Here is a 57,671-nt window from a genome sequence, read left to right on the forward strand (position 1 = left end):
ATTCTCTATAATTCTGAGGGTACTTGATGTGACCTGCGCCCAATTGTTGGGCACGCAATATTTTTAAAAAGTCCGCTTCTGGCACAGGGCTGCTGTTGCAGCCCTGATAACCTTAGACTTCAATCGATTCAGAAATCTCTAACGCATCATCGACTTCAATGCCCAGATAACGGACTGTGCTTTCCAGTTTCTTATGACCCAACAGAAGTTGGATCACCCGGAGATTCTTGGTTTTCTTGTAGATCAGGTAAGGTTTTGTTCTTCTCATGGAATGTGTGCTGTAAAGCGTCTCTTCGAGACCAAGCTTTGCTACCCACCCATGAAAGATTCGGTTGTATTGCCGGGTTGAAATATGCTGGTTAGTTCCGATCCGAGACCGAAACAAGAAGTCTTTACTGTGCAAATTGCCAAGCTTTATCAATGCAGCAACAGCTTCTCTTGTCCCTTTGGTTATCTCAAATTGCACAGGGCTACCGGTTTTCTGTTGCAATACCGTTGCTCTGCTCGAAACAGAGCTACCATATGCAACATCAGATACTTTGAGTTTGACCAGATCACAGCCTCGAAGCTTACTGTCCAGTGCCATATTGAACAGAGCTAAATCGCGCGTTTTACCTTCCAGTTCAAGTCGGATTCGGATACCCCAGATATGAGATATCTGAAGTGGCCTTTTTTGGCCTATGATACGGTCTTTGTTCCACGGTGACGTGTTCATACTCAAATCTCCTGCAATGTGGGAGATTTGAGTATGGTTGTCCCTTATGAGCGATCTGCTGACATTACCAGCATAGTGGCGTATTAATCATCTAGGAGCAGGTCACAATCTCAGCCATCAAGCTCTGGACTAACCCAACTGCGAAACGCTGCAGACTAACAAGACCATCTTCGTCGTCCTCGCCGTAGAAACGTGTGAAGGCAACCGATCGCACCTTCTCATAGTCTTCACCATGTTCATCGCCTCCAAAACGCTTGGCGAGCGCCGCCAGCACGTACTTCAAAGACTCTTGGTCCTCCTCTGAACGAATAGAGCTATGACTTCGCTAGAGACAAAGTCGCTTACTTAGCTTCCCTGTTTCGATGTTGCAACTCACATATTTTTAACTTTCAGAATGTGTTACCCAATAGTTCGTGCTAATGCTACTATTTGTATTCAATCGGATTAATGATGTTGTTACGCGAGTCCATTGAACTAAACATAAGGGAGTATATGGGGTTAGCTGAAACATTAGTTAGTATTCCGCAGTCTGAAAGAGGCGGTGAGATTGCTCAACGTGGGTTTGACTATCAAACTTGCTGGGCTTTATCTCAAATGCTGGAATATGAACTAGATGAAAAGAACTATGTGTTTATCTTCGAATATCATGATGATGTTCTTATTCTTGATGACGAAGTTTCTCCAACACAACTCACATTTGCTCAAGTAAAAACAAGAGAGAAACACTGGACTGCATCCACTCTTAGTAATAGCACCAAGAAGAACCCCATATCTATCATCGGTAAGTTATTTATTCATCAAAAGAATTTCGCCGAATATTCACCCAAGCTCCTTTTTGTTACTAATGCTTCTTTCAATCTATGTGAGGAAAACGGTGGTAAGTCTTGTTTTGGTGCAAATGAAGTCAAAGTGGAGTATCAGACGAGCTTTAAGAAAGCAATCAAAGATCAAGTAAAGCTTGATGACTCCAGTATCGATCTTTCTGTTATGCGTTTCGTTCAATCCTCATTAAGCCTAGATGACCACATTACACATCTAAAAGGTAAACTATGCGATTTCCTTAGCAAGAAGTTTGGCGATAGCATTAGCCTGAGTGTTAATGCATTAGCTTCTTTGCTTGAACAGGCGTGTCGAGAAAAATCCAAGGTAAAATCCGCAGATATTATTAATTTTCCTGAACTTATCTCACGAAAGGGTTTCTCATCAGAAGCATTGAATGGTGTGCTTGATTCCTTGAATGCAAGTAATAGTTTAAAGCCTGATTGGGACAAAGCTAGTCCCCTATTCAATGATCTTGGCAAAACATCGCTTCAGCTCATTATCCTGCAAGCCATGTTCTCACAAGTTTGCATCGACCTTAACCAAAACAAAAAAAATCCTTCGACTGTATATCTAGAATATGCAATTAGCCTTTACGATGAGGCGAGTGCTCACTCGGATTTGAAATTATATCTAACTGAAACCATGTACAAAATTGATGCACTTTGTCCAGATTATGCATTGACTTTAAAGTCAGGGAAGAAAGAATGCATAGTTATTTACTCAATAATCCAGAAGCTCTTAGAGGGAGGTGAATAATGAAAAGCATATACTTTAAAAGTGCTCATATATTATCCCTTCGCGATAAGAAAGGATTCTCCTTCAAGTTCTCACCTGATATTAATATCATTACAGGTGAGAACGACACAGGTAAGTCTAGCTTTATTAAGAGCTTATATCATACATTAGGTGCTGATGTTCGACTGGATAAAAAGTGGAAAGAAGATAACTTTGTTTCAAAAGTTGTTATTTGTGTTAATAATCGTGACTATGCGTTTCTTCGCCACGAAAAACGTATTTCCATTTTCGATATAACAGCAGGACAAGAGCATCACTTAGTGACCTCTAGCTCTCGTGCAGAGATTGCATTAGCTGTGCGTGATGTCTTTGATTTCAATTTGGAGCTTGTGACTAAAACTAATTTGGTTCAGGGACAAGCACAACCAGCAAGTCTTTATCTCCCTTACTATATTGATCAAGATAACGGTTGGGGGAAGGTTTTAGATTCATTTAGCAGTTTGGCTATGTATGAGGACTGGCAAAAAAATATCTTGAATTTTCATACTGGTGTAAAACCAAAGGAGTACTATACTTTACAAGGAAAGATTAATTTAATTGATATCGATCTTGTTGAAATCCGAACGACGTTAAAAGCTCTAAAGAGAGCTAAAAAGCGATTCGAAGAGTCATTTGGAAGAGTACTTTTCGATGTGGATGTAAAATATTATGAAGAGCTGCTGGAACGTTTCCTTCGTAAGTGCCAAGACTTACATCAAGAAGAAACAGAATACAGAATTAAGCTCATAAAAATATTATCTCTACGAGATGAATTAGTAACAGAAATAGAGGAATCAAAAAGACAGCTCGATGAAAATGATATAGATTCTTTGCTACCATCGGCAGGCTTAGAAGCGAGATATGTAGTACTTGAGAATAAAGAAAAGCTATTGCAAATCATACCAAAGTTGTATGAGGAAAAATCTGTATATGATGATCAACTCTCTAAAATTAAAGAAGATTTGAAACAGGCTATAAGCTTAAGCTCAGAACTCAAAAACATGCTTCTGGAAGTCAAAGAGCAACTGACTCTTCAAGACGTTATTAAGTCTCAAGCAAGTAAGCAGGTTGAGGTAACTTTCGATGAGCAAATTAACGAATTACTGCTAAAAATAGGCGAATTGGATGTTGCTAGAACTCAGCTTTCAAAAGAAATAGCAAAGTTCGAAGATAAAAAGCGAGCAAAAGAAATCAATGATAAGTTTAAAGAGTCACTGAAGTTTGCGCAAACTGAGTTAGGTATCAAAGATCCTAAAGTTGGAACTATTCTTCAATATGGTCCGATTTCTAAGAGCGAAACAGGCAGCCGTGCTCCAAGGTCAATATTGGCTTATCACTATGCTCTTCTAAAAACAATAGAAGATAAATCGACAAGTCCTATGCTTCCAGTAGTAATTGACTCGCCTAAACAACAAGATCCAGATCCGCGCACAACAAAAAAGTTATTCGATTTATGTATTAATGGTTTATCAACTAATAGCCAGCTAATTATCGGCTCAGTTTCATTTGAAAGAGAAACGAATCAGTTTAAAACACTTATTATGACTGAAAAATACAGTCTGCTAAAATCAGAGCTTTACAATCAGGTTTATCAAGAGATTATGCCTCTTTATGAACGAGCTGCGTTATCATAATCTGATCATTTATATGGGAACACGCTCATCACTATGAGTGTGTCTCCTCATAGTTACGCTAGCTATCAATTAAATTAGCCTATTCAATTGACCAGCTCTTCATTGATCAACAATAAGTGCTATTAGCTACTTCAGCTTTCGGCACAGAGAGGACGAGATGGCTGGTTTGAAGGTCCGCTGTGAGCGAGGAGCGGAAGTTGACCGCAGTCAGATGATTAGTAAAGGCGTGCGATACATTATTTATATTTCAGCAATGTTGGTGTAATGTTAATTTTCACCAACAACCACCTGTCCTGGAAGCAGAAAATGCGTTTGAAATACGTTTTCACTAACACTGTTCCACCTGCAGAGGATTTCTGCCGCTTACGCGTCGTTTCTGGTTTAACGCCTCGTCCTCTGGATGTCGCGAAACGTGCACTTCCTGGAAGCTGTTACGGGGTACATATTGAGTATGCTGGATTAATTGTCGGGATGGGGCGCATCATCGGCGATGGTGCTCTGAACTTTGAAATTGTCGATATTGCTGTTGACCCGACTCATCAAGTGAAAGAGCTAACGGATGCCGCTTTCGGATCGGGGGACGGTATCCACCTGTCTGGTGGATAGTGGGCATAATAGAAGAATGATATCTATCGAACATTCTGGCGATATCATGCAGGGAATCACCTTGCTTATATCTGTCCCAGATAATCGCTTTCTGCTCCGGCGTGTAGTTAATCCGAGTTCTTCGTTTCATGGCAACGTCCCCCTTGATTAAGGATAGCGTTGCATCGACCCGTTGAACTCACAGCGAGGAGCGGACGGTTATAGAACACCTTAAAATTTACATTTTTTTAACCAAAAAATCCCCATCTTCGAACCATATCATGCTGTCAGATCATAATCTCGCTATAAAGAATCTATCCAAATGATTTTGAAGGGTATGCCGTGGTGTTTTATTTTTTATTTGAACAACACGAAGTCTGGTGTAACCTATTGAATCATAAATAACAGTTTTAATTTTGGGGAATAACCAGTGCTTACAGAAAAGCAATTGCTTGAACTTATTAAGGCATTACAGTCGTCAAATTTCACAACAGCAGAAATTATCTGGTTAAGTCTCGCCGTAGTTATCGCAGCTCTGGCAATTAGTTTTCTAGTTTCAATCGTTACAGAAAGGGCTAAAATTTCTGCAACCAATTCTAACTATGAAACACTACGGGAACAATTATCTATAAACACAGTTACTATTAAAGACATAGAGAAAAAAATAACATCTGAGTTATGGGTCTCTCAACAGATCTGGCAAAAAAAATATGATATGTATGAATTCATCTATGCACAATTACTAGCAATTAAAAAATGGGCAGACAATGAGTTTCATATAATTGAACTTCATATGATTCCAGGATGGATAGCAAGCAGTCACCAGCCATATTTTAATGAGGAGCAAGAAAAACAATTTTACCAAGAAATTCAGCAGGCTCAAGCTGATATTGAGAACACAATGAATGATAAAGACGTCCAAAGTAAAAACAAAGAATTACAACAAAAATTAAGCATTGCAATAACATCGTTAACTGAAATATTAATAACAAAAACAATTCTTTTGAATGCTAATGTAACTATAAAATTAGAGGAGTTAATTAAAAATATTGGCTTCGATCCTTCTCCACTGGATTATGAAGAACCTGATGATTATGGGCAAAGAATAAGATCAGCGATTGATAGAGCATTGAAAGAAATAAGAATAATTGCAATTTCTGATCTGGAAATTAAGCATCATGAATGTTAATGCTTTGTAATTAGGAGTCGGAGAGCGGAGGTTTTAATCCTCTCGCTCAGGATAAAAATGAATAGTTACTTATTATGTTTTTTCAATAGTTAAACCAGATCGTTTAATATACTCATCTAACGAGCCTAGGGTGTCATGTATTTTCGCAACATGATAATTGAACAAGCTAATTTCTTTAGTTAGTAAATTTGGTGGCGGGATATTAGCTCTACCGCCATCAACAGATACCAATAAAAATCTGTCTAAGAATGCCCCGTCGTAATAAAGCTCATACCAATATCCAGTTGCTCTGGGATCTGGATGATTGTTAGCCCAATCTTCTATAAAATTTTCACATTGAATTCCTTCATCAATGAATTTGGCTCGAATACGAAGGCGTGGGTCTTCTTTAAGGAACCGTTCACTGGCCCATTCCCTTGAAATCCCATGCCAATCTTGAGATGGTTCAGTTTTGGGAATGAAATCTAAGATTTCCTCATATGTCATATCTCTGACAGGTTTACGTTCTGGTAAAAAATATTCTGCTACCGATGGGCTGGCTAAGAATAATGAACTAAGCATTCCCAGAGCAAATGCGATAGGTTCTATATCAAATCCTGACATCCAAAAAAAAGCTGCTATCAAAGCGGCCCCAAAAAAAACACCCCCCAATACTCTAAGAGGATGTTGATATTGTTTTATCCATAACCAGATTGGTATTAAGTTAATTTTCATCTGCCATTCCAATTTATCTAACTCATTCAGAATTAAGGGCTGCAATTAAAAATAGATAATCATACTCACTGCGGACTTTAAATTTTTAGAGTACTATTATTCCATTTTATTTGCAATTAATTATACGTTATTCATTGAACAAGTTTCCTTGCCCTAAGTTAACCAAAATGTCCGTTTCTGGCACAGAACGGCCTATCAGCATTCTAAAAATATTCAGATATATATCATTCCCCTGAACATACCTCATTAAAGGCAGAACCTCACGGTCTTGCCTTTTTTGTTTTCATTTCAGAGGAGCAGTAATGAATCAATTTGAAGGTTTACAGTCACTGCAGCATTCGCTTTCTAACCTGCCGCACTGGGCATCAGAGCGTATTCTGCAGCAGATAAATCAGCTTACTGACTATGAGCCGGTGATTGGCATCATGGGTAAAACTGGCTCGGGCAAGAGCAGCTTATGTAATGCCCTGTTTACCGGTGAGATTTCACCGGTCAGCGATGTGACCGCCTGCACACGCGAACCCTTACGCTTTCGCCTGCAAGTGGGGAAGCGCTTTATGACGCTGGTGGATTTACCCGGCGTCGGGGAGTCTGAGCGCCGGGATACAGAGTATGCCACGCTGTACCGTAAACAGCTCCCCCAGCTGGATCTGGTTCTGTGGTTGATTAAGGGTGATGATCGGGCGCTGGCCGTAGATGAACATTTTTACCGGCAGGTGATTGGTGAAGCATACCGGCATAAGGTGTTGTTTGTTATCAGCCAGTCTGACAAGGTTGAACCCACCTGCGGTGGTGAAAAGCTGTCTACAGAGCAGAAACGAAATATCAGCCTCAAAATCTGTCTGCTGCATGAGTTGTTCCAACCTGTAAACCCTGTCTGTGCGGTGTCGATACGTTTGCAGTGGGGGCTGCGGATGATGGCTGAGCGGATGATTCGTTGCTTGCCACGGGAGGCCAGTAGTCAGGTGGCAGTACAACTCAGTGCGCCACTTCGTACCGATGCCGTTAATAAAAAAGCCCGTGACGATTTTGGTGAAACGGTCGGCTCGGTACTGGATACAGTAAGTTCCATGCCCCTGATACCGGCCCAGGTTCGGTCAGTCATCCAGTCTGTGCGCGACATCGTGGTATCAGTCGCCCGTGCAGTCTGGAATTTCTTCTTCTGAACATTAACCCTTCTAACCCGTAGTTTCCTGAGCCCTGCCGCGATTTTGCGGCGGGGCTTTTTGTATTTAATTTTCCATCATGAGGAGTCTGCTTATGACCCGTCTGGCTTCGCGCTTTGGCGCAGCAAACCTTATTCGTCGTGACCGTCCGTTAACCCAGGAAGAGCTGTTTCGTGTAGTGCCCAGTGTCTTCAGCGAGGAGAAGCATGCGTCTCGTAGCGCACGGTATACCTGGATACCAACCATTACCGTTCTTGAAAATCTGCAGTGTGAAGGCTTTCAGCCTTTCTTTGCCTGCCAGACCCGGGTGCGTGACCCAGGGCGTCGCGAGCATACAAAGCATATGTTACGTCTGCGCCGGGAGGGACAAATTACTGGCAAGCAAGTCCCAGAAATCATTCTGCTCAATTCTCATGACGGCACCAGCTCGTATCAGATGTTACCGGGATTATTCCGTGCGGTATGCCAGAACGGGCTTGTCTGCGGTGAATCGTTCGGCGAGGTGCGGGTACCGCACAAAGGAGATGTCGTGAGTCAGGTGATTGAGGGGGCGTATGAAGTGCTGGGTATTTTTGACCGTGTGGAAGAGAAGCGGGATGCCATGCAGTCGCTGATGCTGCCGCCACCTGCACAACAGGCTCTGGCACAGGCTGCACTGACGTACCGTTTTGGTGAGGACCACCAGCCGGTGACAGCACCTCAGATACTCTCCCCACGCCGCTGGCAGGATGAGAGCAATGACCTGTGGACCACATACCAGCGTATTCAGGAGAACCTGATTAAGGGCGGGCTCAGTGGCCGGAGTGCAAAAGGTGGGCGAACACATACCCGCGCCGTGCGTGGTATCGACGGCGATGTGAAGCTCAACCGGGCTCTCTGGGTGATGGCGGAAGCGATGCTGAGTGGGTTTCAGTCCTGAGCTTGTTATCAGCATGTTGGGAAAGGACACTCCCTGTCCGTTTTACCTCCATTGGATTGAGTGTTTTATCACCGTATTTCACGGTGCGCCGCGTTGGGCTTGCCTCCGGTGGCAGATAAAAAATAGTTCATTCCATGTCCATACCCTGTCCGCCCCCCTCTTTAGAATCATTTCATATTCAGTCAGTTAATTATTACGGAGATTTGAGATAACACAGGCAGAGCGCCGTCACGACCGACTGGCTGTCAGGCTGTCACTGATAATCAGCCGCCTGGTTGCCGGTGAGACGCTGAACATGGCCCGGCTGGCTGCAGAGTTTAGTGTGTCAGTCCGTACCCTGCGACGGGATTTTCGCGAACGGCTGATGTATCTGGACCTGGAGTATCGACGAGGGCAATGCCGCCTGCGCAGCACCAGTGGGGGCGTACAGGGTGAGCTGGATGCGCTGACCTTTGCTCACCGGTCCGGACTGGCCGATATCTTTCCGGGGCTGGACCGGCGTCTGGCGGGCATGCTGCTCACAGCAGGAGGGATGCCCTGTCTGGTGTGGCAACCGCCACAGACTATATCACCGGCCACCTCACTGGTGTTCTACCGTCTCGTCAGTGCTATTACCGCCTGCCAACGGGTACTGCTGCTGGCTGAGGGAGAGCGCTGTGACGGACTGGCCCCGTACCGCCTGATATCACTCGACGGCTGCTGGTACCTCACCGGTGAACTTAACGGGCATATCACCGTGCATCCACTGGCGACCATCCATGCGGTGACAGTCCTCAATACAACTTTCACCCCGCTAAAACGTCTCAGCCAGTTAACCACACAGGCGGGCTTTATCCGGGCCCTTCCGCACTTCAGCTGTATCCGTGAAGTCCTGTCTCCTGGGCCCTCAGAGGAGGAGCCGGGCAACACACTGATTTAATTACCTCTGTTAAGAAGGAAAAACAATGACCTGGCATTACGAGAAAAATGGCATACGCCACGACAATGTGACCGAAGACGACATCACCAGCCTGATTATGCGCGGTGAACTGACTGCATCCACTCTGGTGTGGCGACAGGGAATGGCAGAGTGGCAGCCGGTCTCCGCTACTCCGCTGGCTTCGACGCTGCTCCGGAGCACCACACCACCAGCGCTGCCGGGGAACCGCATTCCGGGTGGCGTTGTGTGGACGCTGGCATTTGCTCCCTTCATTGGCTACGCGCTGGAGTTGTGGACTGCAGGATTGAGCGGGATGTCATTTGACGAGGCATATGATGCCGTCTCGGGTGGGCAGTACTGGTTTATCACGCTGCTGCTCAATATTGCTCTGGGGTATCTCGATGAACGACGCCTGCGTAAGGCCGGAGTGGACACCACCACGTTCGGCAAACTGGCCTGGCTGGTGCCGTTCTATCTGTGGCGGCGGGCGAAAACTCTCGGTCAGAAACCGGCTTACTTCTGGGTATGGCTTTTGATGCTGGCCCTGACTGTCTGGGCCTGAATGACCGCTACCTGATTCTTTCTCTGTTTAGGACCAACGTAATGAAAACACTGATTAAAGTACTGGGTATTACCGGCAGCCTTCTGCTCTGTGTGGGCGCTCAGGCTCAGCCTTATAACCGGACCCTCCCTGCTGTAGTTAATGACAACAACGGGAACATTTTCTGGTGCGATGCGCATCGTCAGGTTACCGGAAAATGCGAAGCCATGTCTGTTGACCGCCTGGGCGGGATGGTCACGGTGCGTTCCGCACCCTTTAAAGACTGCGAAGGCGGCCTGTGGGGCTGGATAACTATCATGCGCAACGATGTGTCGAAAGGATTCACCATTACTCCGGACAAGAAATACGGACTCACCGTAAAAGACCTGTGCCGTCCGGGCACGGTAGTGACCTTTAAACCCAACCAGAAGAAGCCGGAATATGACGACCTGGTGGCACTTTACCAGGGCAAAGAGCTGTTTCGCTACCGGCGCTTCTGATAACACCCGATATCAACCTCTCTCATTTTGCCCGACAGCGGGCTGGATTAATTCAGGAAGAAGACCATGCTGAAAATAATGACCTCTGCTGTACCTGCCCTCATTCTGTCACTTGCCGCCTTCAGTGCCGGTGCCGCTCAGCTTCCGGCAAGTCTGATGGATAAAGACAATCCCGGCCAGGAGTACTGGTGCCAGGGAAACGACATCAATACGTCCATGTGCTCACTGACCGGTGTCAGCGACGACCATAAATTTGCCCTGATTCAGGACCTGCCGGGCCCAGCCTGTGAAGATTTAAGCTTCGGGATTATCGACCTGGTGCGCCAGACCGGCATCAATGTTCCTTACGATGGTGGTGACTGTAAGGGCGATGTGAAGGCCGGTTTTGTACGCAGCGCGGAAGATAATGCCCTGTATGTGAAGATTGTTCGGGGCAGCAAAACCCTGCGGCTGTATAAGGTACAAACCGGTTACTGACAATCTCCCCACACCCGCATATTCCCAAAGCCCCTGACGCGTCTGCGTCAGGGGCTTTTGCTTTTAAGGTACATCGAATGTCTGAATCTCACATGCTGCCACCGGGACCTTTTACCCGACAGCAGGCCGAAGCGGTTACCCGCAGGTATCGCAACATCAGCATTGAAGACGACCAGGGCACACACTTCCGCCTGGTGGTTCGTGACTCTGAAGGTCGAATGATCTGGCGGGCGTGGTGCTTTGAACCGGATGCCGGTGAAGGGCTTAACCGTTATATCCGCAACTCAGGCATGCTCAGAGCATCCTCCTCCTGACCACACCCATTCATCATCCCTGTCTGTCCTTTATTTCCCATACGCCAGCCATCGTCGCTGGCGTTTTTATTGACGGAGAAAATCCATGACGACACAAACTCAATGCGAATTGGTACCCGCTAATGAACCTCAATTTGCCCTTACAGCAACACCAGTACCTGACGAACAGCGTCTCGATTTCTGGCCGCTGTACTTTGGCACTATCCCGCAGTGGATAACGCTGGAACCGCGTATTTTCGCCTGGATGGAGCGCTTTTGTGATGAGTACAGCGGTGGTATCTGGTCCTTTTACACGCTCAGTAATGGCGGCGCGTTTATGGCCCCTGATGCTGACGGTGGCGATAAATGGCATCTGTTTAATAGCATGAACGGCAATGGCGCGGAAATGAGCGTGGAAGCCGCAGGTATCGCGGTCTGCATGATTGAATACAGCCATCACGCCTGTCGCACAGAGTGTGACGCAATGACCGCACACTATTATCGCTTGCGGGACTATGCCCTGCAGCATCCTGAAGCTCACGCCATTCTGCGTATCATCGACTGAACGGAGGAACAAAGGATGAAACAGCTCTCCTTTTTACCCGGCGAGATGACGCCACAGGACCGGCGTCTCATTCAGCGGGCGCTCAGGGCTCTGGAGCGGCACCTGCATGAGCCAGGGGTAGCCTTCACCTCTACTCACGCCGTTCGGGAGTGGTTGCGACTGCATATGGCCGCACTTGAGCGGGAAGAGTTCCGGGTGCTGTATCTGGATAATCAGAACCAGCTTATCGCCCATGAGACGCTCTTTAGTGGCACGATTAACCGCACCGAGGTCCATCCCCGGGAAGTGGTCAAACGTGCACTGCACTTCAATGCGGCGGCGGTGATACTGGTGCATAACCATCCTTCCGGCGAGACGACACCCAGCCAGGCTGACAAAGCCCTCACGCAGCGACTGACTCAGGTACTTCAACTGGTGGATATCCGTATTCCTGACCATCTGATTGTTGGTGGCAGGCAAATCTATTCGTTCGCAGAACACGGTCTGTTGTGAGGTATTACATGAAAATTATCAGTAAACGCCGGGCAATGACGATATACCGCCAGCATCCTGAGTCCCGAATCTTTCGCTACTGCACCGGAAAATATCAGTGGCACGGTAGCGTCTGTCATTACACCGGCAGGGATGTTCCGGATATCACAGGAGTCCTGGCTGTGTACGCCGAACGCCGCCAGGACCGCAACGGGCCTTATGCCTGCCTGATGAGCATCACCCTGAACTGACAATTGTGGAGAACTGTAATGAGCAACATCATTTGGGGCCTGCAGCGCGATATCACGCCGCGCCTGGGAACACGTCTGGTGCAGGAGGGCAACCAGCTGCACTACCTGGCTGACCGGGCCTGTATCACAGGTAAGTTCAGTGATGCCGAATGTCTTAAGCTGGATGTGGCATTTCCGCATTTTATCAGCCGGATGGAATCCATGCTGAGCACGGGTGAAATGAATCCTCGCCACGCCCACTGCGTCACCCTGTACCACAACGGTTTTACCTGCGAAGCCGATACCCTTGGCAGTTGTGGCTATGTATACGTCGCTGTTTATTCCACTCAGCGCTAACAAATTTCACGAGAACAAATATGAAAATTCTACCGGCTACAATTTCGCGGGCGGCGAAGCCCTGCCTGCCACCCGTTGCAGTCTGGCAATTGCTTCTTACACGGCTACTGGAAAAACACTATGGTCTGACCCTGAACGATACGCCGTTCAGTGATGAAACCGTTATAAAGGAACATTTCGATGCCGGTATCACTCTCGCTAATGCCATTAACTTTCTAGTGGAAAAGTACGAACTGGTTCGTATCGATCGCAGAGGGTTTAGCTGGCAAGAACAAACGCCATATCTCACGAATATTGATATCATGAGGGCCCGCCGCGATCTGGGTTTATTAAATCGTAATTAGTCTGATGCTACTGGTGTCGCTGCTTTCGAGTATGCCTGCCATTTGCTATCATCTCGCTTCCTGCTGATTTATCGACAAAGGTAATTACTTGAATTCAAAGCCTCTGTGCTTTGGGGGTATCTTTGGGGGTATAAGTTAAGATATAACTTGAAAATTCTATATTTTTCAAGTTATTGGCGGGGTTGTTCTAACCCCTTCGCCCGCTCCAATCTAACGTCTCGCAGTATCTCTCGAAGTCTTTCAAACCTAGTAACCCCCATTTTTCTGATTGTTCTAGCTATTCCTATCGACATTTCATCTATTGAAATCTGCTTTTAGCAGAGAGAGGTATATATGATGGGATTTAATTCGGGCCAGATAAAACGACAGCATGACCCATGGACCCACGCCGATAAAACTTCAATTCATGGGGCGTACAACCATACCCTTACATATATGTAAAAAGTATCTGTATGGCCATCATTGGGTGTCAATAAAGTCAGGTCGTTAAATAATTTTTAGCATCAATTTCTCTTTGGTTAGATATTCATATTTGTTTTTTCATATATATTGTTGATTTTATTTCTCTGCAGAGTATCCTGTCTCAAAATGAACAGGAGGAACGATGCAACTAACTTCCTTACAACTCTTCAAAAACCTATCCGATGAGACCCGCCTGGGTATCGTGTTGCTGCTCAGGGAGATGGGGGAGCTGTGTGTGTGTGATCTTTGCACGGCGCTGGAACAATCGCAGCCCAAGATTTCCCGTCATCTGGCAATGCTACGAGAAAGTGGTCTATTGCTGGATCGCAAACAGGGGAAGTGGGTTCATTACCGCTTATCTCCGCATATTCCTTCATGGGCAGCTCAGGTTATTGAACAAGCTTGGTTAAGTCAGCAGGAGGATATACAGGCTATCGCCCGTAAGCTGGCATCGGCTCACGGCTCTGGTAGCGGTAAGGCTGTCTGCACCTAAAAATTCTCCTTTAATATATATGTTTTTTCGAATGTATAGTGCATAAGATAACGCGTTAATAGTGTTCTATTCGGTTACGTGCTGTCGTATTGGCGGTACATAACCAGTATCAGCAACTCAAACAACTTGCGGGTTAATTTGTTACACGCACAGGGTGGTTCTGCCGCTCTGTCTGGAGGATTTATGTTACTGGCCGGCGCTATTTTTGTCCTGACCATTGTTTTGGTTATCTGGCAGCCGAAGGGATTAGGGATCGGTTGGAGTGCGGCGCTGGGTGCGACGCTGGCATTGATTTCCGGTGTGGTACACATTGCAGATATTCCTGTGGTGTGGAATATCGTCTGGAATGCTACCGCAACCTTTATCGCCGTTATTATCATCAGTCTGCTGCTGGATGAGTCCGGCTTTTTCGAGTGGGCGGCGCTGCACGTGTCACGTTGGGGCAATGGTCGTGGTCGTTTGCTGTTTACCTATATCGTCCTGCTCGGTGCAGCGGTGGCGGCGCTGTTCGCCAACGATGGCGCAGCTTTAATTCTGACTCCAATCGTTATTGCCATGCTGCTGGCATTAGGATTCAGCAAAGGGGCTACACTGGCATTCGTCATGGCAGCCGGATTTATTGCCGATACGGCCAGTCTGCCGCTTATCGTGTCAAACCTGGTTAACATCGTTTCTGCTGATTTCTTCCATCTGGGATTCACGGAATATGCATCAGTGATGATACCCGTGGATATCGCCGCTATTATTGCCACGCTCGTGATGCTGCATTTGTTCTTTCGAAAAGATATTCCGCCGACTTACGATTTAGCTCTCCTGAAAGCACCGGAAAAAGCGATAAAAGATCTGGCAACGTTCAGAACCGGCTGGGTTGTATTGCTCCTTCTACTGATCGGTTTTTTTGTGCTTGAGCCGATGGGGATACCCGTTAGTGCTATTGCGGCGGTGGGGGCAGTCATCCTCTTTATTGTGGCGAAACGAGGTCATGCCATTAATACCGGTAAGGTGCTGCGCGGTGCGCCGTGGCAGATTGTGGTCTTCTCACTGGGGATGTATCTGGTGGTCTATGGCCTGCGCAATGCTGGGCTAACAGAATATCTCTCTGGTGTACTGAACGAGCTGGCAGATAAAGGCCTTTGGGCCGCGACCTTTGGTACTGGCTTCCTGACGGCTTTCCTGTCTTCCATCATGAACAACATGCCTACTGTGCTGGTTGGCGCTCTCTCAATCGATGGCAGCAACGCAACAGGCGTTATCAAAGAAGCGATGATCTATGCCAACGTGATTGGCTGCGATCTGGGGCCGAAAATTACACCTATTGGTAGCCTGGCAACGCTGCTCTGGCTGCATGTCCTTTCACAGAAGAATATGACCATCACCTGGGGATACTATTTCCGCACCGGGATCGTCATGACTCTGCCTGTGCTGTTTGTAACGCTGGCCGCGCTGGCGCTACGTCTCTCTTTCACTTTGTCATGAGATACTGAGATGAGCAATATCACTATTTATCACAATCCGGCCTGCGGAACGTCGCGTAATACGCTGGAGATAATCCGCAACAGCGGTACTGAGCCGACCATTATTCATTATCTTGAGACTCCACCGTCACGCCATGAACTGGTTAAACTCATTGCGGATATGGGAATCACTGTGCGGGCGCTGCTGCGTAAAAACGTTGAGTTTTATGAAGCGTTAGGGCTTGCCGAAGACTGCTTTACTGACAATCAGTTAATCGATTTTATGTTGCAACATCCTATCCTGATTAATCGTCCGATCGTAGTGACGTCGTTGGGGACCCGCCTGTGTCGCCCTTCTGAAGTGGTTCTGGATATCCTTCCAGATTCACAAAAAGGGGCGTTCGCGAAAGAAGATGGTGAAAAAATTATAGATGAAACAGGGACACGGATTAAATAATAGTGAGGAAAAGAATACGTTACACCGTATTAGTTCTTTGTCATTGGCGTCATATTCTTACCGGTATAAGACCTAAAATGCTTTTGCGATAATAACTACAGCTGTCAGATAATCCTTTCATATTGGCAGCCCCTATCTGATTTCTCTTTTTATGCTTACTAAATATGATGGCGGTATTCCAAAAAACTGTTAAAAATGAGGTAAGTATGAAACGTTTAATTATGGCTACTATGGTTGCAGCAATTCTGGCATCGTCATCAGTATGGGCTAGCGGTGAGGTGCCAACAGCAACAGAAAAACAGACTCAGCAATCTGTGGCGGCTGAGCGGATTTCTGAGCAAGGCTTATATGCGATGCGTAACATTCAGGTTGCGCGTTTAGCTCTATTCCATGGCGACCCTGAAAAGGCAAAAGAACTGACAAATGAAGCCTCGGCTTTGTTAGCAGATGATAGTACTGAATGGGAAAAATTTGCCAAATCGGGTAAGAAAACCAATTTGAGTGATGATCAGTATATTGTCATTAATGCTACGGTTGGGATATCTGAGAGCTATATTGCGACACCTGAAAAAAAGGCTGCAATAAAAATTGCTAATGAAAAAATGGCAAAAGGAGATAAAAAGGGGGCATTGGAGGAACTTCGCCTGGTTGGTGTCGGAGTGATGGAAAATCAGTATCTGATGCCGTTGAAACAAACACGGAATGCACTTGCAGAAGCCCAGAAACTACTTGATAAAAAACAATACTATGAAGCAAACCTTGCTCTCAAAGGTGCTGAAGATGGAATCATCGTTGAAAGCGAAGCATTACTGGTTGATTAAGCCTGATATTCATTTTATTTAAGGTGTGGGCGTCATACCTGCAAGTTTCTTTTTATGACCACAATATGATTGTTTGTGGTCATAAAACTCTCTGTAGTACTCTTCAGTTTTATATCAATTAATACCTTTCTTTTATTTCTCCTCTCCAATGAAACCCTATTTCTAGTAGACGATTAAAATAATTCTATAATTGGGAGATTATGCCACCAATTCTGGTTATTATTTTCGCCTCTGTGTAACTTAACCCCCAATTCTTACACGCGTAAGAATAACATCACAAATCTCGCGAATCTCTCTGATTACACCTTATACATATTTCTTTTATTATTATTTCCGTCCTCACCACTCATCTCACAAAAATCCATTGTGAGCCTAGAGTAGAGATGAACTCATTAACTCTATATATGATATGTGGCTAATTTAATTTACGGTGATAACCCATGTTTCTGAGTTATTCAGTGATGGGCTATTTCTTAAATAACCGCCAAATAGATAAAGTCAATTTTTTATTAACCAATAGGTAATGCTATGTCAACTCCACTTCAAGGAATTAAAGTTCTCGATTTTACGGGTGTACAATCCGGCCCATCCTGTACCCAGATGCTGGCGTGGTTTGGTGCCGATGTTATTAAAATTGAACGTCCCGGCGTTGGTGATGTAACTCGCCATCAACTGCGTGATATTCCTGATATAGATGCACTTTATTTCACCATGCTCAATAGTAATAAACGTTCTATTGAGCTGAACACCAAAACTGCGGAAGGCAAAGAAGTTATGGAAAAGCTTATCCGTGAAGCCGATGTTTTAGTTGAAAACTTTCACCCAGGCGCCATTGATCATATGGGTTTTACTTGGGAGCGTATTCAGCAGATCAATCCACGTTTGATTTTTGGTTCCATCAAAGGGTTTGATGAGTGTTCTCCTTACGTAAATGTGAAAGCTTATGAAAACGTTGCTCAGGCTGCTGGTGGCGCAGCGTCCACTACCGGCTTCTGGGATGGCCCACCGCTAGTTAGTGCCGCAGCCTTGGGTGACAGCAATACTGGGATGCATTTGCTGATTGGCTTACTGGCCGCATTGCTGCACCGTGAAAAAACGGGGCGTGGTCAACGGGTAACAATGTCTATGCAGGATGCGGTTTTGAATCTCTGTCGAGTGAAATTACGTGACCAGCAGCGTCTTGATAAACTTGGCTTTCTGGAAGAATACCCGCAGTACCCAAATGGTACTTTTGGTGATGCCGTCCCGCGCGGTGGTAATGCTGGTGGCGGTGGTCAACCTGGCTGGATATTAAAATGTAAGGGTTGGGAAACAGATCCCAATGCTTATATCTATTTTACCATTCAGGAACAAAACTGGGAAAATACATGTAAAGCTATTGGTAAAACAGAGTGGATTACCGATCCGGCATATAATACTGCTCATGCTCGCCAGCCACATATTTTCGATATATTTTCCGAAATAGAAAAATATACGGTTACGATTGATAAGCATGAAGCTGTAGCTTATTTGACCCAGTTTGATATTCCTTGTGCGCCAGTATTAAGTATGAAAGAAATCGCACTCGACCCGTCTTTACGCAAAAGTGGAAGTGTAGTGGAAGTTGAACAACCACTGCGTGGAAAATATCTGACGGTTGGATGCCCAATGAAATTCTCAGCATTTACGCCTGATATTAAAGCTGCGCCGCTATTAGGTGAGCATACCGCTGATATTTTGCAGGAATTAGGTTATAGCAAAGATCAAATCGCTGCGATGAAGTGAAACCATGTCATCTGATATTTAAGGGGGCCTCTCGTGCCCACTTTTTTAGACAAGAAATTCGAGGTTATTAAACATGCCGGATAAACTTCAAATGACGGATGGTATGCATATCATCGTTGAAGCATTAAAACAGAATAATATTGACACTATATATGGTGTCGTGGGAATTCCTGTAACGGATATGGCGCGTCACGCTCAGGCAGAAGGAATTCGCTATATTGGTTTTCGCCATGAGCAGTCTGCAGGATATGCCGCTGCAGCCAGCGGTTTTCTCACTCAGAAACCGGGGATCTGTCTAACGGTTTCTGCGCCTGGTTTTCTGAATGGTTTAACAGCATTAGCCAATGCGACGGTAAATGGCTTTCCTATGATCATGATCAGTGGCTCCAGCGATCGTGCGATTGTGGACCTGCAGCAAGGGGACTATGAAGAGCTGGATCAAATGAATGCAGCTAAACCCTATGCAAAAGGCGCTTTTCGCGTTAACCAACCTCAGGATCTCGGTATTGCATTGGCGCGCGCTATTCGGGTATCTGTTTCTGGTCGTCCTGGTGGTGTCTACCTTGATTTACCCGCCAATGTACTGGCCGCGACGATGGAAAAAAATACCGCTGTAAACACCATTGTGAAGGTTGAAAACCCCGCACCAGCATTGCTGCCATGCCCGGAGTCAATAAGCAAAGCGATATCGCTTCTGGCAAAGGCAGAGCGGCCATTAATTATTCTTGGTAAAGGTGCGGCATATTCGCAGGCTGAAGAGCAGATCCGTGATTTTATTGAAAGCACGCAGACCCCTTATCTTCCGATGTCTATGGCTAAAGGTATTCTCGAAGATACCCATCCACTTTGTACTTCAGCAGCCCGTTCGTTTGCTCTGGCAAATGCGGATGTGGTGATACTTGTAGGGGCTCGTCTCAATTGGCTATTGGCTCATGGTAAAAAAGGGTGGGCAAGCGATACACAATTTATCCAATTGGATATTGAGCCTCAGGAAATTGACAGCAACCGCCCAATTGCTGCGCCGGTAGTTGGTGATATAGCCTCCAGTATGAAACTTATGTTGGCGGAACTGAAGCGCAGCCCCTTTACCACCTCTTTGGAATGGCGCGATATTTTAAATATTCACAAGCAGCAAAATGCGCAGAAAATGCAGGAAAAATTAAATACTGATACCCAGCCATTAAATTATTTTAATGCATTAAGTGCCGTACGCGATGTCCTCAGTGAAAACCATGATGTCTATTTGGTTAATGAGGGAGCAAATACACTGGATAATGCGCGAAATATTATTGATATGTATAAGCCTCGCCACCGACTGGACAGCGGCACATGGGGTGTCATGGGTATCGGGATGGGGTATGCCATCGGCGCAAGTGTGACGTCAGGTTCGCCAGTGGTGGCAATTGAGGGTGACAGTGCATTCGGTTTCAGTGGAATGGAAGTCGAAACTATCTGTCGTTATAACCTGCCGGTGACCATTGTCATTTTCAATAATGGTGGCATCTACAGGGGAGATGGAGTCGATCTCAGTGGAGCTGGCGCGCCGTCGCCAACTGATCTGCTGCATCACGCACGGTACGACAGGTTAATGGATGCATTTCGTGGCGTTGGTTATAACGTCTCAACATCAGATGAGCTTCGTCATGCATTGGCGGCCAGCATCTTGTCGCGGAAACCGACCATTATTAATGTGGCCATCGATCCAGCCGCTGGAACTGAAAGCGGCCATATTACCAAACTTAATCCTAAACAAGTTTCTGGTAATTAAATACTGACACCATCTCCTCTCACCTTTTAATTATATTTTGGTGAGGGGGACTCTTATCGGAAAAATATTATGTTAACTTTTTTTATTGGCGATTTATTGCCTATTATTGTGATCATGCTGTTAGGTTATGTGGGCGGCAAACGTCAAACATTCTCAGAAGATCAAACTCGGGCATTTAATAAACTGGTATTGAATTACGCCCTTCCCGCGGCTTTATTTGTCTCTATTACTCGGGCGAATCGGGATATGATATTTGCAGACGCCCGTCTAACCCTCGTTTCACTTGTGGTTGTCGTCGGATGTTTCTTTTTCTCCTGGTTCGGGTGCTATAAATTCTTTAAGCGTACTCGTGCTGAAGCCGCTGTATGCGCATTAATTGCAGGTTCACCAACTATTGGATTCTTGGGTTTTGCGGTCCTTGATCCTATTTATGGTGACTCGGTATCAACGGGTTTAGTCGTAGCGATTATATCTATTATTGTTAATGCTATTACTATTCCTATTGGCCTATATTTGCTGAATCCAGCATCAGGACCGGATGGCAAAAAGAATAGTAATCTGAGCGCGTTATTCTCGGCGGCAAAGGAACCGGTAGTATGGGCACCTGTCCTCGCGACGGTACTGGTACTTGTTGGGGTTAAAATTCCTTTAGCATGGGCTCCAACATTCGACCTGATTGCTAAAGCCAACTCTGGGGTTGCTGTATTTGCTGCGGGTCTGACTCTGGCAGTACATAAATTCGAGTTCAGTGCGGAAATTGCCTATAACACATTCCTGAAATTAATCTTAATGCCATTGGCCCTGCTTCTTGTTGGTCTGGCTTGTCATCTTAACAGCGAACAACTCCAGATGATGGTTCTGGCAGGTGCGTTACCTCCGGCATTCTCAGGGATCATTATTGCCAGCCGTTTTAATGTTTATACCCGTACTGGTACTGCTTCTTTAGCCGTCAGTGTGCTTGGGTTTATCGTCACGGCACCATTGTGGATATATATCAGCCGACTGGTTTCATAATAAATAATGTTATTTATTCATTTAATAATGCCACCGAAGTACATATTTTACTTCGGTATTTTTTTTGCGAGGCACCAGTCAGTGAAATATATAGAAAATAAAGGGCCGTTTGACGGACTATTGGTTATCGATTTAACACATGTTTTAAATGGCCCTTTTGGTACGCAACTTCTTTGCAATATGGGCGCCAGGGTAATTAAAATTGAACCCCCAGGTCATGGAGACGACACACGAACTTTCGGACCCTATGTTGATGGTCAGTCACTTTATTATAGTTTTATTAATCACGGAAAGGAGAGTGTTGTTCTTGATTTAAAAAATGAGCAAGATAAAAGCATTTTTATTAATATGCTCAAACAAGCAGATGTATTAGCTGAAAACTTCCGCCCAGGCACCATGACAAAATTAGGTTTTTCATGGGAAACGCTTCAGCAAATTAATCCGCGACTCATTTATGCTTCTTCTTCAGGTTTCGGCCATACCGGTCCCTTAAAGGATTTTTCTGCCTACGATACGATAATTCAGGCTATGAGCGGCATAATGATGGAGACCGGTTATCCTGATGCTCCACCGGTGCGTGTTGGGACATCGCTTTCTGATCTCTGCGCGGGGGTGTATCTGTTCAGTGGTATTGTCAGCGCTCTTTATGGACGTGAAAAGAGTCAACGGGGCGCTCATGTGGATATAGCCATGTTTGATTCAACCTTGAGCTTTTTGGAGCATGGCCTTATGGCATATATCGCTACGGGTCAGGCACCACAACGGCTTGGTAATCGCCACCCCTATATGGCACCTTTTGACGTCTTCGAAACTCAGGATAAACCCATTACTATTTGTTGTGGTAATGACAAGCTTTTTTCTGCTTTGTGCGAGGCTATGGGGCTTCCTGAACTCGTAAGTGATTTGCGCTTTGTTAGCAATATTTTGCGCGTACAAAATCAAGCGGTACTAAAGCAGTACATTGAAAGCGTATTAAAGACGCAGCCAGCAGATGTCTGGTTAGCGCGCATTCATCAGGTGGGTGTACCTGTGGCCCCACTTTTGAATGTGGCGCAAGCAATGCAATTGCCACAAACACAGGCAAGAAATATGTTGGTCGAAGCGGGGGGAATAATGATGCCGGGCAATCCCATAAAGATTAGTGGCTGCCCGGATCCGCAAGTTTTACCCGGAGCGGCAACGCTCGATCAACATGGTGTGCAGATTCGGCGGGAGTTTTCATAGGCCAATTTAAGTTTTATTACTGAATGCAGTTGTCAGTGAGCTCCCACATTTAAGTATTGTGGGAGCATCAATTTCATGGATGCTGCTGACAAAAAAGATCAATCTCCTGACCTAACTCTCCTATATGTTCACTCAAGGAATTTAACAGTTGAATAATGTCAGGCTTACTAGCAGGTGATATTGGCTGTATTTCTAACTGATGACTGATATCAATCAATCGCTGTAAATTTAAGATATCCGCAGCGCCATGGATACGGTGTATACACAGATGGAAGGTCCTATTATCTCCAGTATCTAAGGCTTTGTGCGCAGCTATAAGATCTTTATGCGTCTCATTTTGAAAGGTGAGCAGCATTTCCTGCATCAGTTCAGGATCGTTTGCAGTATTATTTTTAAGCGCATCGATATCAAGATGTGCATACCGGGGGGGGATTACCTCAATTTGGGGTAATTGACTTAAGTGAGTTTTTAAAACGTCCTGGGTTAGCGGCTTAAATAGGCATAAATTCATGCCACAACTTAACCCCTTATCACGCTCGTTAACTTGTGCATTGGCAGTAAGCCCCCAAATGGGTAGTGAATAATGTTGCTCACGCAGAGTATGTGTGAGTTCGAACCCATCCATATTCGGCATATTAACGTCAGTTATTAGCAGGTCGTAATGTTGCATACCAATTTTGTGCAAAACCGCCGCACCATCACAGGCTTCATCAACATCATATCCCAGTAGCTTGAGCTGGCGTTTTAATAATAATCGGTTTGTCGGATGGTCATCAGCAATTAAAATACTCAGCTGCCTTGGGAGAACGAGGGTTTGTTCAGGTTTTTCATTGGCAATATTTTTTTGTTGAGTAAATTCTACTGGGAGTGTGATTGTAAATGTCGTTCCCTCACCGGGCTGACTAACCAGTGTAAGATCGCCTTTCATTTTATCAATCAACTGTTTGCATATCATTAAACCTAAACCAGAGCCAGTTTGCTGACGTCCTGCGCTAGTTTGGCTATAACGTTTAAACAGTTGTTGTTGCTCTTCCTGTGAAATTCCGCTTCCAGAGTCGGCAATAATCAACTTAATGACCGCACGGTTTTCGTCTAGCTGATCCATTGTAGTACTGATCTTTACTGTACCCTCTGTTGTAAATTTGAGAGCGTTACAGAGCAAATTTGATAGAACCTGCTTAAACGCCTGAGGGTCTATGTTAATCAGATAATGCTCGGGAAGCGTATTGATACAGGTTAATGCGATTTTTTTTCGCGCTGCAATCGCATCAAAAGAGTGGCAAGTGAGCTGGACAATAGAAGAAATGTTCACCCATTGTGGTTGAAGCAGATAGTTACCGGATTCAATTTTATCGACATCCAGAATCTCACCAATCAAGCCAAGTAGTGACTGCCCAGTGGAATAGGCAAGCGAGATGGCCTCAACGCGTTGCTCTTGGTTAAGGCCAGTACCGGAAAGGAGTTCAAGGAACCCCATGATTGAGCTGATAGGCGTTCTTATTTCGTGGCTCATCGTAGCCAGAAACTGACTTTTAGCAACTGTTGCGCTTATTGCTTTATTTTTTTCTACTTCGAGTTCGCGAATTAAGTTACGCGTCTCCGTAATATCTTCCCAACCGCAAATATAGACAGCATGTTCACTTGCGGGCAGATTACATAATGTATGCCAGTGATTAATACATCTTTTTTCTAAGCCATTATTAATTTCAAAGACTTGCTTACATATTTTTCTATTTTCTTTCGTATCAACTTTTACTTCATTTAAGTCAGAGAAGATATCTTTAAATGGGGAACCGCTATCCGCTAAGGGTAATAAAGCAATTTTGTAAAAATCATCAGTAAAAAAATGTTCAAAGGCACGACTGTGACTAATGATAACGCCTTGCCAGTTCACAACATAACTTGGATTGGGTAATGAATCAGATAATGCTTTACGGAATGATATTTGATTCTCTAAGTCTCCCTGGATAGCTTTACGACGACGAACAGACCGCAGCAGATAGAAGCCCCACAAAAGGCTACTTACAACCAATAAAACCGATAATGTTGTGACAATATAGAACTGCTTACTATAGAGATCCCATGTGTCGATTGTCACATTAGGCATTTTGATCCATTTTTCTGTCAGACGCAGAACTTCACTAGGAGGAATTGCATTTAACGCTTTGTTAATAATATTCTTTAGTTCAGGTTCTCCACGGGGAAAAGCAAATGAAAGAGATGCATATGGCACTCCTGGGATGAGAAAATGAAAGAGTTCATTAGGATAGTAATGATCAATCATGTAACGAGAGTTTAGTTGTGTGGCAACTAAAGCATCGAGTTTTCCTTCCTTGACCTGATGAAATGCAGCACTTGCGTTATCAACCTGTATCCACTCAATATCTGGATACATCTCTTCTAATTGTAAATGAAGGTCGTAATAGTTAGGAATAGCAACCTTCATCCCTTTTTTAAGGGCTTGTTCACTGTCAGGGGCATTTTTCATGACAAAAACGTAAGGTGTCGTAATAAATGTTTCGGCAAAGGAAACAGATTGCTCACGTTTTTCACTATAAATTGCCCCGGGTAAAATATCCCATCCGCCCGTGGCGAGTTGCGTCCCTGCATGAATATCATGCGAGATAGTAATAGGGGAGAAGTTTAACCCGGTTTGCAAAGTGATAATATTAAGAATATCACCCATTACTCCTCGTACAGAGCCATTTTCGTCTGTCATTGAAAATGGCGGTGAATAAGGGTTCTCAAGCACTTTTAAATTGGGATGCTGTTTAATCCACTGCTTTTCATGTTCTGTTAACGCTAATGGTTTATTGAGGAAAGCAAGGTTCCCAGTATCAAGCCAATTTTGTGAAACTTCATATCGAACTTCATTTGTTAACGCATCAACAAAGCGATTGAGTACTTCGTGAAGAGTGACTGATTCTTTTCTGGTCAAGAAAAAGTTAAACTGACGTGGAGCGTCATAGTATTTCACAACATTTAATGAATGCGTGAAATAACGTGAAATCATACTGCTGGCAATGATATTGCTACCAATAAAGTAATCATTCTTGCCTGAAGATACTGATGCTAGTGCTTGGTAAGTTTTTGAAAAAGAAATTATTTTTGCTTTTGGAAACGATTTTCTAATCTCTTCATCGGAGGGATAATTAGCAACCCGTGCAATATTGACTGGTTTGGGGGTGGTCAGCGGCTGCATAGAATCGTGGACGGTGGTTACCAGAGCGGGGAAGGTAATGATCAGTGGTTTTGAAGCAACAATGTCCTTATTTTCAGGGGCTGACTCAGTTAAATGCGACAGCACTACGTCGACCTCTCCCTCCTCCAATGCATCCATAGCTTTTTTATGATCAGAGTACTCACGAAGTATTAATTTGATATTCAGAGCTCTTTTCAAAAGATTTAAATAGTCTGCATTAATACCACGAGTTCGTTGTTGTGAGTCTTTATGCAGCAATGTTGCTGTTTGCGAAGGATGGACTGCAATGACAAGATTCTTTTTATTAGCCAACCAACGTAACTCTGTATTACTTAAACGTAAAGAGTCAAGCGTAACACTGCTATTGCTACTGATTCCACGATAGTCAATATAATCTGAGTTAGCAAGGCCATATGCCGACCACAGATAAGCATAAAGGAAAAAAATATACGGTATAAACTTCATAATATTAGCCGATTTTGTTGCGTTGGGCGAATGTGTAGAGATCCATGAGTGATTTACATTCTAACTTTTCCATCAGGCGACTTTTATAAGTACTGACTGTTTTATTGCTGATAAACATTTTTTCGGCAATATAGTTATTATCTTTGCTGTCCAGAATATAACGCATAACACTGATTTCTTGTTTGGATAAGGCATCTAATTTTTGCTGATCAGAAGTTAAGCTTCCAATAAATCGATTAAGAGAAAAAGGAAAATAACTGTAACCATTTTTAGCTGCTTCAATAGCAGCAATAATATTGTTCATTCCTTCTTTTTTACTCACGAATCCATTAGCACCAACATCAGCACAATGTTTACCGTAAAAATGATCATTTTTGGCAGAAACAATAATGATAATCCCAGCGTAATGACGTTTTCTGAGCGTTTCTAACACCTGGATACCATTTAGCCCGGGTATATCGACGTCAATTATGATGATATCGGGCTTGAGTGTTTCAACACGTTGAACGGCACTTCCCCCTTCCACCAATTCGGCTAAAATTTCAATATCGTTTTTAGTCAGTAAATTACGAATGGCGGCGATCGCAAGAGGATGGTCATCAATAATTATTGCTTTCATGCATTATTCCCTTCGAAATGAAGCATCTTCCTTCTTTCTGTAGCAAAACAGACATAAGGCTTCATCTCATTATTCTTGATAAAAAACAGAAATTTTGAGCTTTTAAATAGACGTCAAAGATAAGATATCAATAATAAAAAGAGGGACTATACCGTTAAATTATAGTTTCGTTGCTATACTATTTTTTATCTCATTGTGCCTACACGTGTAAGAATTGTATTTCAAAAGGTGAGGCATTGTCTTCTATTATTTGGTTATCACTATTGTAGAATTATTACTCTAAAGTTCCTGAGAAGATTTGTGCTGTAGTAAACAGGTCGGGTACTTATGGTGAATGAATTTTCATATTCACGTCATGACTTTAATCATATACGATATGAGAGATAATAGTGGAACAGATTAATTTAAATAAAAAACAGACTAGTAGAAAGAGGTATTTTTCAATATTAGCCGTGGTTTTATTTATTGTGTTCACTTTTGCATATGCATATTGGTCAATGGTATTACAAGATACTATTAGCACTGATGATGCGTATGTTGTAGGAAATGCAAATCCAATTTCAGCACAAGTATCAGGTAGTGTTATTGTTGTAAATAATAAAGATACGAGCTTTGTTCGTCAAGGGAATATTTTAGTTTCATTGGATAAGACAGATGCAACAATAGCACTTAATAAAGCTAAAAATAATCTGGCAAATATCGTTCGTGAGACTCATAAACTGTATTTACAGGATAAGCAATACAATGCAGAAGTCGCTTCGGCTCGTATTCAGTATCAACAATCGCTAGAAGATTACCAGCGCCGCCTTCCATTAGCAAAGAATGGTGTCATCTCAAAAGAAACGTTAGAACATGCCAAAGATACGTTAGTTAGCAATAAAGCTGGCCTTAATGCTGCCATTCTGGCTTATAACGCAAATAAGGCATTAGTAATGGACACGCCATTAAACCGCCAACCCCAAGTCATACAGGCTGCAGACGCGGCAAAAGAAGCGTGGCTGGCGCTTCAACGTACAGATATCAGAAGTCCTGTAACAGGTTATATCTCTCAGAGATCCGTGCAAGTAGGTCAAACAATTAGTCCGGGTCAGTCTTTAATGGCAGTCGTACCTGCGCACCAAATGTGGGTGAATGCCAATTTCAAAGAGACGCAATTAACGAATATACGAATTGGTCAGCCTGTAAACATTATCAGCGATTTGTATGGCGAAAATATCGTCTTTCATGGGCGTATTGTCGGCATAAAAATGGGGACCGGGAATGCCTTCTCATTACTGCCTGCACAAAATGCCACAGGTAACTGGATTAAAGTTGTCCAGCGTGTACCTGTTGATGTTTCTCTCGACCCAAAGGAATTACAACAACACCCATTACGTATTGGTTTATCTATGACGGCGACGATTGATACAAAAAATGAGGATATTGGTGATATGCCAGTTCTTGCTTCGGCTGTTACTGCTATGCCTGCTTATGTCAGTAAAGCGCTAGTGATAGATACCAGTCCGATAGAGAAAGAAATTAAAACAATTATATCTCGTAATGGACAAATGTAATGGTAATTACTCAACAAACGCCAGCGCCATTAACCGGTGGGAAGCTATGGTGCATAACTATCGCCCTCTCATTGGCAACCTTCATGCAGATGTTGGACTCGACTATTTCCAATGTCGCGATACCCACTATTTCTGGCTTCTTAGGGGCATCGACTGATGAAGGCACATGGGTGATAACATCATTTGGTGTTGCTAATGCAATTGCGATACCTGTCACCGGAAAATTAGCACAACGAATAGGTGAGCTAAGGTTATTTCTGCTGTCAGTAACCTTTTTTTCATTGGCCTCGTTAATGTGCAGTTTATCGACCAGTCTTGATGTTCTTATATTCTTTAGAGTCGTGCAAGGAGTGATGGCTGGGCCGTTAATTCCGCTGTCTCAGAGTTTATTACTAAGAAACTATCCGCCAGAAAAACGAACATTTGCATTAGCATTATGGTCAATGACTATAATTATTGCACCGATATGTGGGCCTATTCTTGGTGGTTATATTTGTGATAATTATAGTTGGGGATGGATATTTTTGATAAATGTTCCGATGGGGATTATAGTTATACTATCCTGTTTAACACTATTAAAAGGAAGAGAAACTGAAACCTCACCGGTAAAAATGAATATTCCCGGGTTAGTCCTATTAGTTCTTGGCGTCGGTGGATTACAAATTATGCTCGACAAAGGTCGGGATCTGGACTGGTTCAACTCCAGTACTATCATCATATTAGCAATAGTATCAGTCATCTCACTGATCTCTTTAGTTATATGGGAGTCTACTGCCGAGAATCCAATTCTTGATCTTAGTTTGTTTAAATCGCGTAATTTTACGATTGGTATTGTCTGTATTACATGTGCTTATTTTTTTTATTCTGGCGCGATAGTACTTATGCCACAATTGCTCCAAGAAACGATGGGTTATAATGCTATTTGGGCAGGTCTTGCGTATGCGCCAATTGGTATTATGCCCTTATTGATATCTCCTCTAATCGGTCATTATGGTAACAAAATTGATATGCGGGTTCTGGTTACATTTAGTTTTATAATGTATGCGGTATGTTATTATTGGCGTTCTGTTACATTTATGCCGACTATAGGTTTTATGGGCGTTGTTCTACCTCAGTTTTTCCAAGGGTTCGCTGTTGCGTGTTTCTTTTTACCTCTTACAACAATTTCTCTATCCGGCTTGTCTGACAATAAATTCGCTAGTGCGTCAAGTATGAGTAATTTCTTTCGCACACTGTCAGGATCTATTGGTACGTCACTTATGATGACGCTTTGGGGACGCAGAGAATCGTTACATCATAGCCAATTGACTGGAGCAATCGATAGTTTTAATCCTGAGTTTAATACATCATCACAGATTTTGAGTAAGTACTATGGTTCTCTATCACAGGTTCTAGATAATATAAATAATCAGATTACTCAGCAGTCATTACTCATTTCTGCTAATGAGATTTTCCGTCTGGCGGCTATTGCTTTTATCTTACTAACAATTCTGGTTTGGTTTGCTAAACCACCGTTTACAGCCGAAAGAACGGACTAATGATATGGCCCAATCAACGCACCAGACTTTATTAGGCTCTGTTACAGCACACTGGCGTTCCAGATAATTGGGGGGCTCAATATGTTCCTTGAGCGCTTTTTTATATCGGTAGCCAGGTTGCTGATAGCGAATAATATTGAACCATTTCCTCCGCCTTGCTGCTGCCAACGGCTCAGTTTTATGCCTTTAGTTGTGACTCTCGCTGCAATATTGCATTCACAATATGCGTCACTAAAGGCTGAGTAATGCCACTTGCAGTGTTAAAGGCAGCCGCAAACGCTCATCAAAAATGATTCTTTCACAGTGAATCAGGCACGATGAATTTAAATCACGGCCAAAATCGTCTCTAATGATCGAGGTAGAGATAATGCATCCAACTGGTCATCCGTAGCAGTACTTTCCGCATGACTGAAACATGGGTGAAATGGTCGGAGTAAACTGCCACTTGAGCGAAGATACCGTCCGGTAAAGAGTCAATATCACTATTGGGATCCAGCTCAATAATCACCTGCACACCATCTGTACCGGGAATAATACTGAGTGATTGTAGTGTACCTTGAGCTTGATATGAGCCACCCGGTACGACAGGGATAATGGTTGTCAGCTTGCCAGGAAATACTTGCCCGGGTAATGCATTGAAAACCACTTCAGCTTCATCGCCAGCTTCGAGCCGCAGCAGCGAGTTTTGTCTAAACTGGGCAATAATTTGTCGTTTTTGTTCTGGAATAAAAACCATCACTGGGCGCAGCGGTATGGCTGCTGCGTAGGTTCCTGGGCGAATCAATACCTGAGTGACATAGCCATTGCTGGGGGCACGGACGACGGTTTGATCAAGATTGTATTTTGCTTCGGCCAATTGTGCTCTGAGGCTAACAATTTGAGATTGCTCTCCATTGAGCACGCTATCTACCTGACTTTTAATCTGAGCCTGTTCAGCGACTGATGCTTTGACTAATGCATCCTGCGCCAAATAGTTCTGCCGGGCATTATCAATATCACTTTCAGAGAATGGATTTACCAGCGCTTTACTGCCTTTCAGGTAGCGTTGGTAGTCTTTGGATAACCGGTCGCGTTCTGCACTGAGATGAGATGTGTTTGCTATTGCTTCGTCTAATTGCCCTTTAAGCATTTGAGCATTATGAACGGCGGTCACCAAATCAGCCTGTAATCTATCAACACGGGCCTGATAACGGATAGGATCGAGTTTAAAAAGGATGTCACCTTTTTTCATTAATGTATTTTGCTTATTTGTTACCTCAGTAACTATACCGGTGACCTGCGGTGTAATTGGAATAGAAATAACAGCTTTTTGTGCCAGAAAAGTATAAGGATGGTTGTAATTCATTAATAAAATGAGTGTGGCGACTAAAACAACGCCACCTAATGCCGCTGTGGGAACCGTCCATTTATTTACCGGTATTTTGAAGATCTTAAATATAGCCCAAGCAAACGCGACATAAGTCAGGATAATGAGCAAATCCATGATGTTACTCCAATGGAGGGATAGTAGTACCGCTCTGTTTTTGCTCCAGTTCTGTCACGCGTTGTTGCAACTGTGCAAATGATGCTTCCTGATTTTGCATACCCCAGCCGCGCTCCTCGCGGTACAACGTGGCCCATATCCATAAAAATGGCCAGATAACATGTAGAGTAAATAGACTCACCCATCCTGCGACATGAATAGCATCGGCATGCGGATGATTTCGTGATTTGGCAATTAAATACGGAATATCATGAAGAATAATAATCCCATAGAAGATGATAAGAGCGACAACAATAAGTACACCCAGTGCAAAATAATTTAGAAACATAGCTGCCTCTACTTAAAAAGGTGGTGCTCAATAACAAAGATAGACGTTAATTATTCTCGCTGTAATAATACTAGTGGAGTTTATGCAGGATGATTGCAATTTTGATCCATTCTTGCAGGTGAAGTGGGGTATACATCGAAATGTAGTGAATCCAGGGTAATTAACTGTATTCTGTTCTCATGCCAAATATCTATCGGTATTCCTATGTTGATAGCCTACTTAGATGCATTAAATATTTTGAGTACGCCGGTTTGGGTTGTGTTACCCAAAAATCAGGAAGTACTGTTTGCTAACAAGGAAGCCCGAAAGATGGCTGGTGATACCCCACTAGCGTTTATGCGCAATGGGCAGTTTTCAGCGCATGCGCAGCAACAGTTGGAAGCTTATCTTCCTGCGTTAGCTGACAATGACCAAATTGTCGAGATTTGGACTCTTGCAGCAGAAAAAAACACCTCCCCCTTGAGCTGTCGGCTCTCCTTAACTCAGTTAGAGCCTTACGGTGATGTAATTGTTTTTGAAGGACTCTATATTTCAGCGTCGGTACTCGCTCAACCGCATGCTGAACAATTATGCTCAAAATCCTATCGTCGTGATGAACGAGGATTTTATGAGCAATTTTTTAATACCAATACCGCGCCGATGTTACTTATTGATCCATCAAAAGAAGGGCAAATTGTTGATGCCAATCAGGCAGCAACACGTTTCTATGGTTATTCGCGGGATGAAATGTGCATGAAGCATACTTGGGAAATTAACACCATGGGAAAGGATGTGTTACCCGTCATGAATGAGGTTGCCAAATTACCCGGTGGTCATAAACCCCTGAACTTTATTCATAAACTCGCGGATGGAAATACCCGCCATGTACAAACTTATGCCGGGCCGGTCGAGTTGGATGGGATGCGGTTAATGCTGTGTATTATCCATGACATTACTGAGCAAAAGCGCCTTGAACAGGCATTAGAGCGGGCAGCGTTGCGGGATCCTCTGACTGATTTAGGTAATCGGCGTCAGTTTTTTCCCTTGGTTGAGCATGCACATGCTCAAAGCCAACGTTATGGCCAGAATTTCAGTTTAATTTTATTGGATGTTGATCACTTCAAATCCATTAATGATCAGCTCGGGCATCACAAAGGTGATGAAGTTCTGATTTTATTGGCACGAACCTTAGAGTCTATTATTCGCGAGTGCGATATTGTTTTCCGTTGGGGGGGTGAGGAGTTTGCCATTCTTTTACCCTTAACTGATCTGAATGGTGCATTGCAATTGGCTGAATCTATTAGAGAAACAATTCAAATGATATGTCAGCCTAATTTGCCACCACTCACCGTCAGTATTGGTGTCGCCCAGCATCAAGTGGGCGAAGATACCGATAATCTATTTAAACGCATGGATGAGGCACTTTATCGTGCCAAAGCATTGGGCCGAAATAGAGTCTTGGCGGCGTAAAATGAGGCTTTTTACTCCGTGACTGATTACAGAGGTAAATGATCCAGTGGTTTTACCTCGCGCAGCACGAATGTCGTTTGCATCTCTTTAATGCCCGATAGCCGACGAATGACTGACATCGCAAAGGTGGAAAAACTGTCGAGATCGTCGGCGACCACTTGCAGTAAAAAGTCAGCATCTCCCGCCACGGCGTAGCAAGCAATGACCGGCTTTAGCGCTCCGACCTGCATTTCAAACAGCTTTGATTCCTCTTCACTGTGACTGTCAATTTTCACCCGAATAAAGGCCAAAATCCCTAGTCCGACTTTGCGTCGGTCAATATTAGCCTGATAACCGGTGATAATGCCGCTCTCTTCAAGTTGTTTAACCCGTCGCCAGCACGGGGAGGTTGCCATCCCCACTTTATCGGCCAGCTCTTGGTTAGTCATACGTCCAGAGTGCTGCAATTGCTTCAAGATTTTTATATCTGCCGGAGTTAGAGAGGTTGAGGGCATTTTCTACCTACTTATTATTAAATTTGGGTATAGATTACCAATATTAGTGGAATATGGGTGATAAAAGAAAGCACTTACCGGCGGCGGAGGGATATTCTATTTTGTACATATTAGCGGCAAAAGGGTACTGGCTGTGGCAGAACAAATGCGGATCGCGATTATTGTTAACCCTGAACTTCCTGTTGGTTTAATTGCTAATACCACCAGTGCGGTGGGGATTGGTTTGGCGGCAAAATTTCCACAATTGGCGGGGACGACATTATCCGATTCAGTTGGAAAAGAGATTGATGTCAGTTCAAAATTGCCGGTTCCTATTTTACAGGCGAATGCTTCACAGATAAGAGAGGTACTGCTGAAAGCATTAGCAGCCCCTCATGAGCGGGCCATTGTCCCATTCCCGGCATTTGCGCGCTCAATGCACAGTTTTCAAGACTATGAAGAGACTTTTCCGTCACGTTCGCTCAGTGATGAGCCGTTGGATGGCTTGGGATTGGCGGGGCCTGAGAAATGGGTGCGTTCATTGACTGGGGCATTAAAATTACTGCGCTAACCTGTTTAGATAAAAAATAAGCGGGCTTTAGAAAGCCCGCAACATTCGCTCATTAAACTAATGTATTTAACTGTAATTTATGGCTTTCGACACCGTTGATATATAGCTCGCGATGCTCATTTTCGGGCAGATTTACCATTAATTCCTGCCATGCCGGCTGATAGCTTCCGGTGCGGCTAAAGGTAATATCAATTCGATGATTATCAGTTGTTACCTGCCAGTTTAGCCACAATGCATGGCCTTGCTGCCAGCGATGGCTCTCGCCGTCATCTTCAAACAGCATTCCACTGGATTGCCCAGCCCCTTTGGTCGGGTAAAGCGCCAACTCGCGTTGAGCATCCAGTTCGACATTCACAAAGGCGATGCGCCGTGACAATGGCAATGCCGCACCCGCTCGCACCAAAAGTGGTAAACGCTCAAGTGGTGCATCTAACACGACTGTCTGTCCGCCGCTGTACCATTGGCCGGTATGGAAACAATACCAACCGACATTATTATCCGGTAAATAGACCTCGCGCTGACGCTGTGCGGGTTCGACCACGCTGGCAACCAGTAAGTCACGGCCTAGCATAAAGTCATCATTTTCTTTAAACGTGCTGCTATCGTGTTCATGATCAAGGAAAGTCGGGCGTAGCATTGGCTCATCATCATGTGTGGCTTGCCATTGTAACGTATAGAAATAAGGTAATAGTCGGTAACGCAGAACCATGGCATCGCGGATCATTGGTGTTGCGGCAGGATACATCCATGGCTCGTTGACCGTGTTATCGTCATTCCATGAGTGAATAGTAAACCGTGGGTGCATCACGCCGTTTTGTACCCAGCGGATAAACAGTTCGGCTTCAGGTTTATCACCAGAAAAACCGCCAACATCATGGCCAAGGTTATACAACCCAGATAGACTCATGCCCAGCCCCATACGGATGTTATAGCGCAGAGTCTGCCAACTGGTGCGGTTATCGCCACTCCAGGTTTGGGCATAGCGCTGCATCCCGGCACAACCAGAACGTGATATTAGATATGGACGTATGTCTGGTGCAAATGCTTGTTGAGCCTCCATTGACGCACGCATCATCAGTAACGGCATTACCGGCCTGATATGTTTGATAGCGATGGATTCACCAAACCCATTGCAACGCGCTTCGCCGTCCCACACTTCGTATTCGTTATTGTCATTCCAGGTTGAACCGATCCCCATTTCCAATAACTGCTTAGTGACATTTTCCTGCCACCAAACCACCGTCTCAGGGTGGGTGAAATCAAGATGAGAACCTTCGTCATCCCAAAATGAGGAACGCTCAGGTAACCCGGTTTCACCATCGAGAATAAACAGGCCACGTTCTGCAACTTGCTGATACTGCGGGTGATCTTGTAATAGACACGGTTTGATATTAGCGGCCAGTTTGATGCCAGCCTGCAAGAAAGCCTGACTCATCACTTTTGGCTGCGGCACTTTGTCGTAGTTCCAATTAAAGACATAGCGCTTGTTGTTTATCGAGGTATAGCCAGACGACAGTTGGAAAGAGTCACAGGGAATATCATGTTGTTGGCATAGCGTAATGAATTTTTGCAGTTGCACCTGTGCATCCGGGGCATCGGTATAATGCATGGTAGAACCGCTGTAGCCCAAGCTCCATTTAGGACCAAACTTCGTTTTACCCGTTAGGCGAACAAAGGCTTTGGTGACATCCAACACTTTCGGGCCGAGGAACATATAGTAATCAAGATCACCCGCTTCAGCCTGATAGCGGCGGTAAGCTAGATGGTAATTATCAATCTCGTTACCCAAATCCAGCCAGCAACTGCTTAAGTTGTCATAAAACAAACCAAAACTAACATCATCGCGGCGAGTGATAGTAAATGGAATATGTTTATAGAGCGGGTCGGTGCTGGCAGCGTTGTAACCCATGGCATCTAAATTGCGCATTTCAAAACGACGACCCGCGCGATTAAGATCCCCGGCTTTTTCGCCCAATCCGTAATATTGCTCATTAGGATAGCGGCGCTGGTAGTGAGCAATTGTTTCGCCTTGCGGGCTGAGTAGATAAGCGCTGGTAGGGCGGTCTGCGGCCAGTGGGTGCCATTCCCCCTGCTGATTTTTATATTCCCACTCCAGATATAGCGGTTGGTGAATAGTTATCCGCAAGCAATCCGTGGTCACGATCAATTGCTGTTCGTGGCGTTCTAGTTGATAGCCCGGCACCGAAAAGCCTTCCAGACTCAGCCGGTCACGGCCTGACCACGGCACATCACCTTGTGGCGCGATGCTCCAGGTGCGGTTCAGTGCCAACTCGCCGTTGCGTTTAATCAGTACCCGACAAAGGTTTGGCTCTAATACATACAAACAGAAACTATGTTGGTCATCGACCCGCAATTCCACATGGTCGGGATATTCATTTACTAACTGCCAGTTTTTTAATGTTTTCATCACAGCTCATCTTTTTTTCTGGCAACAGCGCGAGTGGTGCGCTGTTGCTGGGTTAATAGCATTAGGCAGCCGACTGTTTTTTATTGCGGCGTTCAGCAAACAGGGCAATTAGGAACACGGCACCAATCAAATCGAAGAAGCCCATGGCGATAAACAGGGGGTTAAAGCCGATAGTGTCGGAAACCGCCCCAATCAATAGGGTGAATAGGAAGCTGGCGATCCAAGCGGAGGAACCGCGCAACCCGTTAACCGTCGCCACTTGGTTTTTATCAAAAGATTCAACGACTAATGCACTTAACATGCAGGAGATAACCTGATGACCGAAGCCGCCGATAGAGATCAATGCAATCGCCAGATAGGGATCTTTAGTGATGGCCACGAAGGCCAGTGAGACCATCATAAAAGCGCCGGTCACTGAACTGGCAACCACAGAGTTGATGCGGCTGCAACCGAACCATTTTTGGTAAAGTTTGGTTAAGTAACCACTGGCAACACTGCCGATATCTGCCGCGAGGAAGGGCAGCCAAGCAAACATAGCAATCTGTTTCAGGTCCATGCCGCGTTCGGTCGCCAGATAAAGCGGGACCCAGAAGCTAAAAACTGCCCATGCCGGTTCTGCCAAAAAAGCGGGAATAGCGATGCCGTAAAACTTCTTGTTTTTACTAAGGATGGACAGTGATTTCAGGAAAGGCAGCCGTGGCAGTACGGGTTCATTATCCTGATGAATCAGTTCAAATTCTTCTTTGCTTAGATTGGGGTGAGTATCCGGTGAGTGGTAAAAACGCCACCACAGCAATACCCACACCATGGCTAAAGCACCGGAGAATAAAAACGCGCCTTGCCAGCCGAGAGCCACATGCGCCAGTACAATAATGGGAGGGGCCAACATCGCACCGATAGAGAAGCCAACGCCAGCCCAACCCGCCGCAATCGGACGCTCTTTTTTCGGGAACCAGTCAGAAATGGCTTTGGCATTTGCTGGTGTTGCGGCGGCCTCGGCACTGCCCATAAAGAAGCGCAGCACCGCTAATTGGAACCAGGTTCCTGCCCCGGCGTGCATCATACACACCACGGCCCAAACACTGGCGCAAATCAGGAACCCCATCTTTAAACCGATGACGTCAATTAGCCAACCACACAGTGGCTGGAACACGGTATAAGCCAATTGAAATGACGCCACAATCCAGGAGTATTGCTCGGTGGTCATATTCAAACTGGTTTTTAGTTCGGGGGCGAGAATACCCAGAGAGTTGCGGGTAATATAGTTAACGGTGACCCCAAGCAGAAATAGCGCCAGCATCCACCAACGTAGTGATTTTATTTTTCGCCGCCCAACAACTTTAGCGGATTGATTAATCTCAACACTCATCCCAGCCTCCTGGAGTTAGTCGGCAGTTAATTAACCGGACCAACTTATTGTTTTGGTATGATCCATTTTCGGTTATTAAGATTATGCTGAGTTTTAATGTGACCCTGCTCACAGTAAAACAAGCTAATAAAACATACTAAATTGATATTGTTAGTTTTTTTATATTTAATCAAAAATAACCGGACTGATAAGTTTTTAAAATTGGTTTACCAAAACAAGGTAGCTAGCTTAAATTGGTATTAATACGCGTTTTTTTGAAAAAATTTTCATACGCTGAGTAATATTCCAGCATTTATATTGAGTAATACTGTGAATAAGCTATTTTCTGGCTATGAAAATTTTTTCATTTGCTAATTTGAGAGAGATCACAAAATGAATGGAAAGCTAAAAATACAAGAAATAGCCAATCAGACGGGTCTTTCAATTAGCACGGTATCCCGAGTATTAGCCGGTAAATCTAACACCAGCGCGAAAGCAAAACAGCAGGTCATGGCTTGCGCGCAATCACAAGGAATCTTGCAGAATTTATCCAGTGGGCGGCTCATGCTTAACAATATTATGGTATTTGCGCCGCACCGAGCCTTTGATGTTCGTACCGATATTTTTTACTACAAAGTCATTCAGGGAATTACCGAAGCGGTCAGTCAACATGAAGTAATGATTCGCTACTGCGGATTATCTGAAACCCACAGTGACATCTCGCTGTTTCTGGAAAAAATAACCCATCCGCAAACGGAGGCGGCAATCATCATTGGTATTGATGATCCACGTGTTCATACCTTGGCAGCAGGGGTCCATAAACCGTCGATATTGATCAATTGCCGTGATAAAGAGATGTCATTGGATAGTGTTTCGCCAGACCACCAATTGATCGGAGAATTCTCAGCCAACTATCTGATACAACAGGGGCACCGGCGTATCCTGACATTGCAATGTTTACGACGTAATACCATGGAACTGCGGCTGGTGGGAATTAAAGAGGCTTTTGTCAGCAATAATATGAGTTTTGATGATGACCAGCATTTAGTTACTACCCATGGCTTTGGTGCTGAAGAAGCAGAGCAAGCCATTACTGCTTATATCGCCGCCTGCGAGGATAAAAGCCAACTGCCTACAGCCATTTTAGCCGGTGGGGACTACATGGCAGTAGGGGCAGTTAATGCACTGAATAAGTTAAAAATCAATGTGCCTGATAACATGTCAGTGATGAGTATGGATGGCTTTAATCTAGCCGAGATCCATGACGTGCCACTGACGGCGGTACATGTTCCGCGTGATGAGTTGGGTGCAGAGGCGATTTCGTTGTTACAACGACGTTTACTGCGTCCGGATGCCCCTTTCAGTAATACTCTCTTGCAAGGCAAGCTGGTGGTGCGCTCCTCTGTAAAACAGGTAAACCAGAAAAGGGCAGCGCCTGTTGCCAATAAAACCAGCGACCAGTTATATGATTAACATCAGTGATTCGGTCACAAATGCGGCTGTAACATGAAATGAAAAGGGTAAGCTATAGTTTAGGGTTATGGATCCCCGAGTTAAAAGTGAAGAGAAGTATGTATTAATAGGTTTTATATAAATCAGATGGGGATATCTTATAGACGCCCGTCATTTTCAACTGCAGGTCTATTGGTGGCGCTCAATGACCCGAAGCACTTGACCGCGTAAGTTCATCGGGATTTTTTACTCGCCGCCTTTCTGCACCTTGAAATTTATTGTGTGTAACACATTGAATTTAAGGATATTATTGCATGGAATTTAAAGACTATTACGCCATCATGGGAGTGGAGCCTACCGCTTCCCTAAAAGAGATTAAAACCGCTTATCGTCGGCTAGCCCGCAAATATCACCCAGATGTCAGCTCTGAAGCCGATGCTGAAAGTAAGTTTAAGGAAGTGGCTGAAGCTTATGAAGTTTTAAAAGACACTGAGCGGCGGGCTGAATATGACGAATTAAGATTACATCGTAATGATCCCCATTTTGGCCAACAGCAAGCAGCCTACAACACAGGAGGTCAGCAATGGCATAGTGGTGCTGGGGGCGGTGCGCATGATTTTTCCGATTTCTTCGAATCTTTCTTCGCCCATCGTGGCTCTGCAACTGGGCATGCATCTCATCGCACCTCTCAAGGGATTCGCGGGCAAGATCTGGAGATGGAGTTACCCCTCTTTTTAGAAGAGACCTTAGCTGAACAAACTCGTTCGATCTCTTACAAAATACCGACCATTGATGCATCGGGTCGAGCTGGTGCTGAAACCTCTAAGACTCTGAAAGTTAAAATACCGGCAGGTGTGGGCGATGGTGAGCGGATTCGTCTTAAAGGGCAGGGCGCGCCAGGTTTTGCGGGGGGAGCTAATGGCGATTTATTCCTGATCATTCGTATTGCCCCACATCCACTGTTTGATATTGATGGCCAAAACTTACAAATAGTGGTGCCGTTAGCGCCATGGGAAGCGGCATTGGGTGCCAGTGTCGAGGTCCCGACGTTGACAGGGAAAATATCTTTAACGATTCCGGCAGGAAGTCAGAGTGGTCAGCGGTTGCGCATTAAAGGCAAAGGTCTGGTCAGCAAAAAAGGAACGGGTGATTTGTATGCGGCCCTCAAGGTGGTTATGCCGCCGAAACCAGACGAGAAAACGCGAGCACTTTGGCAACAATTGTCAGAGCAAGCGGCATTTAATCCTCGGACTGAATGGGAGTAACAGATTATGGCTGAAATAGAAATCACTTACACCGTGACTGAATTATGCCAGTCAACAGGGATTATGCAGGACGAACTGGTTGAGGTGGTCGGGCTGGGTGTGATTGTACCGTTAGAGCCGGCAGATACTGTCTGGGTTTTTGACGCAGATGCACTGAGCTGCCTTAAACGTGCCTGTCGCTTGCAAAATGAGTTGGATCTGGACTGGTCTGGTGTAGCAATGACCTTAACGTTGCTTGAAAGAATTGAGCAGCTAAAGAAAGAGAACGAGCAACTACGTCGGCAGCTTGATCGTTTTATACAGACATCATAATGCAAATCACCCGGGTTGGTGCTCACTGCGGCCCAACCCGGTGCCACTTTTATTTGATAGACAGCACAGACCGAATATCACTGTTTTTATTTACATTCCAGACTTCACTAACCTCTTCTAGCCGATGAAGCTGAGTTTCAATACTGAGCTTTTGTTGGGCAGCAAGGCTAAAAATGTCAGCAACAATGCGCTTCAATTCAGCAATCGGTGGGAAATTCCCGGTGCCACTTCCCAGAATATGTAGATTAGCGCTCCGCAGAACGGCGGAAGGAAGCTGTAGAGTAGGGGATGCCATCGAGCCAACATTCACTAGCCGAATGCCTTGCTCATTAGCATGGGCAGTCAGATCGTGGCGGGTCAGTGCAGCGAAAAGTGCCTCGGTTGCTGGCCCCCAAATATAATCCACAATGACGTCATAACCGGTTGGTCCGGCAGCTTGAGTAAATGCTTCAGTTAACTCCGCGCCCTGCAAAGTTAGATTCACCGTGGCATCGGCTCCTAATGTTGCCAACACTTCTTGACGCCGACCGGCAGCAATCACGCGGCCAGCCCCTAGATGACGTGCAGCGGCAATAGCCAACTTACCTGACGTGCCGGTAGCTCCGATGATGAGCACGGTCTCTCCAGGTTGAATCCTAGCCCGCCAGACCAGTGGTAACCAAGCGGCCAATGCAGGGTTGATTAATGCCGCTGCTGTAGCATCATTAATTTCGGGTGGTACTGGAACAGACCAAGAGGCTGCAGCCCGCTCGGCCATCGCCCCAAATGGTTGGCGAAATGAGGCAAAGTAAACACGAGATCCATCCTCAAGATACCCGACACCATCAGTCCCCGGGATGATGGGCAGTGTTTTTGGGCTTGAATAATGCGTACCTCGCACGATGGCGCGATCAAGTTGTTTGATACCCGCGGCTACCACATTAATCACTGCTTCACCGGGTAAGGGCATCGGCTCAGAAAACTGCCCAAAAACAGGCGGGGCACCAAGCGTTTTAACGATTGCAGCTTTCATTATTTCACCTCACTTTCGTGTGCTAATCAGTAAACCAACCAATCTGAACCGAATTCATTTTGAAGACAATACATCCTGTAAGTGATTAGTTTATTGCCAATAATACCGGTTAAAGACAGATAATTTTGTTATTAATCCATCACTAACTTATGAGTTGCAACATAATGCAAATTGCATGTACTACATTTAAATAGCTGCTTGCTTATTGAGCAGTATCAAAATCACAACAATAGCTTTGAGGAGAGAGTATGAGCAAAATACCGAGTTGCTGTTCAGAAGAGAACCATCCGAATAGTCGGCGAAACATGCTCAAAGCTGCTTTGGGTATTACCGCTGCAGGGGTAATAGGCGGGATTGGATTGGGAATGCCTCAAATATCCTATGCTGCGGCGCTGACGCAAGCAGAACGAGATAAGTTAACTCCAGATCAAATCATTGAAGGGTTTAAGCAGGGCAATAAGCGGTTTGTCTCAGGAAAAATGCAGCAACATGACTACGTTGCCCAAAAGCGTGGTAGCGCTGAGGGACAATTCCCAGCAGCGGTGATCCTCAGTTGCATTGATTCTCGAGCACCCGCTGAAATCGTACTGGATACCGGCATTGGAGAAACATTCAATGCTAGGATTGCCGGTAATATATCAAATGATGATTTATTAGGTAGCTTGGAATTTGCGTGTGCCGCTGCGGGAGCAAAAGTTATCTTGGTTATGGGACATACAGCCTGTGGTGCTGTAAAAGGTGCCATTGATAACGTGGAGCTTGGCAATCTGACGGGGCTTCTCAATAAAATCAAACCCGCCATTGAGATGACTCAATTTGAGGGCGAGAAAAGCGGTAAAAATGAACTTTACGTCGATGCTGTAGCAAAAAATAATGTGAAACATACTATTGATGAGATACGTAAAAATAGTGAAATAATTAAAAAGTTAGAGCAAGAAGGGAAAATAAAAATAGTTGGTAGTATGTATAACTTAAATGGCGGAGAAGTCGAGTTCTTCATGTAATAGCTCCATCTTCTACAATTCCCCTTGATGCTTTTCAAGGGGAATATCGATCATGGTTCTTCAATCAAACATTAATTTATTTACCCTGTTATCTTTTTTATTGACACGGATCTCTTGGTCGTCACGAAATTTTATGCTTATATGACTAAAGCAACACTTGCATGATAAGGTCAGAGTGTATATATAATCATTAAGGTCTTTTTTAGTATTAACGTAAGTTATATGAGTTATATAATTCAATAAACCTGTGTTATGAGTGTCAATAAAGAGAATATGTAAATGTTATTATTTTGAGATATTAGTTAATATATTTGATTAGTATTATTAAATGATATTTATTCCTTGAGTTTTTTAATTATTATTGTATGTTGAATACGTGACTACGGATGGTTTATGAAATGAATTAAATGATTAATAAGTATTTTAAATAGATAGATTTCTATTATAATTCAGGGCTATATTATTACGATAAACACAATCAACTAACTTATTACTTTGCTCTGTTAGTGTGCAAAATAATTATTTATCTTATGCTAGTCTTTCTAGCGTGTACATTTATGTATGAGGAGAGTTTTAAAAGATCAAATATAATTAAAAAATATAATTTAATTGGTTTTATTCATTAAGTAAAAGAGATAATAGTCACTTGTTCTCTTATCACATCTGCCGTGTGATTTGTTTTTATTAACTGAGTAAATATATTTGTAGGGGTTATCTATGTATGTTGATACAGTCTCTGTTGTTTCTGGTAGTAAATTTATCGATATTAATGGAAAAGGAGTGATAGATTATGAAAAAGAGATATCACTGGATTGCTGTATGAACAAAATACATTTCCACTCTAAAAAATTAACAATTGATATTAATGAAAAACAAAAGAGATTAGTCATGTGTCTGTTTAATGATGTCAATAGGAAACAAGATATCATCAAAGTCGTATGGTATGAAAATCATAAAAGCATCTCAGATAATAACTATCATCAGTTAATTCATAAATTTAGAGTGCATTTAAAAAATGCAGGCATACCTGATGGTATCGTAAAAACCATAAATAGATATGGACTTAGACTTGACTCCGGAATATTAAGCGCGATGGTACCAAATCAGATGTCTGATAGGTTTACTGGCTATTAATTATTTTGTTTTCATGTCAATAGAATTTCACTGAGAGGTAAGGGTGTTATCATTTTTCATCAGGATAGTTATAACACCCTACCGAATGTTCGTTCATAAAAAAAAGTTTATATTAGATGTCGCAATAGTGTTATTCATTATATATCAATGCGTAATAGGGATTAAGATGATAACAAATGGAAAAAAGAGGACAATCCCATTATTGTATGAAGAGTCTATTAATCATGAAAATGTTCACTTTATAAAAATATTTGAGCAGGTTGAGGAAATTAAGCAGACTAACATCTTTAATACTAAAAGTAGAAACGTAAATAAGAGCGTTATCGAAGTCGCTGATATAACTAATTCACCTATTTACTCAGGGGGATTAAATTAGTTGGTGTACTGAAACACACAGATGAATTAGACTCCATCGCAATCATTGAGGCAAATGGTAAGCAAAAAACATATTTTATCAAAGATGAAATAGAAAGCTCCAATATAAATATAGTAAAAATACTGTCAGATAAAATCATTATTAGTGAAGGTGGATTATATTACTCGCTATTTATCCTATAAATAAATATCTCCTGAGTTGCGGTATAAAGGGAGTTTTCATGTACAGCTATTATAAACGGCACTCGGTTGTTAATATTATATTTAATTCCATAGATAAATACATGCGAATAAACCTACTAATAATAGTATTAGTGACAATATTATCTTTGGAAGTTAATAGTGCTAATTTTTCAGTTTCTTTCAAGGATGTAGATATAAAAGAGTTTATTAATACGGTTAGTAAAAACATTAATAAAACTATTATTATAGATCCAAAAGTTCAAGGCTTAGTTAGCATTCGAAGCTATGAGTTACTAGATGAAGAAAAGTATTATCAATTCTTTTTAAATGTTCTTGATGTTTATGGCTATGCAGTTGCTGAAATGCCTAATAACATTTTGAAAATCATACCGTCTAGACGAGCAAAAAATACAGTTTCTCAGATATTAAGTGAAGCAGATGAAACATATGGTGACGAGATTATAAATAGAATTTTTAAACTTAAAAATATATCGGCTAAAAATTTAGCACCGTTATTGCGGCAATTAAACGATAACTCAGACTCAGGAAGTATTATTCACCATGATCCTTCCAATACAATATTAATTACGGGTCGTGCTGCTGTAGTTAATCGCTTACATTCCATTATTAACGCATTTGATCGGCCTGGTGAAGCTGATGTTGAACTTCATAAATTGAACTATGCTGCTGCATCTGATGTAGTAAAATTGGTTAATCAGATAATAAACACAGGATCAAATAATAAACAGAACTCATTCAATTTAGGAAAAATAATATCTGATGATAGAACAAATACAATACTAGTTAGTGGTGATAACCAGACAAGGAAAAAAGCCATTCAAATGATAAAGGAGCTTGATCAGCAACAAGATAGTTATGGTAATACAAAAGTTATCTATATGAAGTATGCTCAGGCATCAAAGTTATTAGATGTTTTAAAGGGCGTGAGTCATGGATTTCAGAACGATAAAAAATCAGTAGGGAAAAACAATGATGGGCATGTATCTATTAAGGCTCATGAACAAACGAATGCGTTGGTGATTACTGCTGCACCAAAAATAATGAAGGAATTAGATCAGGTCATTGAAAAGTTAGATGTTAGACGTGCTCAAGTACTCGTAGAAGCCATTATAGTAGAAACCCAAAACGGAGAAGGGCTAAATCTGGGTATTCAGTGGGCAAATAAATTTTATGGTGGAGTGAATTTTCTCCAAAAACCAGACAACATAAGAGGAATGCATAGCAGTGGAAATCCAGTACCGATGTTGATTACAGGATTAACTGCAGGTTTTTATAAAGGGAATTGGGATGGTCTGTTTACAGCACTGGCAACAAACTCAAATAATAATATTCTCGCAACACCGAGTATTGTTACGTTGGACAATATGGAAGCGGAGTTTAATGTCGGTCAAGAGGTCCCTGTTTTAACGTCAACACAAACAACAACAACTGACAAAGTTTATAATTCGATCTCGAGACAGTCTGTTGGTGTGATGTTGAAAGTCAAACCACAGATAAATCAGGGCGATTCAGTTCTACTTGAAATAAGGCAAGAAGTTTCAAGTGTCGCGGATAATTCAGATATTAACACTCACAATCTAGGTTCTGTTTTTAATAAAAGGGTAGTGAATAATGCGGTATTAGTGAAAAGTGGTGAAACGGTTGTTGTGGGAGGATTACTAGATAAAAAGTTAAATAAAACAATAAACAAAGTTCCCTTACTGGGTGATATTCCGTTGATTGGCTCTTTATTCAGACAAAGTAGGGAACGAATAGAAAAAAGTAATCTTATATTGTTTATTAAGCCAACAATAATCAGAGAGGCAAGTGAATATACTCAAGTGACAGAAGAGAAATATGTAAAATATGATAAGTTATCTTCTAATGAAAAGTTAAATGATAACCCACTAATAGATAGGTTAAGCTATGATGCATTTAGCAAAATTAAACATGACGTAATGGAGTTTTATAAAGAGATTGGCATAAAGGTATGACTCAACATAATAATGAATCTCAACCTCTAACATTCAGTTGGTCAAGAGATAATGGTGTGATTTTATTACCGGTTGAACATGGTTACCAAATTATTTGCCGCCATTCAGCATCACTTGAAGCAATACTTGAATGTAATAGAGTCGCAAACCAACCCCAGGGGCTTAATTTTGTTACGGATGAAGAATTTGATAAAAATCTAATCTGTGTGTATCAAAATAGCTCAATGCAGTCACATAAAATAATGAATACTATAAGTGATGAAATAGCTATCTATTCATTCAGTGGTGAGATTCCTGTGAGTGACGATTTGCTGGATACCGGCAATGAAGCACCAGTAATAAAATTAATAAACACAATTTTGGCTGAAGCAATAAAAGAGTTAGCTTCAGATATACATATCGAGTCTTTCGATAAAAAAATAATTATAAGATTTCGTATTGATGGTGTTTTAAAAAAGATATTAGAGTTACACCGCAAGGTCGCGTTACTATTGGTTTCTCGAATTAAAATCATGGCCAAGTTGGATATTGCAGAAAAAAGAATACCCCAAGATGGTCGTATCGCGCTGAATTTGGGGGGGAAGGCTTTAGATGTTCGCGTGTCAGTTCTGCCAGTAAACCATGGTGAGCGTGTTGTCATGCGACTACTAGATAAAAGTAGCCTTAAACTTGATTTACATTCTCTTGGCATGTCGCTAAAGAATTGTCATTCAATAAATGCATTAGTACGAAAACCTCATGGAATTATTTTAGTTGTTGGCCCCACTGGCGCTGGGAAAAGTACCACGCTCTATGCTGCTTTAATGGGTATTGATGCACATGAAAAGAATATCATGACAGTTGAGGATCCTATTGAGTTTGATATCGATGGAATTTCACAGACACAGGTAAACACAAAAATTGATATGACTTTCTCGCGAAGTCTGAGGGCAATATTACGGCAAGATCCTGATGTTATTCTTATTGGTGAAATCCGAGATGTTGAGACGGCCCAAATTGCAGTACAAGCTTCTTTGACTGGTCATTTGGTGTTGTCAACATTACATGCGAACAGTGCTGTGGGTGCAGTAACCAGGCTTAAAGATATGGGCGTTGAACCTTTTATGCTTTCAAGCTCATTACTGGCTGTGCTATCTCAGCGTTTGGTTCGTCGATTATGTATTGAATGTCGGCAAGAATATTCATTTGCACAGGATGTATTGCAAGAGATGAGTGCTAATTATCAGATACCTTTGGGGGGATATGGGTACAGTGCAGTAGGTTGCAATAAATGCAACTTAACGGGTTACAAAGGAAGAATAGCTTTACATGAACTCTTAATTATAAATAACCGTGTGCGAGAAGGTGTTTATAAAGGAAAAAGTGAGCTTGATTTGGTCAAGCTGGCTAAGGGATATATACGTAGCATTGAACAAGATGGTATTGATAAAGTTGTTGCTGGATTAACAACAATAGAAGAAGTGAAAAGAGTAAATTTAGAGGATAAATATGCCTGTATATAAATATGCTGCTATAAACACACAAGGTGTGAAAGTGAAAGGGAGTATAGAAGCAGAAAGTTTGTTAGGAGCCAGGCAGCTTCTTTATCAAAGAAAACTATGCTTATTAAATATAAAATCAAAACGAAATTCTCAAACCATTAAAATAATAAATATTTTTAACAGAGTTAATAGTATAGAGCTTGTTTTAATTACTCGGCAAATGTCTATTTTAATAAATGCTGCAATCCCCTTAGATGTCGCATTAGAGATAATTAGAACGCAGAATACCAAAAGAAATATTAATAAAGTTATTTGTGAAGTAAGAAGAAAGGTCATCGAAGGGTATACATTTTCGGATTCTCTATCTTTATTCCCAATAGTATTCAATACGTTATATCGTTCTATGATTACTGCTGGGGAAGTATCTGGACACTTAGATATAGTATTATCTAAACTTGCAGACCATATTGAACAGGGATATAAATTAAAAAATAAGATAATCCAAGCATTAATTTACCCGGTGTTTCTTATTTTAATATCTATAGGTGTAATAATTATACTTTTATCTATCGTAGTGCCTAATATAATAGAACAATTTGTATTGTATGATAAATCATTGCCGTTATCGACAAAAAGTCTTATGACTGTCAGTTACTGGATCAAAGATTACATCTTAATCATATTACTTCTGTTTACTGCATGTTTATTTTTATTCAATGGAGCACTTAGAGTAAGGAAAATAAAAATATTTTTTGAACATTATTATCTAAAGATACCTATGCTCGGCAAAGCCATATCTAGATTGAATATATCTCGCTATTTAAGAATGATGAATATTCTAAACTCAAACGGTGTTAGTTTAATTCAAGCAATGAAGATAAGTGGTACCATTTTAACTAATCAGTACATTAAACAACAGTTATCCAATTCGGTAAAATTAGTGAGTGAAGGAGGGAGTCTTTCAACATCATTAGCGGATAGTCGAATCTTTCCACCGATGATTTTGCATATGATTGCGTCAGGTGAACGCAGTGGGCAGTTAGACTCTATGTTAGAAAAAATAGCGGATATCCAAGAACAAGAATTAGTAGATCAAATAAGTGTGTTTATAACTATGTTAGAGCCTTTAATAATGATTTTTATGGCTGGATTTATTTTTTTTAGTTTTAGCTATATTTCAGCCATTATTAGAAATGAATAATTTAATTTTATAATATCATACAAGAGGTTTTATGCGAAAGAGTGGGTTAGATGGTTTTACATTATTAGAAATGATGGTCATTATCATCATATTAGGCCTTCTTGCGAGCTTAACAATACCCAATATAATGTCTAGCAAAAGTAGGGCTGATCAACAAAAAGTATTAAGCGATATTGCTGCTATTGAAAACGCATTGGATATGTATAAATTAGATAATGGCTATTATCCGACTGAAGCACAAGGTGTCAACGCGCTGGTTATTAAACCTATTGAGTTACCAATCCCGAGGATATATCCTCATAATGGCTATATTCGTAGACTCCCACAAGACCCATGGAATAACTCTTACCAGATAAATAACCCTGGAAGATATAACGAGATTGATATATTTTCAGTTGGACCAGATAAGGTGATTGGTACTGAAGATGATATTGGTAATTGGCCTGTATCCTCACAAGAAAATAAAACGGATGATTTATCATAATATTAAAAACCATCACTTAAATATTTATGGTGGAAAACGATATTGCGTAGGTTTTACATTACTGGAAGTTATGGTATCGATGGCTATTTTTGCGACTCTGGGGATCAGTATGATGAAGATAATGAGTGGACAGCTATTATGGGTTAAAAGTTTGGAAGATAAGATGGTCGCATCTTGGGTTGCAGATAATATTTTAGCAGAAATAAATTTGATGAGAATAGAACAAACAGAAAACTGGAGTACAGGAGATGAACTTATGATGAATAAGTTATGGTATTGGCAATCAAAAGAAATAAGTTCAGGAAACGGAGTCTCCAGTATTGTTACAGTTGAAATTCGTAGTCAGACAAACAGTAACGAACCCGATTTTATAATAGAGGGGTATCGTTCTACTAATGAGTAAGCCCCTTAGTCGTGGTTTTACTTTATTGGAAATGTTACTTTCCATCGTTATTTTCACTTTACTGAGCCTAACTATTTATCAAGCTATTATTGTTGTTAGCAAAGGCAGTGATATAGTGAAGCAGAGAGTAAAGCAAACGAATAAAATACAAATTGCAATTAATATACTAGAAGATAGCATCTCTCACGCAATAATACCTTCTTATTCATTAGAGGGAAGTAGGCTTGAAAGCGATTTTCAAATGGGATCAATGCTACTGGAAAGCGATGATTTTGGTATTTATTTTAGATGCAGTATTTACACAGGCCACCTTTATCTTGTGCAATCAGAAAAAGTAGGGTTTCGCCTAAGAGATAACTTTTTGGAGAAGCTGACTTATAATTTTGATGAAAACATATCGAGAGTATCAAAAATTCTAGGGGGGGTGACGGCATTTCGTCTGCGAGCTTATCATAAGTCCCACTGGTTAGCCGAATGGGATAGCCATTCCTCTATACCACAAGCTATTGAAGTGACCATTGAATTAGAGGAACGTGGGATGATTAAACGGATTATTCCTTTATTAAATAGTGACAATTATCATGGGTGAGTCTAGTGAGACAGCGTGGCATTGCTCTTCTCTTGGTATTATGTATTCTCTTCCTTATGAGTATAATTGCCATGACATCATCCTTATATTTGTCAGAATTATATTATTTAACTGAAAGGCTGAAAAAGAAAAAATATGAGAGATGGCTACTTTTGGGAGTGGAAGGGATTTTTTTAGATTATATAGTAAAAAATATTTCAAACGATAACGTTATACATAGCTCGCCGATAAATTCGTTTTTCTTTTCTGAGTTGAAAAAAATAAATAACATAAATGCTGACTTTAAGTTAATTGAACAGTCTAATTGTTTTAACCTTAATTTACTAAAATACTCACCTATTGATGGCAATGCAATCGATGGGATTTATCCCTGGCTGGTTTTTAAAAATATTTTACAGTCACAAAATTTAAAATACTCGACACTCAATAAAATAACACATCATATTGATGAAGGTTTTAAAAATAAATATCCTCTTGATGAGGGATATATAAATTCAATAGTTAATGTAAATAAAAAACCACTGTCATATGATTTGGTTTTTTCATTATTTGAGAATGAAGAAGATCTTTCTAATATGTCATCAATACTTTGTTCTCGGAGTGACTCTACATTATTAATTAATATAAATATGCTTGAATTGAGGCATGGTAGTCTACTGAAAGCTATCTTTTTGAATAAAATAGATGAAGAAGAAATTGCTAATGCTATTTTAGCTAAACCTGATGGCGGTTGGGATAGTACTATAGATTTCTTCGAGTTAATTATAAATAACTCAACTAAGAATACTAGTGAATTACAGAGAATAAAAGACACTATAACGCCTATTTTATCGCATGATGAATATTATTTTTCAATCATATTTACATTACCTAGCAAAGATAGTCATTATCAATTGATGAGTTTATTCTATGTGAAAAATAGAGATGCTTTTATTATAGATCGGAGATTTAACATTAGAGATGAAAGTAATGAATAAAATATTTTCTGAAACGGTATTGTTCATTCGGTTAGGTTGTGATGCCACTGAACCAGTATATTGGCATTTAAAAGTAAAAGACGCCGAGGCCCAGTCTGGAAGATTAAACAACCATACCGAATTAAAAAAAATTTCCGCATTTGCAACCGGAGAGGTGATAATATTAGTCTCTAGTCGATTAATCATCTATAGAAGTATTAAAGCAAAAGGAAATAAAATAAAAAATAATTCAAAATTCCTTAGGTTTTCTTTTGAAAAATCAATTTTAGGTAATATTGATGATTTCCATATTGTTATTTTAAAATATGATGTAGACACATGCTATGTTGCTGCCGTTGAACACCAGTTAATGGAGATTTGGATAGGATGGCTAACAGATTTTGATATATCGCCCACACTCATGATTCCAGACGTACTAACTTTACCATTTAATGATGGAAAGGGGGGGGTAGTGAAAATGGGTGATGAATGTTTAATAAGAAATGGTGAGGTTTCAGGGTTTATAGTTAAGGACTTTATTTTAGAAAAGCTATCTCAGGCTAAACGAATCGATTTATCCGTAAGAAAGTTTTTTTGTGACGTTGATCAATCCGAGAAACAGGAAACAAAGCTGTTTTGCGAAATATTACGCATAATGGCCGATAATGTTAAGAATAGTAATGTTAACTTTCTCTGTGACAGGTATTATCATAATAGAAAACGAGCTATGAATAATGCTTCAATATTTATAACAATAAGTTTGTGTTTTTTGCTCTCTATCGTGATGCTTTTAAATTCTTTATACTATAAATATGAAATAATTAGAAATATTGATATGCTAAATACGGCCTCGAGGGGGTTTTATGCTAGGTATCCTTCATTAAAAGGATACCGGTTAAATGATACACAACCGAATGTTGATGAGCTATCTAATAATAAAGGTAGCTATGACTTTATTAATTTGCTACATGCCGCCAGTACTGTGGTTAGGGCTAAGGGACTTGTGATTAATAATATTAATTTTAATAGTCATGGTAGAGAAGTTATTCTCAATATAAATGCGACTGAAGATAATATTAATGATTCTAAGTTGCGTAGTGACAAACTAAGGCTAGATAAAATAAGGATAACTAAAACTCCAAATGATGATGAAACTTATAACTTGGCTTTTAAGTATCCATTATGAACTACAGCAACTTCATTATTAGTATTATCTACAAACATAAAGTTATGGTTTTAGCTTTGACCTCACTTAGTATCTTACTGTTTTATTTGGTTAAACTGTCATCAGAAAGTCATCTTTTACTACGGAAATATCATGAGTTAGAGAATGAAATAGTATATCACTCATCGGTTGCTGAAAAATTTCAATTGAGAGGGATTTATCAGGAAAATAATGGTTCAAATGAGAATTTTCATGAGAGGGTTATGACATTATTTAATGAAAATGGAATCGCATTGAGTACTATTGTGTTGAAACCTATAGGTGTGCTGATAAAGATTGATAAAATAAAGTTGGCTACACTATTAGATATTATTCTTATATTATCTAATGATGAAAGTATTGAGGTTAATAAAGTGAGTGTAAATATCAGTAAGGATTCTAATTATATTTTTGGTGAAGTGATTTTATTACCATCATAAAGTGTGGGAAATGTTATGGTTAATATTTACGTACTGCTTGAAATTGTGTTTTTTAGTATTCTTGGCCTGTGCGTGGGGAGTTTTTTAAATGTTGTTATATATCGACTTCCTATTATTATCTCTAGTTCATCTTCAAGAAAAGAAATAGATATTTATAATGTTAGACTTAGTTTATGTTTACCAAATTCATTTTGCCCAAGTTGTTACCGTCCCTTACCCTTTCGATATAATATACCTTTAATTTCTTGGCTGCTCCTGCGAGGCATTAGTCAATGTTGCCAAAGTAAAATAAACCCTAGATATCTTATTGTGGAGGTATTGACAGCAATGTTAACTCTTGCCGTTGGTTTGCTCCAGCACAATAACTATTTAATCGCCGCAAGCCTTTTATTAGTGTGGTTTCTTATTGTATTGACTTTTATCGACCTTGACTGTTATTTATTGCCTGATCATATTACCATCCCTTTATTATGGTGTGGCCTTCTTATTAATATAAATAATATATTTTCTCCTTTAACTTTAGCTGTGCTCGGTGCGGTCATAGGCTATGGTTTCTTATGGCTTCTATTCTGGTTGCTTAAACTCTCCAGAGGTATCGAGGGCATGGGATACGGTGATTTCAAGTTGATGGCTGCATTAGGTGCTTGGTTCGGAGCGACCGTAATACCTTTTATAGTCTTATTATCTTCCTGTAGTGGCGTTATTGCTTATGTCATTATTAATTACTTTTCGGATAAAAAAATAAAATATATAGCATTTGGTCCATACATCGCATTGTCTGGAGTAATCTATCTGTTTTGGGGTGAGTATATTATGCGTTCATTTTTGCCATAAAATGCTTGAGAAGATTCTTTAGTTCATCGCATTTAATCTTCTGTTCTGCTTTGTATACTTTTATTTCCTCATATCTTACTTTAGTCTCATTTGATATTTCCGCATAAAAATTTGATTGGGTGGCTATTTCCCCTTGTCCCATCATGTTTATCGCAGCATCAATAACTTTATCTTCACTGGGAAGTTCTTTCATATTACACTTTTCTTTCAGAAAATGAATGCCAGAAGTCAGAGCGGTTATTTGATCCATTTTTCTTTTTTCAATTGAGTTTTTTTTTCCATTATACTGACATCCAAAAATAACTGGTGTAATAAATAATATAATGTTGATTTTTTTTACTTTCATACGACCTCTGTGCCTTTTAATAAAATGTTTTATAAATGATATATTACAAACAAGATTTCAATAATAGTCATTTTTTGTTATTAATTAACTTTTATTGATAGACCTTGATGTCTTAATTTTGTTCGCTGTTGAATTTTATTGAAAACTATAACTTTTTGTTTTATTCATGCTGTCTAGCTAAGGCGTAATGATGTGATTTTTGCTAGCTTCTTATTCGTCATGTTTTCTATGGGTGAGATACTAAATGAATGAAATAATTATTGGAGACATCATTTTTATCCCCAAAAAAAGGATTATCAACAAAAAGGGTAATATTATAAAGATCAGAAACAAAGAGTCTGAAGTGCTGTCTTTATTGTGTGAACAGTATCCAGGTTCTCTTTCTCGTGAGAGTCTTGAACAAGAAATATGGAAGGGAACATATGTCACTGACAATACGTTGACACAAACTATTAGTAACTTGCGTAATGCTTTAGATGACAAAGATCATGAACTGGTGATGACTATCCCTAAAAAAGGGTATTGTTTAGGGATTAAACCTACTGTTGTTTCTAATGATTTGTTATGCAGTATATTACCTCCTAATGAGTATTCGATAAATAACGTAAAAAATAACCTGTCTTTCTCGATGTTTGTATCTGTTGGATTAATATATAAAGTCATTGCTCTTATGTTTTTCTGTGCTTTATTTTTAATTTCATTAAAAATAACTGAAAATTATTATCAAGTTAAAATTATAGATGTGCCAAGTTTACCTATTTTGATTAACCTAGATGAAGTTCATGATGGTGGGTTTTTATCTGTTTATAATAAAGTGCCTTATGTTTATTTAAAAAAACAAAAGAATGGTGATTATACTGTCTGTAAATATAAAAACGGAGGGCTTACATGCGAAAAAAAATAATACAGCTCATATGCTTTAGTGCTTTTTTAGGAGGAGTGTTAGGGTATGGTGTTGGACGGGGATATTATTATTTCCATCCGATGAGTAGTATTGAAGGATACTGGGAGGTTAATTATGATTTCAGCCATTTGGCTGAAAAATATCATGTTTACTCAAGAGTCAGCATTATGAAAAAGGAGATAAACTCATCCGCAGACGTTTATGATGATACTGATGATGTGAAAGCTAGACGAAACATTATATTTAATGTTGTAGATGTTAGTAAAAACATCTTTATTGGAAAGGTATTATCTTTATCGATGATCAATGATGAAAACCGTTATTTATATGATTTTTTAAACACCCCTTATGCTGTAAGTCACCCTGTTTTCTATAAATTAAACGATGATACTATTCTGATGGAACAATCTCAGGGGCATCCTGTTAATAATTTACGATTAATGACGCGTATTGATGTATAACTATTTACCGCCATGAATATGGATAAATCTCTTCGTTTGTTGAAATGTATTTGTCATATTTAGCCGCTAATGTTGATGTCTCTATCACAGCTAAGTGTAAATTTAATGTTCTCTCGTGTTAATTTTTATATTGTGAATTTTATATCCCATGCAAAAGCCATACGTTCATTTACACATGGAAAACTGGGCATATTGTCGGGCCTTATCTTGGTGATTAGTCTTTTCTCTTCGCTACAACTCCTTTCTGTAGGTTTTCTCTCCCATATATTGGATAGCACAAAGATTAATGTTGAGCGTACTCATCGGAGTCACCAGCAAGAGGTATTAATGGACCGTGCTCGGATGGAGTTATTAATCGCTAGCGATAAACTTAACCGTGCCGGAATCTATTATATGGAAGATAAAGAGACAGGTTCCGAAGGAAGTTGGCATAGTCTTTTAAGTGAGGCTTTGCAATCTTTACAGCGCTCACAGGATGATTACCATCAATTGGTTTTGCTCTCTGCTCATGATGAGCGCGCGGAATTAATTGCACTTAAGGAGAGTTATCAGCAGTTATATCAGGGGTTAGCTGAGATTGGACAGGGGCTGGAAAAGAACAACAATATAGATATTTTTTTTGAAGTCCCTATCCAAGGTTTCCAGAGTGATTTTACTGAGAAGTATTACCGTTATTTGCAAGAAAGTGAAAGCAATCGGGCAGTCATGGATTCCCAACTTCTTTCCTCATTATCTTCAGCAAAACAAGCGGTCATTATCGCTTTGGTGATCTTGCTAGGACTGGCTTTCTCCGTTTGGCTCGGAGTTACTCGTTGGGTGATTCGGCCGTTAAATTATCTTATTTCACAAATTCACGTTATTGCGGCGGGTGATTTATCGCGCCAGATTGAGTACGGTGCATTTACCAACCGTGAGGTTCATCAATTGGCTGGCAGTATATACCAGATGCAACAAGGACTAGTGGCACTAGTGAGTCAAGTTAGAGGCGGAGCTGAAATTATTCTGGCGGGGGTTAACCAAATTGCGACAGATAGTCACCGTATTTCTGAGCAGACACAGTCACAAACTCAATCCCTTGCAGCAACAACTCAGAATATGCATCAGTTAACCGCGCGGGTAAAACAGAACGCCATAAGTGCCGATCAGGCGAATCATTTAGCTAATGAAGCAAAAGATATTGCCAGTCATGGTGGCGATATGATGTCTAGTGTCGTAAATTCGATGTCTGATATCGCGACGGGGTCGCGCGAAATTACTGAAATTATCACCCTCATCGAATCAGTAGCATTCAAGACTAATATTTTAGCTTTGAATGCAGCCATTGAAGCTGCTCACGCGGGTGAACATGGCCGCGGATTTTCTGTTGTGGCGCGCGAAGTTGGAATATTAGCCAATCAAAGTGGTCATTCCGCCTTAAATATAAAACGGCTCATTGAAAACTCTTCAAAATATATATCAACAGGAGCCGATTTAGTGGGACGTTCTGGCGATAACTTACGTACCATCAT

58 protein-coding genes and 2 pseudogenes (1 of these 60 only partly in view) are annotated in these 57,671 nt (G+C 41.8%); 47 read left to right on the forward strand and 13 right to left on the reverse strand.

Annotated features, from left to right (window positions below; translation table 11 throughout):
- Window positions 1–112 precede the first annotated feature (112 nt).
- Both ACIOG0_RS04170 and ACIOG0_RS04175 read right to left on the reverse strand, forming a co-directional pair.
- The gene (locus ACIOG0_RS04170; protein ID WP_016538085.1) at window positions 113–715 is read right to left on the reverse strand and encodes a site-specific integrase; all 603 of its coding nucleotides are present in this window, start codon (window positions 713–715) and stop codon (window positions 113–115) included.
- 91 nt (window positions 716–806) lie between these two features.
- Complete coding sequence (locus tag ACIOG0_RS04175) at window positions 807–989, reverse strand: hypothetical protein (RefSeq protein WP_000878752.1); 183 nt, start codon at window positions 987–989, stop codon at window positions 807–809.
- A gap of 218 nt (window positions 990–1,207) precedes the next feature.
- On the opposite strand from ACIOG0_RS04175, the gene ACIOG0_RS04180 reads away from it, so the two are divergent.
- From ACIOG0_RS04180 to ACIOG0_RS04190, 3 genes and pseudogenes are all read left to right on the forward strand, one after another.
- Window positions 1,208–2,293: a DUF4297 domain-containing protein gene (locus tag ACIOG0_RS04180; RefSeq protein WP_000521770.1), complete on the forward strand. Its 1,086-nt coding sequence runs from the start codon at window positions 1,208–1,210 to the stop codon at window positions 2,291–2,293.
- The gene (locus tag ACIOG0_RS04185) at window positions 2,293–3,945 is read left to right on the forward strand and encodes a hypothetical protein (protein WP_001575467.1); all 1,653 of its coding nucleotides are present in this window, start codon (window positions 2,293–2,295) and stop codon (window positions 3,943–3,945) included. Before ACIOG0_RS04180 ends, ACIOG0_RS04185 begins: the two co-directional genes overlap by 1 nt.
- A 306-nt stretch (window positions 3,946–4,251) precedes the next feature.
- Window positions 4,252–4,500 (forward strand): annotated as a pseudogene (locus ACIOG0_RS04190) (GNAT family N-acetyltransferase); the annotation flags it as partial.
- Here the strand turns inward: ACIOG0_RS04190 and ACIOG0_RS04195 are convergent.
- Window positions 4,481–4,681, reverse strand: a pseudogene (locus ACIOG0_RS04195) (IS30 family transposase); the annotation flags it as partial. The pseudogenes ACIOG0_RS04190 and ACIOG0_RS04195 sit on opposite strands and share 20 nt — an antisense overlap.
- 279 nt (window positions 4,682–4,960) lie before the next feature.
- Here ACIOG0_RS04195 and ACIOG0_RS04200 point away from each other — a divergent pair.
- Window positions 4,961–5,719 (forward strand): hypothetical protein, encoded by a 759-nt coding sequence (locus tag ACIOG0_RS04200; protein WP_404704932.1) that lies wholly within the window; start codon window positions 4,961–4,963, stop codon window positions 5,717–5,719.
- Window positions 5,720–5,791: 72 nt separating this feature from the next.
- On the opposite strand, the gene ACIOG0_RS04205 is transcribed toward ACIOG0_RS04200, so the two are convergent.
- Window positions 5,792–6,433 (reverse strand): hypothetical protein, encoded by a 642-nt coding sequence (locus ACIOG0_RS04205; RefSeq protein ID WP_044722962.1) that lies wholly within the window; start codon window positions 6,431–6,433, stop codon window positions 5,792–5,794.
- Between the two features lie 302 nt (window positions 6,434–6,735).
- Here ACIOG0_RS04205 and ACIOG0_RS04210 point away from each other — a divergent pair, with 302 nt between their 5' ends.
- From ACIOG0_RS04210 to yfdE, 20 genes are all read left to right on the forward strand, one after another.
- Window positions 6,736–7,599, forward strand: a complete 864-nt coding sequence (locus ACIOG0_RS04210) for a GTPase family protein (RefSeq protein WP_001071225.1) — start codon at window positions 6,736–6,738, stop codon at window positions 7,597–7,599.
- A 94-nt stretch (window positions 7,600–7,693) separates the two neighbouring features.
- Complete coding sequence (locus tag ACIOG0_RS04215) at window positions 7,694–8,518, forward strand: DUF932 domain-containing protein (protein WP_000197385.1); 825 nt, start codon at window positions 7,694–7,696, stop codon at window positions 8,516–8,518.
- 208 nt (window positions 8,519–8,726) lie between these two features.
- Window positions 8,727–9,437 (forward strand): hypothetical protein, encoded by a 711-nt coding sequence (locus ACIOG0_RS04220; protein ID WP_024198336.1) that lies wholly within the window; start codon window positions 8,727–8,729, stop codon window positions 9,435–9,437.
- Between the two features lie 25 nt (window positions 9,438–9,462).
- Entirely contained in the window at window positions 9,463–9,999 is a 537-nt protein-coding gene (locus ACIOG0_RS04225; protein WP_000219797.1) for a DUF4339 domain-containing protein, read from the forward strand.
- Between the two features lie 41 nt (window positions 10,000–10,040).
- Window positions 10,041–10,478, forward strand: a complete 438-nt coding sequence (locus tag ACIOG0_RS04230; RefSeq protein WP_024198335.1) for a hypothetical protein — start codon at window positions 10,041–10,043, stop codon at window positions 10,476–10,478.
- 66 nt (window positions 10,479–10,544) lie between these two features.
- Window positions 10,545–10,955 carry a hypothetical protein gene (locus ACIOG0_RS04235; protein WP_000912997.1) on the forward strand — a complete coding sequence of 137 codons (411 nt, stop codon included), beginning with the start codon at window positions 10,545–10,547 and terminating at the stop codon, window positions 10,953–10,955.
- A gap of 77 nt (window positions 10,956–11,032) precedes the next feature.
- Window positions 11,033–11,269, forward strand: a complete 237-nt coding sequence (locus ACIOG0_RS04240; protein WP_000004273.1) for a DUF905 domain-containing protein — start codon at window positions 11,033–11,035, stop codon at window positions 11,267–11,269.
- A gap of 85 nt (window positions 11,270–11,354) precedes the next feature.
- Window positions 11,355–11,813 carry an antirestriction protein gene (locus ACIOG0_RS04245; RefSeq protein ID WP_016538084.1) on the forward strand — a complete coding sequence of 153 codons (459 nt, stop codon included), beginning with the start codon at window positions 11,355–11,357 and terminating at the stop codon, window positions 11,811–11,813.
- A gap of 15 nt (window positions 11,814–11,828) precedes the next feature.
- Window positions 11,829–12,305, forward strand: coding sequence for a RadC family protein (locus ACIOG0_RS04250; RefSeq protein WP_000811694.1), 477 nt, complete (start codon window positions 11,829–11,831; stop codon window positions 12,303–12,305).
- An 8-nt stretch (window positions 12,306–12,313) separates the two neighbouring features.
- Window positions 12,314–12,535 (forward strand): DUF987 domain-containing protein, encoded by a 222-nt coding sequence (locus ACIOG0_RS04255; protein ID WP_000691995.1) that lies wholly within the window; start codon window positions 12,314–12,316, stop codon window positions 12,533–12,535.
- 18 nt (window positions 12,536–12,553) lie between these two features.
- The gene (locus ACIOG0_RS04260) at window positions 12,554–12,871 is read left to right on the forward strand and encodes a type IV toxin-antitoxin system YeeU family antitoxin (RefSeq protein ID WP_000065326.1); all 318 of its coding nucleotides are present in this window, start codon (window positions 12,554–12,556) and stop codon (window positions 12,869–12,871) included.
- Between the two features lie 20 nt (window positions 12,872–12,891).
- Window positions 12,892–13,215 carry a TA system toxin CbtA family protein gene (locus tag ACIOG0_RS04265; protein ID WP_000698542.1) on the forward strand — a complete coding sequence of 108 codons (324 nt, stop codon included), beginning with the start codon at window positions 12,892–12,894 and terminating at the stop codon, window positions 13,213–13,215.
- A gap of 604 nt (window positions 13,216–13,819) precedes the next feature.
- A complete protein-coding gene (gene arsR / locus ACIOG0_RS04270; RefSeq protein ID WP_128451577.1) occupies window positions 13,820–14,170 on the forward strand; it encodes an As(III)-sensing metalloregulatory transcriptional repressor ArsR in 351 nt (116 codons plus the stop codon).
- 183 nt (window positions 14,171–14,353) lie between these two features.
- Complete coding sequence (locus tag ACIOG0_RS04275) at window positions 14,354–15,646, forward strand: arsenic transporter (protein ID WP_050098035.1); 1,293 nt, start codon at window positions 14,354–14,356, stop codon at window positions 15,644–15,646.
- A 9-nt stretch (window positions 15,647–15,655) separates the two neighbouring features.
- Complete coding sequence (gene arsC, locus ACIOG0_RS04280; protein ID WP_050098036.1) at window positions 15,656–16,081, forward strand: glutaredoxin-dependent arsenate reductase; 426 nt, start codon at window positions 15,656–15,658, stop codon at window positions 16,079–16,081.
- A gap of 206 nt (window positions 16,082–16,287) precedes the next feature.
- On the forward strand, window positions 16,288–16,902 hold the full coding sequence (locus ACIOG0_RS04285; RefSeq protein WP_050098037.1) for a YfdX family protein: 615 nt from the start codon (window positions 16,288–16,290) through the stop codon (window positions 16,900–16,902).
- 528 nt (window positions 16,903–17,430) lie between these two features.
- Complete coding sequence (gene frc / locus ACIOG0_RS04290) at window positions 17,431–18,666, forward strand: formyl-CoA transferase (protein ID WP_050098038.1); 1,236 nt, start codon at window positions 17,431–17,433, stop codon at window positions 18,664–18,666.
- A gap of 73 nt (window positions 18,667–18,739) precedes the next feature.
- A complete protein-coding gene (oxc, locus tag ACIOG0_RS04295; protein WP_050098039.1) occupies window positions 18,740–20,434 on the forward strand; it encodes an oxalyl-CoA decarboxylase in 1,695 nt (564 codons plus the stop codon).
- Between the two features lie 69 nt (window positions 20,435–20,503).
- Window positions 20,504–21,448: a transporter YfdV gene (gene yfdV, locus ACIOG0_RS04300; protein ID WP_128451576.1), complete on the forward strand. Its 945-nt coding sequence runs from the start codon at window positions 20,504–20,506 to the stop codon at window positions 21,446–21,448.
- Between the two features lie 81 nt (window positions 21,449–21,529).
- Window positions 21,530–22,672, forward strand: coding sequence for a CoA:oxalate CoA-transferase (gene yfdE, locus ACIOG0_RS04305; protein ID WP_050098041.1), 1,143 nt, complete (start codon window positions 21,530–21,532; stop codon window positions 22,670–22,672).
- A 73-nt stretch (window positions 22,673–22,745) separates the two neighbouring features.
- On the opposite strand, the gene evgS is transcribed toward yfdE, so the two are convergent.
- Together evgS and evgA are read right to left on the reverse strand one after the other, a co-directional pair.
- Window positions 22,746–26,339 (reverse strand): acid-sensing system histidine kinase EvgS, encoded by a 3,594-nt coding sequence (gene evgS / locus ACIOG0_RS04310; protein WP_050140258.1) that lies wholly within the window; start codon window positions 26,337–26,339, stop codon window positions 22,746–22,748.
- A 4-nt stretch (window positions 26,340–26,343) separates the two neighbouring features.
- Window positions 26,344–26,958, reverse strand: a complete 615-nt coding sequence (evgA, locus tag ACIOG0_RS04315; RefSeq protein WP_050098043.1) for an acid-sensing system DNA-binding response regulator EvgA — start codon at window positions 26,956–26,958, stop codon at window positions 26,344–26,346.
- Window positions 26,959–27,347: 389 nt separating this feature from the next.
- Here evgA and ACIOG0_RS04320 point away from each other — a divergent pair, with 389 nt between their 5' ends.
- Window positions 27,348–28,511, forward strand: coding sequence for an EmrA/EmrK family multidrug efflux transporter periplasmic adaptor subunit (locus ACIOG0_RS04320; protein WP_128451575.1), 1,164 nt, complete (start codon window positions 27,348–27,350; stop codon window positions 28,509–28,511).
- Window positions 28,511–30,049, forward strand: coding sequence for a DHA2 family efflux MFS transporter permease subunit (locus ACIOG0_RS04325; protein WP_050140259.1), 1,539 nt, complete (start codon window positions 28,511–28,513; stop codon window positions 30,047–30,049). The genes ACIOG0_RS04320 and ACIOG0_RS04325 overlap by 1 nt, the downstream gene beginning before the upstream one ends.
- Before the next feature lie 346 nt (window positions 30,050–30,395).
- Here the strand turns inward: ACIOG0_RS04325 and ACIOG0_RS04330 are convergent, their stop codons facing one another.
- A complete protein-coding gene (locus ACIOG0_RS04330; protein ID WP_050140260.1) occupies window positions 30,396–31,532 on the reverse strand; it encodes an HlyD family secretion protein in 1,137 nt (378 codons plus the stop codon).
- A 4-nt stretch (window positions 31,533–31,536) separates the two neighbouring features.
- Window positions 31,537–31,860: a DUF3302 domain-containing protein gene (locus ACIOG0_RS04335; protein WP_050098046.1), complete on the reverse strand. Its 324-nt coding sequence runs from the start codon at window positions 31,858–31,860 to the stop codon at window positions 31,537–31,539.
- A 204-nt stretch (window positions 31,861–32,064) separates the two neighbouring features.
- Here ACIOG0_RS04335 and ACIOG0_RS04340 point away from each other — a divergent pair, with 204 nt between their 5' ends.
- Entirely contained in the window at window positions 32,065–33,309 is a 1,245-nt protein-coding gene (locus ACIOG0_RS04340; protein WP_050098047.1) for a sensor domain-containing diguanylate cyclase, read from the forward strand.
- A gap of 26 nt (window positions 33,310–33,335) precedes the next feature.
- On the opposite strand, the gene ACIOG0_RS04345 is transcribed toward ACIOG0_RS04340, so the two are convergent.
- Window positions 33,336–33,803 carry an Lrp/AsnC family transcriptional regulator gene (locus ACIOG0_RS04345; protein WP_050140261.1) on the reverse strand — a complete coding sequence of 156 codons (468 nt, stop codon included), beginning with the start codon at window positions 33,801–33,803 and terminating at the stop codon, window positions 33,336–33,338.
- Between the two features lie 127 nt (window positions 33,804–33,930).
- On the opposite strand from ACIOG0_RS04345, the gene ACIOG0_RS04350 reads away from it, so the two are divergent.
- Complete coding sequence (locus tag ACIOG0_RS04350; RefSeq protein WP_176393727.1) at window positions 33,931–34,353, forward strand: DUF2000 domain-containing protein; 423 nt, start codon at window positions 33,931–33,933, stop codon at window positions 34,351–34,353.
- A 52-nt stretch (window positions 34,354–34,405) separates the two neighbouring features.
- On the opposite strand, the gene ACIOG0_RS04355 is transcribed toward ACIOG0_RS04350, so the two are convergent.
- Window positions 34,406–36,781: a glycoside hydrolase family 31 protein gene (locus ACIOG0_RS04355; RefSeq protein ID WP_050098049.1), complete on the reverse strand. Its 2,376-nt coding sequence runs from the start codon at window positions 36,779–36,781 to the stop codon at window positions 34,406–34,408.
- Between the two features lie 61 nt (window positions 36,782–36,842).
- On the reverse strand, window positions 36,843–38,150 hold the full coding sequence (locus ACIOG0_RS04360; RefSeq protein ID WP_050098050.1) for an MFS transporter: 1,308 nt from the start codon (window positions 38,148–38,150) through the stop codon (window positions 36,843–36,845).
- 372 nt (window positions 38,151–38,522) lie between these two features.
- Here ACIOG0_RS04360 and ACIOG0_RS04365 point away from each other — a divergent pair, with 372 nt between their 5' ends.
- The 3 genes from ACIOG0_RS04365 to cbpM all read left to right on the forward strand — a co-directional run bounded on the left by ACIOG0_RS04365 (window position 38,523) and on the right by cbpM (window position 41,158).
- A complete protein-coding gene (locus ACIOG0_RS04365) occupies window positions 38,523–39,602 on the forward strand; it encodes a LacI family DNA-binding transcriptional regulator (protein ID WP_050098051.1) in 1,080 nt (359 codons plus the stop codon).
- Window positions 39,603–39,895: 293 nt separating this feature from the next.
- Window positions 39,896–40,846: a curved DNA-binding protein gene (cbpA, locus tag ACIOG0_RS04370; RefSeq protein ID WP_050098052.1), complete on the forward strand. Its 951-nt coding sequence runs from the start codon at window positions 39,896–39,898 to the stop codon at window positions 40,844–40,846.
- 6 nt (window positions 40,847–40,852) lie between these two features.
- Window positions 40,853–41,158 carry a chaperone modulator CbpM gene (gene cbpM, locus ACIOG0_RS04375; RefSeq protein ID WP_050098053.1) on the forward strand — a complete coding sequence of 102 codons (306 nt, stop codon included), beginning with the start codon at window positions 40,853–40,855 and terminating at the stop codon, window positions 41,156–41,158.
- Between the two features lie 49 nt (window positions 41,159–41,207).
- Here cbpM and ACIOG0_RS04380 read toward each other — a convergent pair whose 3' ends face one another.
- Complete coding sequence (locus ACIOG0_RS04380) at window positions 41,208–42,170, reverse strand: zinc-binding alcohol dehydrogenase family protein (protein ID WP_050098054.1); 963 nt, start codon at window positions 42,168–42,170, stop codon at window positions 41,208–41,210.
- A gap of 248 nt (window positions 42,171–42,418) precedes the next feature.
- On the opposite strand from ACIOG0_RS04380, the gene ACIOG0_RS04385 reads away from it, so the two are divergent.
- The 13 genes from ACIOG0_RS04385 (at window position 42,419) to ACIOG0_RS04445 (ending at window position 54,452) form a co-directional block, all read left to right on the forward strand.
- On the forward strand, window positions 42,419–43,174 hold the full coding sequence (locus tag ACIOG0_RS04385) for a carbonic anhydrase (protein ID WP_050098055.1): 756 nt from the start codon (window positions 42,419–42,421) through the stop codon (window positions 43,172–43,174).
- A gap of 717 nt (window positions 43,175–43,891) precedes the next feature.
- Window positions 43,892–44,308: a helix-turn-helix domain-containing protein gene (locus ACIOG0_RS04390; protein WP_128451574.1), complete on the forward strand. Its 417-nt coding sequence runs from the start codon at window positions 43,892–43,894 to the stop codon at window positions 44,306–44,308.
- 420 nt (window positions 44,309–44,728) lie between these two features.
- The gene (locus ACIOG0_RS04395; RefSeq protein WP_404705043.1) at window positions 44,729–44,866 is read left to right on the forward strand and encodes a hypothetical protein; all 138 of its coding nucleotides are present in this window, start codon (window positions 44,729–44,731) and stop codon (window positions 44,864–44,866) included.
- A gap of 101 nt (window positions 44,867–44,967) precedes the next feature.
- Window positions 44,968–46,860, forward strand: a complete 1,893-nt coding sequence (gspD, locus tag ACIOG0_RS04400) for a type II secretion system secretin GspD (RefSeq protein WP_128451606.1) — start codon at window positions 44,968–44,970, stop codon at window positions 46,858–46,860.
- Window positions 46,857–48,362 (forward strand): GspE/PulE family protein, encoded by a 1,506-nt coding sequence (locus tag ACIOG0_RS04405; RefSeq protein WP_050098058.1) that lies wholly within the window; start codon window positions 46,857–46,859, stop codon window positions 48,360–48,362. The genes gspD and ACIOG0_RS04405 overlap by 4 nt, the downstream gene beginning before the upstream one ends.
- Window positions 48,349–49,542: a type II secretion system F family protein gene (locus ACIOG0_RS04410; RefSeq protein WP_404704933.1), complete on the forward strand. Its 1,194-nt coding sequence runs from the start codon at window positions 48,349–48,351 to the stop codon at window positions 49,540–49,542. Before ACIOG0_RS04405 ends, ACIOG0_RS04410 begins: the two co-directional genes overlap by 14 nt.
- Window positions 49,543–49,573: 31 nt before the next feature.
- Window positions 49,574–50,026, forward strand: coding sequence for a type II secretion system major pseudopilin GspG (gene gspG, locus ACIOG0_RS04415; RefSeq protein ID WP_050098060.1), 453 nt, complete (start codon window positions 49,574–49,576; stop codon window positions 50,024–50,026).
- A complete protein-coding gene (gspI, locus tag ACIOG0_RS04420; RefSeq protein ID WP_128451573.1) occupies window positions 50,013–50,429 on the forward strand; it encodes a type II secretion system minor pseudopilin GspI in 417 nt (138 codons plus the stop codon). Before gspG ends, gspI begins: the two co-directional genes overlap by 14 nt.
- On the forward strand, window positions 50,422–51,018 hold the full coding sequence (gene gspJ, locus ACIOG0_RS04425) for a type II secretion system minor pseudopilin GspJ (RefSeq protein ID WP_050098061.1): 597 nt from the start codon (window positions 50,422–50,424) through the stop codon (window positions 51,016–51,018). The genes gspI and gspJ overlap by 8 nt, the downstream gene beginning before the upstream one ends.
- A gap of 5 nt (window positions 51,019–51,023) precedes the next feature.
- The gene (locus ACIOG0_RS04430) at window positions 51,024–51,995 is read left to right on the forward strand and encodes a type II secretion system protein GspK (RefSeq protein WP_128451572.1); all 972 of its coding nucleotides are present in this window, start codon (window positions 51,024–51,026) and stop codon (window positions 51,993–51,995) included.
- Entirely contained in the window at window positions 51,988–53,160 is a 1,173-nt protein-coding gene (gene gspL, locus ACIOG0_RS04435; RefSeq protein ID WP_404704934.1) for a type II secretion system protein GspL, read from the forward strand. Before ACIOG0_RS04430 ends, gspL begins: the two co-directional genes overlap by 8 nt.
- Complete coding sequence (locus tag ACIOG0_RS04440; protein ID WP_128451570.1) at window positions 53,157–53,618, forward strand: hypothetical protein; 462 nt, start codon at window positions 53,157–53,159, stop codon at window positions 53,616–53,618. Before gspL ends, ACIOG0_RS04440 begins: the two co-directional genes overlap by 4 nt.
- Window positions 53,619–53,633: 15 nt before the next feature.
- Window positions 53,634–54,452 carry a prepilin peptidase gene (locus tag ACIOG0_RS04445; protein ID WP_404704935.1) on the forward strand — a complete coding sequence of 273 codons (819 nt, stop codon included), beginning with the start codon at window positions 53,634–53,636 and terminating at the stop codon, window positions 54,450–54,452.
- Here the strand turns inward: ACIOG0_RS04445 and gspS are convergent.
- The gene (gene gspS, locus ACIOG0_RS04450) at window positions 54,430–54,798 is read right to left on the reverse strand and encodes a type II secretion system pilot lipoprotein GspS (RefSeq protein WP_050098066.1); all 369 of its coding nucleotides are present in this window, start codon (window positions 54,796–54,798) and stop codon (window positions 54,430–54,432) included. The two genes, ACIOG0_RS04445 and gspS, sit on opposite strands and share 23 nt — an antisense overlap.
- A gap of 244 nt (window positions 54,799–55,042) precedes the next feature.
- Here gspS and ACIOG0_RS04455 point away from each other — a divergent pair, with 244 nt between their 5' ends.
- From ACIOG0_RS04455 to ACIOG0_RS04465, 3 genes are all read left to right on the forward strand, one after another.
- Window positions 55,043–55,702, forward strand: coding sequence for a transcriptional regulator (locus ACIOG0_RS04455; RefSeq protein WP_404704936.1), 660 nt, complete (start codon window positions 55,043–55,045; stop codon window positions 55,700–55,702).
- Window positions 55,687–56,163, forward strand: a complete 477-nt coding sequence (locus ACIOG0_RS04460; protein ID WP_050098068.1) for a hypothetical protein — start codon at window positions 55,687–55,689, stop codon at window positions 56,161–56,163. Before ACIOG0_RS04455 ends, ACIOG0_RS04460 begins: the two co-directional genes overlap by 16 nt.
- A 105-nt stretch (window positions 56,164–56,268) precedes the next feature.
- Window positions 56,269–57,671 carry the 5' portion of a methyl-accepting chemotaxis protein gene (locus tag ACIOG0_RS04465; protein WP_128451605.1) on the forward strand. 271 nt of this gene lie beyond the right edge of the window, so the window shows 1,403 of its 1,674 coding nt (coding positions 1–1,403); its start codon is at window positions 56,269–56,271; its stop codon lies off the right edge, out of view.

Source organism: Yersinia vastinensis (genome assembly GCF_044905075.1).
Lineage (GTDB): Bacteria > Pseudomonadota > Gammaproteobacteria > Enterobacterales > Enterobacteriaceae > Yersinia > Yersinia vastinensis.

What these genes read in the sequence shown, in the direction of transcription:
- ACIOG0_RS04260 (WP_000065326.1), top strand. Translation starts at nt 12,554, where the DNA reads ATGAGCAACATCATTTGGGGCCTGCAGCGCGATATCACGCCGCGCCTG.
- ACIOG0_RS04335 (WP_050098046.1), bottom strand. Translation starts at nt 31,860, where the DNA reads ATGTTTCTAAATTATTTTGCACTGGGTGTACTTATTGTTGTCGCTCTT.
- ACIOG0_RS04445 (WP_404704935.1), top strand. Translation starts at nt 53,634, where the DNA reads ATGGTTAATATTTACGTACTGCTTGAAATTGTGTTTTTTAGTATTCTT.
- arsR (WP_128451577.1), top strand. Translation starts at nt 13,820, where the DNA reads ATGCAACTAACTTCCTTACAACTCTTCAAAAACCTATCCGATGAGACC.
- ACIOG0_RS04255 (WP_000691995.1), top strand. Translation starts at nt 12,314, where the DNA reads ATGAAAATTATCAGTAAACGCCGGGCAATGACGATATACCGCCAGCAT.
- ACIOG0_RS04380 (WP_050098054.1), bottom strand. Translation starts at nt 42,170, where the DNA reads ATGAAAGCTGCAATCGTTAAAACGCTTGGTGCCCCGCCTGTTTTTGGG.
- gspJ (WP_050098061.1), top strand. Translation starts at nt 50,422, where the DNA reads ATGAGTAAGCCCCTTAGTCGTGGTTTTACTTTATTGGAAATGTTACTT.
- ACIOG0_RS04235 (WP_000912997.1), top strand. Translation starts at nt 10,545, where the DNA reads ATGCTGAAAATAATGACCTCTGCTGTACCTGCCCTCATTCTGTCACTT.
- gspI (WP_128451573.1), top strand. Translation starts at nt 50,013, where the DNA reads ATGATTTATCATAATATTAAAAACCATCACTTAAATATTTATGGTGGA.
- ACIOG0_RS04410 (WP_404704933.1), top strand. Translation starts at nt 48,349, where the DNA reads ATGCCTGTATATAAATATGCTGCTATAAACACACAAGGTGTGAAAGTG.
- ACIOG0_RS04215 (WP_000197385.1), top strand. Translation starts at nt 7,694, where the DNA reads ATGACCCGTCTGGCTTCGCGCTTTGGCGCAGCAAACCTTATTCGTCGT.
- ACIOG0_RS04325 (WP_050140259.1), top strand. Translation starts at nt 28,511, where the DNA reads ATGGTAATTACTCAACAAACGCCAGCGCCATTAACCGGTGGGAAGCTA.
- ACIOG0_RS04360 (WP_050098050.1), bottom strand. Translation starts at nt 38,150, where the DNA reads ATGAGTGTTGAGATTAATCAATCCGCTAAAGTTGTTGGGCGGCGAAAA.
- ACIOG0_RS04345 (WP_050140261.1), bottom strand. Translation starts at nt 33,803, where the DNA reads ATGCCCTCAACCTCTCTAACTCCGGCAGATATAAAAATCTTGAAGCAA.
- ACIOG0_RS04365 (WP_050098051.1), top strand. Translation starts at nt 38,523, where the DNA reads ATGAATGGAAAGCTAAAAATACAAGAAATAGCCAATCAGACGGGTCTT.
- ACIOG0_RS04250 (WP_000811694.1), top strand. Translation starts at nt 11,829, where the DNA reads ATGAAACAGCTCTCCTTTTTACCCGGCGAGATGACGCCACAGGACCGG.
- frc (WP_050098038.1), top strand. Translation starts at nt 17,431, where the DNA reads ATGTCAACTCCACTTCAAGGAATTAAAGTTCTCGATTTTACGGGTGTA.
- cbpA (WP_050098052.1), top strand. Translation starts at nt 39,896, where the DNA reads ATGGAATTTAAAGACTATTACGCCATCATGGGAGTGGAGCCTACCGCT.
- ACIOG0_RS04285 (WP_050098037.1), top strand. Translation starts at nt 16,288, where the DNA reads ATGAAACGTTTAATTATGGCTACTATGGTTGCAGCAATTCTGGCATCG.
- ACIOG0_RS04440 (WP_128451570.1), top strand. Translation starts at nt 53,157, where the DNA reads ATGAACTACAGCAACTTCATTATTAGTATTATCTACAAACATAAAGTT.
- oxc (WP_050098039.1), top strand. Translation starts at nt 18,740, where the DNA reads ATGCCGGATAAACTTCAAATGACGGATGGTATGCATATCATCGTTGAA.
- ACIOG0_RS04460 (WP_050098068.1), top strand. Translation starts at nt 55,687, where the DNA reads ATGCGAAAAAAAATAATACAGCTCATATGCTTTAGTGCTTTTTTAGGA.
- evgA (WP_050098043.1), bottom strand. Translation starts at nt 26,958, where the DNA reads ATGAAAGCAATAATTATTGATGACCATCCTCTTGCGATCGCCGCCATT.
- ACIOG0_RS04405 (WP_050098058.1), top strand. Translation starts at nt 46,857, where the DNA reads ATGACTCAACATAATAATGAATCTCAACCTCTAACATTCAGTTGGTCA.
- ACIOG0_RS04340 (WP_050098047.1), top strand. Translation starts at nt 32,065, where the DNA reads ATGTTGATAGCCTACTTAGATGCATTAAATATTTTGAGTACGCCGGTT.
- ACIOG0_RS04240 (WP_000004273.1), top strand. Translation starts at nt 11,033, where the DNA reads ATGTCTGAATCTCACATGCTGCCACCGGGACCTTTTACCCGACAGCAG.
- ACIOG0_RS04185 (WP_001575467.1), top strand. Translation starts at nt 2,293, where the DNA reads ATGAAAAGCATATACTTTAAAAGTGCTCATATATTATCCCTTCGCGAT.
- gspL (WP_404704934.1), top strand. Translation starts at nt 51,988, where the DNA reads ATGAATAAAATATTTTCTGAAACGGTATTGTTCATTCGGTTAGGTTGT.
- arsC (WP_050098036.1), top strand. Translation starts at nt 15,656, where the DNA reads ATGAGCAATATCACTATTTATCACAATCCGGCCTGCGGAACGTCGCGT.
- gspG (WP_050098060.1), top strand. Translation starts at nt 49,574, where the DNA reads ATGCGAAAGAGTGGGTTAGATGGTTTTACATTATTAGAAATGATGGTC.
- ACIOG0_RS04180 (WP_000521770.1), top strand. Translation starts at nt 1,208, where the DNA reads ATGGGGTTAGCTGAAACATTAGTTAGTATTCCGCAGTCTGAAAGAGGC.
- evgS (WP_050140258.1), bottom strand. Translation starts at nt 26,339, where the DNA reads ATGAAGTTTATACCGTATATTTTTTTCCTTTATGCTTATCTGTGGTCG.
- gspD (WP_128451606.1), top strand. Translation starts at nt 44,968, where the DNA reads ATGCGAATAAACCTACTAATAATAGTATTAGTGACAATATTATCTTTG.
- gspS (WP_050098066.1), bottom strand. Translation starts at nt 54,798, where the DNA reads ATGAAAGTAAAAAAAATCAACATTATATTATTTATTACACCAGTTATT.
- yfdV (WP_128451576.1), top strand. Translation starts at nt 20,504, where the DNA reads ATGTTAACTTTTTTTATTGGCGATTTATTGCCTATTATTGTGATCATG.
- ACIOG0_RS04245 (WP_016538084.1), top strand. Translation starts at nt 11,355, where the DNA reads ATGACGACACAAACTCAATGCGAATTGGTACCCGCTAATGAACCTCAA.
- cbpM (WP_050098053.1), top strand. Translation starts at nt 40,853, where the DNA reads ATGGCTGAAATAGAAATCACTTACACCGTGACTGAATTATGCCAGTCA.
- ACIOG0_RS04330 (WP_050140260.1), bottom strand. Translation starts at nt 31,532, where the DNA reads ATGGATTTGCTCATTATCCTGACTTATGTCGCGTTTGCTTGGGCTATA.
- ACIOG0_RS04390 (WP_128451574.1), top strand. Translation starts at nt 43,892, where the DNA reads ATGTATGTTGATACAGTCTCTGTTGTTTCTGGTAGTAAATTTATCGAT.
- ACIOG0_RS04265 (WP_000698542.1), top strand. Translation starts at nt 12,892, where the DNA reads ATGAAAATTCTACCGGCTACAATTTCGCGGGCGGCGAAGCCCTGCCTG.
- ACIOG0_RS04275 (WP_050098035.1), top strand. Translation starts at nt 14,354, where the DNA reads ATGTTACTGGCCGGCGCTATTTTTGTCCTGACCATTGTTTTGGTTATC.
- ACIOG0_RS04170 (WP_016538085.1), bottom strand. Translation starts at nt 715, where the DNA reads ATGAACACGTCACCGTGGAACAAAGACCGTATCATAGGCCAAAAAAGG.
- ACIOG0_RS04225 (WP_000219797.1), top strand. Translation starts at nt 9,463, where the DNA reads ATGACCTGGCATTACGAGAAAAATGGCATACGCCACGACAATGTGACC.
- ACIOG0_RS04355 (WP_050098049.1), bottom strand. Translation starts at nt 36,781, where the DNA reads ATGAAAACATTAAAAAACTGGCAGTTAGTAAATGAATATCCCGACCAT.
- ACIOG0_RS04385 (WP_050098055.1), top strand. Translation starts at nt 42,419, where the DNA reads ATGAGCAAAATACCGAGTTGCTGTTCAGAAGAGAACCATCCGAATAGT.
- ACIOG0_RS04205 (WP_044722962.1), bottom strand. Translation starts at nt 6,433, where the DNA reads ATGAAAATTAACTTAATACCAATCTGGTTATGGATAAAACAATATCAA.
- ACIOG0_RS04455 (WP_404704936.1), top strand. Translation starts at nt 55,043, where the DNA reads ATGAATGAAATAATTATTGGAGACATCATTTTTATCCCCAAAAAAAGG.
- ACIOG0_RS04210 (WP_001071225.1), top strand. Translation starts at nt 6,736, where the DNA reads ATGAATCAATTTGAAGGTTTACAGTCACTGCAGCATTCGCTTTCTAAC.
- ACIOG0_RS04230 (WP_024198335.1), top strand. Translation starts at nt 10,041, where the DNA reads ATGAAAACACTGATTAAAGTACTGGGTATTACCGGCAGCCTTCTGCTC.